We start from the raw sequence: 57,671 nt of genomic DNA on the forward strand, positions 1-57,671 counted from the left end.
TATCCTTCTGTTTCTGCCGGATGGTTGATTTCTGAAGAAGGATTCATGAAAAGCATAGACCCGTTAGTAAGCAACTTAAAATTACGTGCAAGCTGGGGACAGATTGGAAACTTAGGAAATCTTGGACCTTACCAGTTTAGTGTGCCTTTAACGCAGACACAAGCTTTAATTGGAAGCAGTCCGGTAATTTCCTACGGTTATTCTGAGAGCGAATTGTCGAATCCTAATTTAAGATGGGAAAGTTCAGAACAAAGTAACGTAGGATTGGATTTTACCATGTTTAATAATGCTTTATCAGGATCTGTAGATGCTTACATTAAAACCAATAAAGACATGTTGGTTCGCGATCAGCTTCCGGGAGTTTCAGGAACTCCGTTAGGAAGAATCGTAAATTCGGGTAATGTTGAAAATAAAGGAATTGAAGCCAGTCTGACGTACCAAAAAACACGTGGCGAATTCAAATTTGATGTAACAGCAAATGCAGCTTTCTTAAGCAATAAAATTGTTTCGATCAAAGACGATTTAACTTCCTTAGAGCCTTTAAATCTTAGCCGTGTTCGTAGTTTGCCTTTGGCTAATATTTATCAGGTAGGAAGTCCTGTTGGAGCATTTTACGGGTACTCTACAGACGGATTGTTTCAAAGTAATGCCGAAGCAAAAGCCTATGTAAATGATAAAGGAGTAGTATATCAGCCCAATGCAGTTGCCGGAGACATTAAATTTAAAGATGTAAATGGCGATGGTGTAATCAATAACAGTGACAGAGTAGTGCTTGGAAGTCCTTTTCCGAAAACGACCTTCAGTTTAAACACGAATTTCAGATACAAAGGATTTGATATGAACATCTTCCTTAGCGGAACAGCCGGAAACAAAGTTTTTAATGCCGTAAAATATACAGGTGTGAATGCTTCTTTCCCGGGTTATAATTTACTAGCCGATTCTAAAAATGCATGGTCACCTACGAATACTAACACCAATATTCCAATTCTTTCGTCAACAGACAACAATAATAATTTCGGAAGAATCTCTGATTTTTATATTGAAGATGCTTCTTTCCTGAGATTAAGAAACGTTTCGATTGGATATACAGTAAAAGAACAATGGTTGCACGGGAAAGCGAAACTTAGATTTTTTATCTCTGGGCAAAACCTTTTTACCATCACCAAGTATTCAGGAATGGATCCGGAAGTGGGACTTAAGAATTTTGGTTTGGACTTAGGAAAATATCCTCTGTCCCGTATTTATATGACAGGTGTCAACGCAACTTTTTAAAAAAATATAACACAAGTAAAATGAAAAATTTAAGTCTTTTATTATGGAGTCTGGTGCTTTTAATGAGCATGTCGGCTTGCGAAAATGAACTTGATTTAGTACCTCAGGGAGCACCTTCAAGTGGTAATTTCTGGAAAACACCTGCTGACGCAAAAGCGGGGGTGAACGCGATTTATGCGCTCTATTCGGATGATAATATGTACGGTCGTGGGTTTTTCTGGCTGAACAATGCAAGTGATGATATCGGAACGAAACCAAGACAAAATGCGGAACGAATCAAAAATTTTATTGTAGACGGAGCTGAATCAGATACCAAAGACATTTGGAGACTTCACTATGAAGTGATGAAACGCTGTAACGATGTGATTCGCAATATCCCGAAAATCTCGTTAGACGATAAAACAAAAAACATGATGTTGGGAGAAGCGTACTTCAATCATGCTGTAATGCATCTGGAATTGGCCTATCACTATGGAGATGATCGTGCCGGGATTCCAATTCAGGACAGAGAAAATCCAACCAATGTATATGTGCCGCGTGCTAAAAACGTAGCGGAGAACTACGCCTATATCGCTGCCGATCTCATTAAAGCTGCCGATTTATTACCTTATTTCAGTGAACTTAGTTCAGACAATTACGGACGTGCGCATAAAACTGCAGCATGGGGATATTTGGTTCGTACCTATTTGTATGCAAAAGACTGGGACAATGCGATTAAGTATGCTAATATGATTGTCAACAGTGGAAAACACAAATTACTGGATAATTTCGAAGATGTTTTTAAAATTAAAAACAACTGGTCGTCAGAGTACATTTGGTCCGTTACCTCGAGTGCCGAAAATACAAGCTTAGGATCTATTTTCCCTGGAGTATGTCTGGAAGATAAAGGCTGGGGAGTTTACAACGGCTGGGGAAATTTTTATCCTACTAAAGAATTGTTCGATACTTATGATCCTGCTGATAAAAGACGAAGTGCTACAATTCTTCAAAAAGGAGACAAGTTTATGTACTTCGGTGAATTAGTCACTTTTAATGAAGGGAAATATATTGTCAGTTCAAGTAACAGAACCGGTTATCAGTTTAAAAAATACATGGAGCCCTTCGGTTATCCAAAAACTACTTCGGGCGGAATTGATATTCGTTATGTAAATGCAAACGGAGACAAGCCTTCTACCGCTTTAAATGTACCTCTTTTACGTTATGCGGATGTAATCCTGATGCTGGCTGAAGCAAAATTAATGAAAGGACTAAGTGCCGATACCGAAATAAACATGATTCGAAATCGTGCCGGTTTACCAAGTATTGGAGGAGCCACACTAACGGATCTGAAAAGAGAAAGACGTTGTGAGCTGGCAGGAGAATGGACAGACCGCCATTTCGATTTAGTACGCTGGGGCGATGCTCAGGCGACTTATGCAAAACCTTTACACCATTACAACGGAACAGTGATTTATCCTGCCCGTAATTTTAATCCTGCCATTCACCATGTGTGGCCAATACCGCCGGATGAAATTGCCGTGAGTAAAGGAGCCCTTTTCCAGAACAAAGGCTGGTAAATAATAGTTTCATTTTGTTTGTTTTGTTTTTTTTTACGCTGCAGGCTTAGTTGTGGAGCTTGCAGTTGTAAAGAAAAAGCAAACAATCTACATACTTTGGCTAGGTTTAAAGTTATGTGTAAGAAACATGCTTTTTCTTATATTTTTTTATAGACCTATCCCAATGCATCGGGACGATGTGTTAAATGATTTTTGTATTAAGTACACGCAATGGGTTAAAGAAATCTGTGGAGATCTTTTTAATCTGTGGCTTATCTTCTAATTATTGAAGACCATTTTAGAATTGAATTAATTTTACTTGTAATGAAAAAAATAATTATACTTTTTTGCCTTCATTTTTTTCTGTTTGCGCAGGCACAGGAATACAGTTCTGCAAATATTCATTCACACAATGATTATGCAGGTAAGTTGCCTTTTTATGAAGCCTATTCTAATGAAGCAGGCGTTATCGAAGCAGATGTTTTTTTGAGGAATAATGAGCTTTTGGTAGCACATACTTCAGAGGGAATCAAAACGTACAATACACTGCGAAGTCTTTATTTAGATCCTTTGTCGAAGAAGATAAAAAACTTAGAAGGTAAAGTTTACTCTGAGAATAAGCCTTTAATTTTAATGATTGATATAAAATCAGAAGCCGATGCCACACTTAAAGGTATCGTGCAACAGCTAAAAACGTATCCGGATTTGATTTCAAACAAAAATTTAAAAGTAGTTATTTCAGGAAACAGACCTGAACCATCAAACTGGAATCAATATCCTGAGTTTATCTGTTTTGACGGAAGAAGAAATGAAAATTATTCTTCGGAGCAATTGTCACGTGTCGAAATGATTAGCGAAGATTTAAAAGAACTTACCGTTTGGAACGGAAAAGGGGTAATGACACAGGCTGATTTAGAAAAAGTACAGTCGGTCATTAAAAAAGTTCATGCTCAGAATAAAAAAATCAGGTTCTGGTCGACACCCGATAATGTGAATACTTGGATGACTTTGATGAATTTAAAAGTCGATTATATTGGTACTGATAATGTGCCGGCATTGACACAGTTCATTCAGAAGATAAAAAGTACTTTTTACCAGAATACGTCATTTTATCAGGCCTATAAACCTAAGAATACAGCTTTGTTTTCTAAAAACAGCCGTCCGAAAAATGTAATTCTGCTTATTGGCGACGGAATGGGGCTTACTCAGATTTACGCCGGTTATACAGCCAATAAAGGACAATTGAATCTTTTTAATATTCCGACTCAGGGATTGTCGATCACTAAATCGTCAGACAGCTATATTACCGATTCGGCTGCAGGAGCTACGGCAATGGCAACAGGCCATAAAACCAATAACCGATTTATCAGTGTCGATGAAAACGGAAAAGGGTTGGAATTAATCACCCAGCAACTGGCAAAGAAAAAGTACAAAACGGCTATTATTTCGGCTGGAAATATTACAGATGCCACTCCGGCAGCTTTTTACGCGCATCAATCTGAAAGAACTTTAAGCGAACTAATTGCTGCAGATTTTCTTGCCAATCCGTCTGATATTTTAATTGGAGGAGGTACAAAAGAATTTAATAACAGAAAAGACGGTAGAGATCTGTCTAAAATAATAACAGAGAAAGGTTATACTTTTTCAGATCAGTTTAAAAGTCTGGACACCATTAAAAATTCACGTTTTGTAGTGGTAGATGATGCTTCGGTGGTTTCGATGAAAGAGGGAAGAGGAGATTTTTTAGCGAAATCTTTGGCAAAGACAACGGCCGTTTTTTCAAAAACAAAAAATCCTTTTTTTGTAATGGCTGAAGGTGCGCAAATTGATTATGGCGGACATAAAAATGACCTGGAATACGTGGTTCGTGAAATGCTTGATTTTGATAAACTGGTAGGACAAGCCATGGAATTTGTCGATCAGAATCAGGAAACACTTTTAATCGTAACGGCAGATCACGAAACCGGAGGACTTTCCTTAATAGATGGCAGCATCGAAAAAGGATATGTGCAGGGAAGTTTTAGTACCAACGATCACACAGCGGTGCCAGTTCCGGTTTTTGCATATGGACCCGGAGCTGCTAATTTTATGGGAGTTTATCAAAACACAGAAATCTACTCTAAAATACTCGAAGCACTTTTAATCAAATAACTGATACCACTTTTGTTTGATAGTGGAGATGCACTAAAAGCAGCGACAAAACATTTTGTCGCTGCTTTTTTATTTTAACAAGTGTAAGCGTCACGTTTGTTAAAAGTGAAATTTTGAGAAAGAACAGTATTCGTATCAGGATAATAAAGTCTTGATTTTGCAAGGTTTGGCTTCTGTTTGAATTTAATTATAAGAAAAATAAGATTAAAATAAAAGATCGTAAATTAGCATTTCTTTAGGATTAATTTCTTTTTCTGTTAAAAACTTTTACAAGAAAATTGCTGTTCTTTGTATCTTAAAATTGCTTAAGAAAAAGATTAAATAAGTCTTAAGTGATTCGCTTGACACCACAATATTATTTTAGACATTGAGTTTAGACTAATTATCATATTTGCGTTATGGATAACAGGAAGTTTATTTTAAGTTTAAAAAAAGGGAATGAGGCCGCTTTCAGGGAAGCATACCTTAATTACTACGATAAACTGATAAACATTGCCAAACGCTTTAATTTTACAGTACTTACCCCACAGGATTTTGTTCAGGAGACTTTTTTACGAGTATACAATAAAAGAGAATTACTTCATGAAGATGTTTTGTTCGACAAACAATTATTTGTGATCTGCAAAAACATTATCTTTAATCATCTCAACAGAGAAAATAAAATAGTACAACTCGAGCCTTCGCATGTTGTGATGGAAAATGTGGATAATGATCATGAAATTTTTGAAGAAAGACAGGAAATATTAAATAATTTAATAAATGAGCTTCCTGAACAACAGCAAAAAATCTATACTTTACATAAACTGGAAAACCTTAGCTATAAGGAGATTGCAGCTTTAACGGATCTTTCTGAAAAGACCATAGCCAATCATATTTATCTCGCCAGTAAATTTATCCGAAAAAAAGTCGAAAACCATTAGGAACTTTTTTGTTCTCGTTTGTTATCTATAAAAATGAGAACATAAAATGAATATTGAAACTTATAAAACGGACGTTACCACAAAGGAAGAAGCAAAATTTGTTGTAGCGCTGCTTCAATTTGTTATTTCTGATTGTATCATGAATTTTGATGTAGAAGACAAAAATCATGTTCTGACAATCGAAACCAACAGAGAGATTAAGGATATGGTGTATGGTGTTTTTAATAAGCAAGGATTTTATTGTCAGAAACTTTAACGCCCCAAAGATATGAATGATAAAAAAGTAGAAGAAGAATTAAAGAAGATTTGGGATGATGTCCCCATTTCGCATTCTGATGAAGAAAAAGAGGCTTCGTGGGAAGCATTTCAATCCAAAGCCTTTCCTTTAAAAAAACAAAGATTTAAAGCATGGCATTATGCCTCAGCTGCAGCCGTTTTACTTTTTGCGTTTATCGGAGTGGGCCTTTTCTTTAATAAAGAGCAGCACCAACAGGAAATTAAATTGACTTCAAACGTAATTGAAAATACGACTTCAATTGTAAAAACGATTTTTTTACCGGATAGTTCCAAAGTGGAGTTAAGTCCTGATTCCAGAATCGAGTATGCCGATAATTTTAAGACTAATCGTAAAATTGAAATTAAAGGTGAAGCTCACTTTCAGGTAACAAAAGACAAAAAACATCCTTTTCAGGTTTTTTGCAATGAAACGACAACCACTGTTTTAGGAACTTCTTTCTTAGTAAAAGGATACACTCAAAAGGAAGTTTCAGTCGAGCTTTTTGAAGGAAGCGTTGAGATGAGCATAAAAGACCAGACTCAAAAATGGATACTCGTACCCGGTGAAAAATTTACCTATGCCAATAATACGGTTGAGGTATCTGAATTTGAAAGATTTACCGATTTTGAAAATGAAAAGTTAACCGTTCTTGCTGCCTACATTAAAACAAACTATGGTTACACGGTGAAATTTCCAAAGGAATATTACGATCAGCACATTACCTTGAGAATCAATAAAAAAGAAGATTTACAAATAATTATCCAGTTAATATCCGAAATGTATAACCTAAATTTTGAAATAAATGAAAAATTGAAAGAAGTTACTTTTCAATAGAAAAGAAAAAGGATGCACTAGCCGCGAAACTAAACATCCTTCTCATGGTCAGGATAATAAGAATTATCCAGTTTAATAATGTTCAAAAATACAAAATTTTATGAAACATATCATTTCAGCATGTTTTTGTTATACATTGAAATTCCCAAAGGAATATTATGACCATCGTATTACCATACGAATTAATAAAAAAGAGGATTTTAAAAGAACAATTCAATTAATATCTAAAATGTATAACCTAAACTTTGAAATAAATGAAGAATTAAAAGTAATTACTTTTCAATAGAAAAGAAAAAAGGATGCACTAGCCGCGAAACTAAACATCCTCCTCATGATCAGGATAGCAGGAAACTATCACATTTAATAATATCAAAAATACAAAATTTCATGAAGCATATAATTTCAGCGTGCTTTTTTTTATTCAGCTGGGGAGTGTTTTCTCAAAACGTAACCATAACTGTTGATAAATCAGTAACACTAAAAGAATTCTTTAAGCAAATTGAAAGCCAGAGTGATTTCAAATTTGCACATACAGACCAAATCAATACCAATCAAAAGTATTTTACCGAAACAAAGACTTATAAAAATATCAGCGTAAAAGAATTGGTCAATGAACTTAATAAAAGTGCAGCGGTTCAGTTTTCTATCGTTGGCAATAATATTTTTGTAAAGCAAAAAATAACCAAGGCACCTAAAAAAAAAAATAAGCTGAGTGGTCAGGTTTTCGACGAGAACAAGCAGCCGGTTATTGGAGCTAATATTTTCATAAAAGAACTTTCTACCGGTGCTACAACAGATGCAGACGGGAAATTCTCGATAACACTGGACAAAGGAAATTACACCGTATTGATCAGTTATTTGGGTTTGAAAAACAACGAAAAACAAATTGTAGTTTCGGACGATTCAAGAATCAATTTTTATATGGATTCCGACAGTCATGAGCTGGAGCAGGTAGTCGTAACCACTAATAAGGCTGTGGATGTTAAAAATACTCAAATGAGTGTAAACAAACTTTCGATGGCCGAGATCAAACGAATTCCTGTAGCCATGGGAGAAGCCGATCCTTTAAAATCGATATTGACATTACCCGGAGTTACCAACGCGGGAGAACTTTCGTCGGGTTTTAATGTTCGTGGTGGTGCAGCCGATCAAAACCTGATTCTGGTAGATGGCGGTCCGGTTTATGCTGATTCTCATATGTTTGGTTTTTTCTCGATTTTTAATCCTGATATTGTGAGTGGATTAGATTTATATAAAGGAGGGATTCCTTCTAAATATGGGGGACGAGTTTCTTCTGTTCTGGATATCACACAGCAAAGCGGGGATTTTGAAAAGTACAAAGTTAACGGAGGTATCGGTTTAATCTCGAGCCGCTTGTTGGTGCAGGGACCTATTCAAAAAGAAAAAGGATCTTTTATCATTGCAGGACGTGCTTCGTATGCCCATTTGTTCATGAAACTGGCCGATAGCAAGAATTCTGTTATGTTTTATGATTTAAATGCTAAGTTCAATTATCGTTTAGGAGCCAATAATACATTGTCTTTTTCAGGGTATTTTGGGAACGACCTTTTTGATCTTAATAATTTTTTTAACAGTACTTACGGAAATACAATGGGGATTTTAAGCTGGAAGCATAAGTTTTCTGAAAATTTAAATACCAACTTGTCCGTTTACTTTAGTGATTATAAATTTAATCTGGATCTGGATAGAGAAGGTTTTAAATGGAACAATAACATTCAGACTTATGGTCTTAAATATGGCTGGAGTCAGACCGTATCAGAAAAATTAAAATTGAATTACGGAATAGACGGTCAGTATTACGATTTTAATCCCGGAACCGTAAAGCCTACCAATACAACTTCACAGTTTAATTACAAACAGTTGGATAAAAAGTATGCTTTTGAATCTTCTGTTTATCTGGACTTTGAGCATCAGCTTACAGAGAAACTGAACCTTCGATACGGACTTCGTTACAGTATGTTTTACCGTTTAGGAGGGGAAGAAATCAATACCTACGAAGATGGGAAAGCAGTAGTTTTCAATCCGTTGTATAAAATTTACGAAGAAGGAACTCCAACGGGGAGTATCACTTATAAAAAAGGAGCGACCATCAGTAAGTTTGATAATTTCGAACCGCGTGCTGCTGTATCGTATGCTTTTAATGAGACTACTTCGGTAAAAGCAAGTTACAACCGAATGGCACAGTACATTCACATGTTGTCGAATACGCAGTTTCCTTTGCCAACAACAATTTGGACACCAAGCGGTCCTTTTACAAAACCGCAGCTTTTGGATCAGTTTGCCGTAGGTTATTTTCAGAACTTTAAAGATAATGAATACTCTTTCGAAGGAGAGTTGTTCTATAAAAAAATCAAAAACCGTATTGATTATATTGACGGAGCCGATATTTTGGCCAATAACAATATAGAACAGGTGATTTTGAATGGTAAAGCCAGATCTTATGGTATGGAATTAATGTTGCGAAAAAATACAGGAGTATTAACCGGTTGGGTTTCTTATACCTTATCCAGAGCTGAACAAAAAACACCTGGTAGAACACCGGAAGAACCTGGAGTTGCAAATGGTAAATGGTATTTATCAGGCTACGATAAACTGCACAATTTGAGTGTTGTGGGGAATTATGAATACAATAAAAAATGGTCTTTTAATGCCAATTTCAGTTTGCAGTCAGGTCAGCCGGTAACATATGCCAATGGGTATTATGAATTTGGAGGGATTAATGTTCCAAACTTCTCCTTAAGAAATGAAAACAGATTGCCTCTTTTCCACCATCTGGATCTGGCAGCAACTTATACGCCAAAACCGGATAAAAAGAAAGGATGGCAGAGCTACTGGGTATTTAGTCTTTATAATGTTTACAACCGAAAAAATGCAGCTGCGATGACTTTTGCAACAAATGAAGACACAGGGATGAATGAGACTAAAAGGCTTTCTATTTTTGGAGTAGTACCGGGAGTTTCTTATAATTTTAAATTTTAATGAATATGCAAAGGATTGATATAAAAACGATAAAGAAGAATACAATAGCTATTTTAGGTTTTGTTTTGGTACTGTTTTTCTCCTCTTGTGATGATGTGGTAAAACTTGATTTAGAAACCGGAGAAACGAGAATCGTAGTAGACGCCGAGATTATCTGGAAAAAAGGAACGTCCGGCAGTGAGCAGGTCATCAAGGTGAGTAAAACGGCTCCTTATTACAACGATAAAACTCCAAAAGTCTCAGGAGCTAAAGTAAAAGTGACCAATAGCAAAGGAGATGTTTTTACTTTTAATGAAACAGGACCGGGACTTTATGTATGTACTAATTTTGTACCTGTTATCAACATGGATTATGTGCTTTCTGTAGAGGCAGAAGGGCAAACTTTTACGGCTGCCGAAAAGTTAATTTCAGTAGCGCCTATTGATAGAATAGAACAGAAACGCGTTCCGGATGTAGCCGGAGACGATCTGTATGAGATATCATTTTATTTTAAAGACCCGGCAGATCAGACGAATTTTTATCTTACAGATTATAAGAGTGATGTTTTTCGTCTTCCTTCATACACGCTGTTAGATGATGAATTGTTTAATGGAAATGAAATATACCCAAGATTTTCAGATCCCGATTTGAAACCGGGAAAAAGTCTTTCGGTTATAAATAGAGGTATTTCTAAGAATTTTTACAACTATATGAGTTTGATTTTAGAGATATACGGAGGAAGTCCTTTTTCTATTCCTCCCGGAAATATAAGAGGTAATATTGTAAACACGACAAATGCCAATAATTTTGCTTTTGGTTATTTCAGGCTTTGTGAAGCAGATACCTTTTCCTATACCGTACAAGAGAACGATAATATTGTCTATCCGGGAAAGTAAAAATTTTAATTGAAGGTTGATTTGTGACTACATCTGGCATATAAATAGTTATGTCAGATGTTTTTTTATGCAGTAATTTTAGGTTATAAGAAAAGGATTTTAATAAAATCCTTTTCTTAAATCCGATAAAAGTGTAGCTGTTTTAACTAAGATTTGGATGAATCAAGAAGTTACGGAATTGTATTTACCTTGCCTGTTAAACTCTTCTTGGATCTCCTTTTAAATAAGTTTTGCTAAATTTAAAATATTCGGTTGAAGTTCTTTCTCCTGCTTTCCCGTCAATTCTAAGAACACTTCCCGCACTATTAAGAAGCTTTTGTAGCTCGGCAGCTTCGTTTGTAACTTTTCCGGAATAATACATAGTTTGGTTTCCCTGCGCTATGATTTGTTCTACAATATGCGTGTTGGGCAGTGTAATTAGGTGTTGTTCCATCATACGGCGAAACAGAACAGCGGCACCACATTGTTTGGAGACTGCATTGGGATCATATTTGCCGTCCTGAACATATTTACCTTTAGTGTACTGATTGGAGTAACTCCATAAATAAGGCGAGTTAATTCCCTGCTTGTAATATCCTAATCCGTTAAATAATTCAAGTCGGTATAGAATTCCGGCAATGCTCCAGTCTGTCCATGAATTTAGCTTATCGTAAATCAAGGCATCATTTGCGCTTACTTCCCAGGTAAATGGAGGATTTCCTGCTTTCGGGCGGCCTGCAGGAACGTTAACCGTACGCTTAGTAAGCGGGTCGCCATTGTGCAAATGAGTAGTAAAGTTTAGACTTCCTTCCATACAATGTATAATAGAAATCATATACCAGGGAATATTTAAAGGATCACCAACAGATTGATACCTGCTTTTGTTTGAAACTATTTTAGCGACCAATGCATCAATTTCAGGATATTTAGCTTCTTTTATGATGCAGGATGCAAACAACTTTTCGTAATTGCTTTTTTTGTCAGGGGGTACTGTTGTTGCCATAATTATAGTTAGTTAGTGTTGAGTTCGATTCAACGGATTAGTTGGATTTAGATAGTATAAAGTTAGCTAAAAAACACTATTTTTGTTTTAACGTGTTTAAAAACAGGTGTTTATACTTGTTTACGAAAAGATGACCAGGATTATTTTTGATAAAAAAGAAAGAGAAGTATTTGTATTTGAAAAAAGAAACGGATATCGAACGTTGATAGAAGGTATTGCGTCGTTTTTTATAAGGATACAAAAGGGGGGAAAGTTATAAATTTAGAGTTAAAGCCATCAGAAACAAAAAACAAGTCTGTTTCATTTTTCAGAAAACAGAAAAGTTTTAAGTTAATGCAATCGTAACCCTTTCAAAAGGATTTACTTAGAGTATTCGCAACATTTTTTGATAAAAACTAAGAAGTAAAAAACAATTTTACGTTGATTTTTATAGATTTGTAGAATCAATATATGCCCAAAAATGGATTGGGATTAATTATAAAATACTAAGACAATGAAAGCGGTTACTTCACTATTTTTATTTTTAATATTTGTCTACTCAAATTCTTATTCACAGTTAAGCTCAGATAAAATATTCGAAAGTTTTAAACAGGGAGAACGGACCAATTGTTCGTCGATTGCCTTTATTAAAGCCTCTTTAAATGTCTACGGATTAGACAATCTTTTTGTAAACGAAAAGACAGGTGAAAACACTCATAGAATCACCTTAAAAAATAATGCGTCATTCAATCTGCAAGAAGACGAAATCAGTAAAGCTAAAGTATCAGCCGGTTTTATCTATATTAAGGACAATCCCGAAAGTGAAAAAATTACCGATTATGCAATACTGACCTATGCCGTAATGGCAAAATACAAACAAATTATTGATAAGGTCGATACTTTTGATAAAGCATTAGAAGATTTAGAAGATGGTTCCGTATATACGCCTACCATTTACAAATATTTAGGATTCAAAGAAGGCAAACAAGTATTAAAGTTAAAACGACAATCCGGAAGCGAATATTGCGGAGTTGTGGCGTGGTCTACTGCACATGCCGTTTTTGTTTGTGAAGATTTCATGGACTATTATGGCAATAAAAAAAGTATCTGGATCAAGTATCCGGGACGTTTTAGAGTCATTAAATCCTAAGCAGAAGCAAAGATCTACTGCGAAATATGGGCATTTCCATCAAAAAACGAACAAGCATTAAATTCCGGAAATGTGCTCTCCAGTACCTCAGAATTGTCTTATAGATTGACATAAAATAAAATGTTAATTTTTTTTAAAAAAAAGGAATCATTAAAGTTGCGGCTTAAGTTAATTTGTATACTTTTGTGTTCCTCAAACAACCAATTACATTAGTAAAATGAAAAGTAAAATAATTCTAGTAAGTTTCTTTTTCTTTTTTGCAACTGGAGCTATTTCAGCACAGGCAAAAAATGCTCCAAGAAGTATAATCAGTACAACAGCAATTATCCGCAAATACCATGATCAAAAAGAATTGAGCGGTATGCAAAAAGGGGAGCTTTTGGAATTATACATCGAGCGTATTAAAGTTTTAGTAAAAACACTTCCTTATATCGCTTTGGTTACTAAACCAGGTGTTACTATGGCAGATTTAGGTATTCCGGACGATAGTGAGCACAAAAAAGTGTTAGACGGTCAGGCAGAAGGAACAACAGTATTTTTAGATACTACTGTAGAGTTTCAAAGAAAAATGATGCCTTACTCAGATAAAGGAAATTTAATTGCTGCAATTTTATTCTACGAAAGCACATTGAAATCATTACACGAGTTCAACGATATCATGAACTAAGAATAGCAGGATCTTATTCCTATAAAAAATAGAAACCTCCAAAGTCATTTGATTTTGGAGGTTTTTTTGTTTTTGCAGTATAAAACGGGTATTAATACTGGTAAGCAATCACCATAAATTAGGTTACTTTGATTGTACAAGTTATTAACGCTAAAAAAAGTTTATCATGTTAAAACGTAAAAACCCTGATGAAGAAGGGAATTTAAACCAGCTGACCACTGGTTTTGCTCAACAGGCAAATGAGGCCATAGTCGAAGCACTTCAGGAAGAGAATGGTGTATTGGATAAATTGATGTCCGGATATCAAAAAGTTCTGATTGAAGATCCGATCAGACCTTTTTATGAAGAAGACCTTCAAAAAATTGTAAAAAATGTAGATTATGGTATTTTACAGGTATTAGAAGGTACCTGGGTAAGCTACAATAATAACAGTGACAATCAGAGCCAGAAAAAACTCATTGGCAGCGGTATACATACCACCATCATGCCTTCGCCGGGAACCAACGCAGGAACCATTCCCGGAAAATACAGTTTTGAGTGCGAAGAATACATCGAAAAACTTACTTTTAATCTGGTACCGGGTGGCGTTCGAAACCGTGGCGGTGCAAACGAGCAATTTTGCGGAGCAGTGAAGTACGAACAAAGTATTAAAAGTGTAAACCGTGTAAACGGTCAGGACGCTTTGCAATACACCCCAATTCACGAGGAGAACGGGATGTACTTGTGGCTGAGTGATGTCTTTAACTATGCGGCAACAGAAAAAACGATTAGTGAAGACCGTGGTATTCATGCCATATCGCCCAACAATCCAAATAAAGATTTATACAAAAGCGGTTATCAGGATGAAACCCTGTTTTTAATCAAGGACGATCAGGGAAACAAAGAATATGTAACGCTGGAAAACTTAAACGGAAGAAAATATTACGAGATTATTGCTTCAAAAGAACTTAAAGCAGGAGCGGGGCAGACCGGACCTTATTTTATACCCGATTATTCGATTTCGAGAAGTGGTGTAATTCCGCATGGAAGTACAATTACATTACTGGGAGATTTAAAGCCAAATAAATCAGGTTATTTGATTAGTGGTGCTCCACAGTACCCGGAAGGGTTTGCGGCCTGGGACTATAAACATCTTGCTATTTCGCAAACAATGGGAGGAGCAGATGCCAGCAATGAGCCTATAAATCTGGATGCACCTCCACCACCTTGGGTATTTGAGACATTGGATGATAAAAACGATGAACGTGAAAATAAAATCTATACTCAGCGAATATTAGCCCATCATTTATATCCTTATTCAGTACGACCTGATTTACGTCTTCGAGATACGCTTAAAAGTGATGTGGTAAAAAACCATGTAGTGATCGAGATGTCCTCTAAAAATAAAACCGGAGCACAGGGAGGGATACTAAATGTTCCGTTTGTCAATCGTTTTGTTCCTACGGTCGAAATGAACATGAGAATGTGGATTGAAACTGTTGTCGAAAACAAAAAAGAAATTCTTCAGTTGCAATACGAACAGGTCATATTTTTCGAGTTTGATTTCGGAGATGATGGCGGTACTACGAGTTGGCCACACATACAAGTCAATACACTGCGTAAAATGGAAGATGTATCACCTGATCAGAAACGATTAATAGAAGAACAATTCCCGGGAACTTATAAAATGGGATCTTCCGGGGAGGCTTCCGGATGTCCGCATCATAAAGAGTAAATTTATATTAATTTCAATAAGCAGTAAATAATTTAAAAGATAGTGTAGTGCTGTAGAGCGTTACGGTTTAAAAAGTGCAATGATTTTTGATCATTGCACTTTTTTTTGTGGGATAAAAAGACCTTAAAAAGGTATAAAACTTTCCTGTTGTTTAGAATTTAGAAATTAACTCGTAAAATTTTTCTTGTTAGATCACCGAGTGTTACCTAAATGTAGCTATTTGGTACATTATGCTGCCAGTTGTTGATTTTGCTGGTAATAGTTTATTTTATTGTGATAATTTTTGAATAAATATTAATGGAATGTGGAAAGCCGTAAAGATTGTAATAGATAGTGTATTAGTTTTGGCCCCGCAATACAATTTTCGAAAAGACTAAACCAGCATATTTTATGAAAAAACGTTACCTGTTACTTTTTTTGATCTTCCCCTTCTTTATGCATTCTCAGGACATCCTTTGGGAAAAATCATATGGAGGGCAGCATGCCGATTATTTGTTTGACGCACAGCCCACAGCCGATTATGGTTTTATTCTGGCAGGCAGCTCTTTGTCTAATAAAACCGGAAATAAAGACGATGACAATCATGGGGATCTGGATTATTGGATCTGGAAAATGAGTGAAAAAGGAGAGCTGGTCTGGCAAAAAAGTATAGGCGGAAGCGGATTTGATTTGCTTCAGAGTATTAAAAATACAAAAGACGGAGGCTTCATTTTGGCAGGAACTTCAGATTCGGGGAGAGGTTTTCAAAAGAATGAAAAATGCAAAGGCCTTACTGATTTTTGGGTCATCAAATTAGATGCTTCGGGTAGCGAACAATGGCAAAGAACTATTGGCGGTAAAGGAAAAGACGAACTCTTATGTGCTTTTCAGACCAGAGACGGAGGATATATGTTAGGAGGCTCCTCAAGTTCCGATTATTCAGGGAATGCACCCGCTGCTACAAACGGAATGCCTAAACCCACCTCAAAAGCAGATCAGTTTAATAAATTAGAGAAATGCCGTGGTAACATGGACTACTGGATTGTTAAACTGGACAAACAAGGAGATGTCGAATGGCAAAAGACCTATGGAGGAGCATATACCGATGTGCTGAGAAGTATGGAACAAACCACAGACAACGGCTATATTCTGGCAGGCTATTCTAATTCTCCTGTTTCAGGTGACAAAACAGAAAACAACAAAGGAGTCGGAGATTACTGGGTACTTAAAATAACAGATACCGGTGAAATTCAATGGCAAAATACTTATGGAGCCGAAGGAGACGATCAGCCTTATGTCATTCATCAGACTGCCGATGGCGGTTATATTGCCGGAGGAAATTCTAACAGTAAAAATGCTCTGACCACTATGGGTGGTATTGTAGGGAATGGAACCGATTATTGGATCCTGAAACTCGATAAAGACGGAGGTGTTGTATGGAGTAAAACCTATGATTTCGGAAAAACAGACATCCTCACTTCTCTGGTAGAAAACAACGACCAAAGTTATCTCATAGGCGGTTATGCGCAAAGCGAAAGCAGGCGTCCTCGCGAAGGGATTGTGGCCAAAGCACTTAATGCTGTCAGTAAAGAAAAAGAAGGCATCAACGATTACATCGCGATGAAAATTGACAATAATGGAGAAGAAATCTGGAACAAAACTGTAGGCAGTGCCGGCGAAGATATCCTCAGGAAGTTAATCGAGACCAGAGACGGAGGGTATCTGATGGCAGGAACTTCAAATTCGGCTGCCTCAAGAGATAAAAACGGCAGTATGGGAGGCAATGATTTTTGGGTAGTAAAGCTCAAAGACAAAACCAAAGTGGAAAAAGTAAAATCCAGTATTGAGGCTATTCCTAATCCTGCTTCAAGCTATACCAACATCATCATTGGCTATGATTTTAAAGAAGGTACTGCCACTCTGATCGACATCACCGGACGTACTTTGCAGGAATTTGACATCAACAGCAGGACTGTACCGGTTAATCTCAGTGGTTATTCTGAAGGAATCTATATTATCAAAGTCAGAACAGATGTGAAAACAGAATCTGTAAAAGTGATTAAATCAATAAAATAAGTTAAAATAAAAGATGTACAATTTAAAAATAAAAAGCTGTCTGTTTTTTTTGCTCTTTTCATTCGAAATATTTGCACAAAATAACGCTCAGTCTGCGCCACAAATTATACCACCTTCACCAACCGCTTATGAATTGGGCAGGTACGGTCAGGCGGATGTAGGAACCTTTACCGGTACTCCGAATATAAGTGTACCCCTATACACTTACAAAACTAAAAATATTGCAATTCCTATTAGTTTGAATTATAATTCAAACGGTATACAGGTAGACCAGATGGAGACTAATGTGGGACTGGGATGGAATCTGAATACCGGAGGAATTATCAATCGAATAGTGAGAGGGAAGGATGACGATGAACGAACAGCTTCCATTTCTGAAGATATGTATTGTTCTGATAACTTTTTTGCCTACATAGAGAATAACCAGTTTAATGATACACAGCCTGATATGTACTCCTATAATTTTCAGGGACAATCCGGACAGTTTGTTTTTGACAATAACGGTAAAGCAGTGTTAGTTTCACAGAATAATTTAAAGATTGAAAAACTGGGAACCAGTATTAAATCCGGTTTTAAGATAACAACAGAGGACGGGGTTGAGTATCAATTTACCAGTACAGAATATAGTACATGGGAAAACGTAGAAGCTCCGCAGACTGTTGCTACAGGATGGTATCTGACTAAAATCATTCATCCCGAAGGTGATGTCGTTAACTTTACCTATAAAGATTCTAATTATAGTTTTATCTCCAACATTAGTGAGTCATTTGGAATAAAAATCAGTGAAGGGTTAAATTGTTTAAGTCACCCTTTTCAGGGTTCATCAAATCGGAGTGAAAACCATTTGAATGTGATGGGAAAAACAATAGAAAGCATCAGTAGTACTGAATCTCAGTATGGCAGCGTGTCTTTTCAACTAAAAGGAAATCCGAACCTGATAGGGAATTTTTTAATAGAAGGGATTCAGGTCTTTGATGCAGGAAAACTAAATGTAATTGAAAAAGCTGATTTTAAATATCTTTTTACAGCCGATAAAAGGATTTTTCTAACAGAATGTATTTTTAAAGATCCTTCAAAGAAGTATGGTTTTGAATATGATGATCCTAATGGTTTGGTTGCCCGCTTATCCGATCAGAGAGATTTGTGGGGATACTACAACGGTAAATCGGGCACTTATCCTGATGCTGTTATTCATAAAAATCTTTATCCACAAACTGATCTTGTAAAAAATGCGCTTATGGGGAGATCATATGGAGATAAACGCCCTTATGTGGACTTTGCTAAAAAGGGAATATTAAAAAGAGTGGTATACCCTACTAAAGGCTACAATGATTTTGAATACGAAGCTAATTCTGTATGGGGAACTGTCATAAGTGATTGTGAAATTGAACTAAAGAATATCCCGTTTTATAACCCGCTTTATGATCGGGAGCAAAAAACAGGAGAATTTGTTTTTGAAAGTAAAGCAGATCATGAGACCGAAATACTGGCAAGAGTTTTCTATAATGATTATGAATTCACAGAAGGTACATTTCCGGTGGGAGAATTATGGCTTACTGTTAAAGTTGAAAATTTAACTAACCCACAGCTTAGTTCTTTTCCGATTACTGCTGATGAGCATAATAAACCTAAAAAATTGCCCTATACGTTTCTTAAAAACAATAGCTATAAGATATCTGTTACATTTTCTCCTGATGCTAAAACCACAGGACAGGTAAACTTTACTTATTGTAAAGGTGGCGGAGTGGAGTCTAAAGCTAACATTCCTGTAGCAGGATTAAGAATTGCAAAAATTACCAGTTTCGATACGGCATCTAACAAAGCCGATGTTAAACATTATTATTATGGTAAAAAAGAAAGCCGTTTTACTTCAACCGGAGTAGAAGGGATTCCGATAAACTTGATAAGCTTCAGTGAACAGAGGGCATTTTGTGATAAAAATACAGGCCTTCCAAATTATTGGAATATTGAGACATGGGCTAAATTTATAAATATTAATGCCAACAGTATTTATCCTTTGTATCGATCAATGGGAAACAGTTCTACCACTTATGAATATGTAACAGTGAGCCACGGAGGGCCAAATTTTGAAAATGGAGGTGAAGAATTTCAGTACTACATCTCTGCAGATATTCCTCCTTATCTGTGTCTTGACAGTTATTTAACCTCTGCTCCCTGGGTTAATCTGAGCTGGAAAAATGGTTTGCTGCATATAAAAAAGGTTTTCAATAAAAACTTAGATGATTTAAGCATAGTTGAAAACCAATATAAACTCGAGGATCAATACACGCGTAAAATACCCGGAGTGGCTATTGAGATCAAATACAATGCGTTATATCATTTCACTAGTCCAAATTATAAAAATATTGAACATTTGAACATCAGTAAGTATACGACCAATTCGTACTGGTTTTATCTGGAATCTGAATCAAATACCCAATATGATGTGAAGGGTTCAAATCCCGTAACTACCATAACGACATATAAATACAATAATCCATCTCATTTAAAATTAAGTTCACAAAGCACTACAGTTTCTAAACAAGAGGTAGCGGATACTAAAGCGACTACTGAGATCAAATATTTTTATCCTTCAGATTCTGAAATGGTATCAGAACCCTTCAGAAATGAGTTAATGGCTAAGAATATGATTGGAAAAGTTCTGGATACACAAGTTTTTAAACAAGAGGTTAAACTATCCGAACAAAAGACAGTTTATGAGAAAAGCGCAGCAACAAGTAATTTATTGTTGCCAAGATCTGTTTACGCAAATAAGGGAGCATCTTCTATTGATTTGAGTTTAGATAAAAAAATAACCTATGATCAGTATGATGACAAAGGAAATATTCTACAATATACTTTAGAGAGCGGTATACCGGTATCGATTATTTGGGGATATAATAAAACACAGCCTATTGCCAAAATCGAAAATGTGGTGTACAACCTGATTCCGTCAGCAACAATAGCAAGTTTGCAAACACTCTCTAATGCCGATATTGATAATTGTTTGTCAGATAATTGTACAGAACAAAAATTGAGAGAGGGATTAAAGACACTTATAAGTTCATTGCCAAATGCTTTTATTTCGTCCTACACTTATAATCCACTGGTTGGAGTAACCAGTGTAACAGATCCAAAAGGAATACCTTCTTACTATGAATATGATTCCTTTGGCAGATTAAAGTTTGTAAAAGACCAGGATTTAAATATACTACAAAAATATTGTTACAATTATAAAGGACAGCAGACGGATTGCAGCGATAATACTTCAACGAGTGATTACCTCTATAAAAGTGTGGCCAGAAGCGGGTCGTTTACCAAAAAGAACTGCCCTGTCGGAGGTGTGGGACAAAGTGTGACTTATAATCAGGCGGTTGGGGCATCTACGTCGACCATTTCACAGGCTGATGCAGATGAAAATGGTCTCATAAAGTTCAATACAGAAGGGCAGGCTTACGCAGACAATAATCCTTCGGTTAAATGTATTTTTAAGAATACTGCTAAAAGTGCATGGTTTACCAGAAACAATTGCGCTGCGGGAGGTACGCCCGAAAGTATTTTATATACCGTTCAAGCCGGAAAACACTCCTCTGAAAGTTCTCAGGCCGATGCAGACAATGAGGCTCAGAAAGATCTTAATGATAACGGATATGCTTATGCTAATGCTAATGCGAAATGTACGTTTAAAAATACAGTTCAAAGCCGATTAATAGCGAGAAATAATTGTGCTCCAGGAGGTACACCTGCCAGTGTTTGGTATACTGTGGCCGCAGGAATTTATAGTTCGACTACTTCTCAGGCCGATGCTGATGGACAGGCTCAAAGAGAAATTGATAACAACGGTCAGGCATTTGCTAACAATGATGCCAATGCAAAATGTACGTTTAAAAATACAGTTCAAAGCCGATTAATAGCGAGAAATAATTGTGCGCCAGGAGGTATTCCCGCCAGTGTTTGGTATACTGTTGCAGCAGGCATTTATAGTTCGACTATTTCTCAGGCCGATGCTGATGCTCAGGCTCAAAGAGAAATTGATAACAACGGACAGGCATTTGCTAATAATGATGCTAATGCAAAATGTACTTTTAAAAACACCAATCAAAACCGATTCATCACACGAAATAACTGTACCGCTGGCGGTACTCCCACTACGGTTCGGTATACAGTTCCTGCAGGAAAGTACCATTCTGAAAGTTCTCAGGCCGATGCTGATGGACAGGCGCAAAGAGAAATTGATCTTAATGGTGAAGCTTTTGCTAATACTAATGGCAATTGTATATTTCAAAGTGCGGCAATACCGGCTCAGCCTTTTGAGAAAAGCGATTGCACACTTGCCGGAATAGGTTCTTTTGTAAATTATAGCTTACCTCTAGGTGCCGTGACCTTAAATAATACATCGCAAGCAGATGTTGATGGTAAGGCGTGGACCAAGTTTCAAGAAGAAGGTCGGGCCAATGCCAATGCCAATGGCTATTGTACTTTTAGAAGTAGAGCTATAAGCGGTTCTTTCCAGAAAGCTCCTTGTGTTAGTGGAGCTATTGGTACCTATGTAGGGTATGCTTTATCTGAAGGAGCAGTACTATCAAACACCTCTCAGGCTCATGCTGATAGTGAGGCTTTGACAAAACTCAACGCAGAAGGAAAAGCCAATGCCAATGCCAATGGTCAATGTTTGTTTTATAATGTTTATACCCAACGATCTATAAGAAGATCGTATTGCCCTGCGGGGATGAATGGAACAGTAGTGATCTATAGTGTTCCTGCACAGAAATACAGTTCACAATACTCTCAGGCCGATGCAGATCGACAAGCCGAAGAAGAGATTGACAGACACGGACAAGGTTATGCCGATCGAAATGGAGAATGTAATGAAGGTGCTATAGAAGAACAATAAAACAAACTGCTATTAATGACAGGTGTATAAGGTTAATTAAAAAGACAATCAGATTAATCGCTACACGTATAAATATTGAACTCAAATTACCAATCCGAATTGTAATTTTTTGTTTTACTATTTAGTCTAAAAAAAAATAAAAAGAATGATAAATTTTCAAACCATAAAATGTATTAATATGAAAAAATATTTCTTCATATTGGCATTGTTGTCATGGACAAGTTGGAGCGTAAAAGCCCAGACCCTCAGCGATGATAACTTTGTATACACACTTGCTCCCAAAAAACCGGTTAAGGCGGCAAAACTAAATACGCTAACCAAAGACGAATTAAGTCAGAATGTGACTTATTTTGACGGACTGGGCCGTCCGATACAAACCATTGCCATTAGTCAGGGAACAGCCGGAAAAGATATCATAACCGCTATGGAATATGATGGTTTTGGGCGACAAGCTAAAGAATATCTGCCTTATGAAGCTGCCAATGGGAGCAGCAGTTATCCCAGAATTGACGCAACCACAGCCATAACTACTTTAAATGGAATTTATGGTACCAGCAAATACGACAATACTGCAAACCCTTTTTCTGAAAAGTCGTTTGAACGTTCCCCTTTGAACCGCGTGGTCAAACAAGCCGCACCGGGAACTTCCTGGGCTTTAGGGAGCGGCCATGAAATTAAATTGGATTATGGAACCAATATTTCTGCCGATGCTGTAAAATCATACAAAGCCACCGCAACCTGGGAAGCCAGTCAGGGCTTATATCAAATCAGTTTTTCAGACTTAGGAACCTATCCTGATAAGGAGTTGTACAAAACGATAACTTACGACGAGAATACGACTGCAAATCCAGGTGAATCTTCCGGATCAACCGTTGAATTTAAAAACAAAGAAGGACAAGTCATTTTAAAAAGAACCTATGAGTCAGGAAACCGACACGATACCTATTATGTTTACGATGTTTATGGCAATCTGACTTATGTACTGCCACCAAAGGCAACAGGAACAATTAGTAATGAGGTTTTAAACGGTTTGTGTTACCAGTACAAATACGACAACCGCAATCGTTTGGTAGAGAAAAAAATGCCCGGAAAACAATGGGAGTATATAGTCTATGACAAACTGGATCGTCCCGTCGCGACGGGACCTGCTTTTTCGCCTTTTAAAGACGAAACCACCGAAGGCTGGCTCATTACCAAATACGATGCTTTTAGCAGACCCGTCTATACGGGCTGGAGCGGTCAGCCTTTGGGATCGAGCATAAGAAAAACATTGCAGGACGAACAAAATATGGCTACTGTTTTGTTTGAAACCAAACAGACCTCAGGAATCATAGACAATATTTCGGTATATTACAGTAACACTATTGCGCCAACAAATTTTAAACTTTTAACGGTTACTTATTACGACGATTATAATTATCCCGGTGTACCTGCTAAACCTACAGTTGCCGGTGGGCAGCTTGTTTTAGACAATGCCAAAGGCCTGATGACTGGAAGCTGGACAAGAGCGCTGACTACGGCATCTGAAACATTTGGAGAAATTACTACCACCTTTTACGATAGCAAATCCAGAGTCGTGAGTACACAATTACAAAATCATTTAGGCGGTTATACCAATATCGAAAATGGTTTAGATTTTACCGGAAAATCGCTTTATACCGTCACTAGGCACAAACGTACGTTCGGAGATTCAGAGCTGATCGTAAGTGAGGGGTATACCTATTCGCCTGAGGATCGCTTGTTGACCCATACTCATCAGGTTAATAGCGGAACTATTGAGGTTTTGGCACATAATACCTATGATGATCTGGGACAATTGATTACTAAACAAGTCGGTAACAATACATCGAACTCTTTGCAGAAAGTACACTACAGTTACAACATAAGAGGCTGGCTTACCGGAATTAACAATGTGGAAAACCTGCAGCAAGATACAGATCCGAAAGATCTGTTTGCCTTTAAGATTAATTATGACAAACAGCCGGGCAACTCACAGATTCAGGCCTTATACAATGGAAATATTTCAGAAACCTATTGGAAAACCGGAACAGATCTTGCCAAGCGTTCTTATGGTTATCAGTACGATAATCTGAATCGTCTGACCAGTGCCATTTACAGTAAACCCAATGATGCCATTCCGGTTTCAGGAGCCTATAACGAAAGTTTGAGTTATGATAAAAATGGAAATATTAAGTCTTTGCAGCGCTATGGAGCCAGCGACGCGCCGTCTATTGTTTTTCAAATCGATGATTTGACTTATGGTTATTTGGATCAAAACTCGAATCAACTTACTAAAGTAACTGACGGTCCTGCGGGAAATGATAACGAAGGCTTTAAAGACGCAAATAAAACGGGGGATGATTTTACGTACGATCTTAACGGCAATATGATTGCCGACAAAAACAAAAACATCACCGCAATACAATACAACCAACTCAATTTACCAAATAAAATTACATTTGGAACAAATGGCACGATTGAGTATATTTACAACGCCACGGGGCAGAAACTGGAGAAAATTGTAAAAGAAGCCAGCAGTATTACTCATACGGAGTATCTGACAGGTTTTCAGTACAGTTATGTTATTAGTGATGGTTATGTGCCTGATGATCCTGGAAATACGGATCCCCCTATTGATGGTACAGATCCTGTAATAGATCCCCCGGTAGAGGCGAATCGTTTTAGTGCCTTTGCAGCGCAGTCGGCAAGTCTGAATGTGCCATCACAACCAATGTTGCAGTTTTTCCCTACGGCAGAGGGGTATTATGATGACATATATAAAAAGTATGTCTATCAATACAAAGATCATTTAGGCAACGTACGCTTGAGTTACGCTAAAAATCCTGTGACACAAGTTCTTGAAATTATTGAAGAGAATAATTATTATCCTTTTGGTTTAAAACATACAGGTTATAATGATTATGTAGCTAGTAATAACAAGTATAAATACAACGGCAAGGAGCTGCAAGATGAGCTGGGGCTTAACATGTACGACTATGGAGCACGTAATTATGACCCAGCAATTGGACGTTGGATGAGCATTGACCCTTTGGCAGAAAAAGGGCGTAGATGGTCTCCTTATAATTACGCGATGGATAACCCAGTTTATTTTATCGATCCAGATGGAATGTGGCCTTGGCCATCTTGGAATAGTGTAAAGCAATTCACTAAAGGATTTGTTAATAGTGCTGTATCCATGGGGGTTCATAATTTAGTTCCTGCTGTTGGAGTATATAACGGAGCTAAGACAGTTTGGAGTATTGGTAAAGACGTTATTAATGGTAATTACAGTTCTGCAAAAAACAAAACTTATAATGCCACAGGTATACCTGGGGCTATTAGTACCGTAAAAAGAGCTAGCAAAGGTGATGCTGAAGCTATAGGGAATTTGGCAGTAGTTGCTGTAGCCGCTATAGCAACGAAGGGCTCAATTGCTGCTACAGAATCATCTATTGCTAAAGGAATCGCAACAACTGCTAGTAGTACAGAAGGTTCGACAACATTATACAGAGGAGTGAATAGTACAAGTCCTGCTTATGAAAATGCAACACAGGGGATTGCAAAACCTAGAGGGGGCAATGCAACGGCATTAGAGCATAATACAGTCACTACTGAGAGTAATTATACATCATGGACAGCTAATCCTGATGTTGCTGAGAATTTTGCTTTAAGGACGAGCGGAGAGGGAGTTGTTTTAACGGCGGATATTCCTAATAGTCAATTAGTAAAAAGCCCAAATACAAAGTCAGTTAACCTAGTGCAAGCCCCCGGAACAGTTGTAAGTGAATCCGAAACTTTAGCGAAAGGTATTGTTAAAGGTGCTAGCGTGAAAACAGTGAAACTAGAAAGATAAAATTATGAAATTTCCAACTTTAAAAGAGAATGAATTTGCCGTTCTAATGGCCCATTGTGAGACAGGTATTGTTTTAGATGTAAATTTTAATACATACCAAAATAATGTTGTAAATCAAAATACCTATTCTGTTTTTGCAGATATTCAGCAAACAAAGGAATTTATTAATAGGATTTCTGAAGAACATGATAAAATAGAATTTATAATATATAATTCAAAACAAGAGCTTTACGAATTTGTTAAAGCTAGATTTATGCAATAGGGTAATGTTCCAGATTAGGTGTTTGGTAGTGTATCAGATGTGTTGATGATCAATTATTACGGTAGTGTATCAGATTAGGTGTTTTTACATGTTAGCAATTTAACTGCCTGAAAGAGAATATAAAATTGTAATTTTTGAATAGTAAAAGAGACGACCTGCAGGTCGTCTCTTTTGTTTTTGATATTTTAAAAAGGCTTAAAATGCTTTTATTGTACCTTAGTGTATCAAATTAGGTCATGAAAATAAAATGTAGCTTTTGCAATGGTAAATGCATAAAGAATGGATTTCAATCTAACGGTAATCAAAGATATAAATGCTGTGTCTGTCAAAAGCGACAACAGTCGGAGTATGGCTATAATGCATATAAAAGTAATATCAATCAAAATATAATTTTGTTTACCAAAGAAGGTTTAGGAATAAGAAGCATCGCAAGAATACTGAAAATATCAACGACAACATTATTAAAAAGGATTGTTTCAATTGCCAGAAGTATTAGCAAACCAATTATAAGTAAAGGTAAAACTTATGAAGTAGACGAACTTTGTACTTATATCAGGCACAAGAAAAATTATATTTGGCTGGTGTATGCTTTGGAAAAGAATTCTAGAACAGTGGTAAGTTTTAATCTTGGAAAGAGAACGAATAAAACACTTAATCGAGTTTTGGATACTTTAAAATTATCAGAAGCAAAGAAAATATTTACGGACAGACTCAAAAATTACAGGTATCTGATTGATGAGAAATTGCATTCGGTAAAACGTTTTGGGACAAATCATATTGAGAGGAAAAATTTGACACTCAGAACTCATCTGAAAAGACTCAACCGCAGGACAATTTGCTTTAGTAAAAGTATAGTAGTTTTTGCAGCTGTTTTGAAGATTTATTTTTGGGTTTGAGTAATAAAATAGTAAGTTTATCCTTTAAAATTTTGTTCTTAAAAAAAATGTTTAAGGAATGAAAGCTTGTAATTGTAATGTATGCTTGGGTAGCGGAAGGTTTGGTTTAATATGATGGAAAACCGAGAAAGGCTGATGGTCGTATAGAATCGATGGAATTTAGTTCTCCTATCTTTATTTTAGTTTCTATTATTCCTTCAGTAAATATAAATGAACTTACTGGTCTTCGAGCTGCGGTTGTTAAAGTAAATGTAGAGTTGATTTTGAGAGATGTTCTTCTTGCCGAAAAAAAGTTTTTAGAGAAAGGTTTAGCTGAAGATTTTGCACAATTAGAGAATGGGAAAAACTAATTCACAAGAGAGTTAATCCAAGGTTATAAACCTAATCCACACGGGTTGCTGGATGAAGAGAATAAACTATTCCTAATAATATTAAATATAAACAAGAAGCTATTAAAAAAAATAAAGAAGCTAAAAAAAACGTAATTAAAAAAAATATGGATTATAATACCAAAGAACTTTTTCATTATTTAAATAAAGTAATATCAGATAATGTAGCTTATGAGGAATTATCAAATCTATGTCTATCATTATTTTGTACCTGTAATATTTTACCAGAAAGGTTTGAAAAAACAATTATTAACAAAGAAAAATTAGCAATAATATTCTCTAAAATTGCAAAAGAGAAAAATATTATTTCTTATCCGCCAAATGCTTCATACTATGGAGCTTCATTTCATGATACGCACAGTGAAGGGCATTGGTTAGAGGTAATGGCTAGCGTATTGAAATTAGCTAGAGAACCTAATATAGAAGAAGCTATAAACTTAGTAGGTTAATTTATCTGTTATTGAATTCATTTTTCAGTCTGCCGCGGATTACAATAGTAATCAATATGAGACACAAAGTGGTTCATTCATAGAAAATTTTAAAGAAACAACAAAAAAAGTAAGAGAATGAGAAAAAAAGAAATTTTGAAAGTATTATTTTTTTCCATAACAATAGCTGCTACGGTCAAACATATTGCAATATTTGCCATAGGAGGGTATATGGAAACTACCAAAAACAGTTTTCATAACGATTTGATAAATCTAGATATTTATCAAGAAAAGGCAACGGATATTTTTTATCTTGAATTAATGAACTTAATTATTTTGCCGTATGTCGCTGCAGTTTTATTTTATTTTTTTACTAGGATTAATTTAATACAAAAAAATAATTTCTTACTATTTATATTTTTATTCACTATATTGTTTTTCTTGTTTTATTTTTTTTATAAGTTGTTTATATAAAGCGTTTTAGTGGAGAGTAGTGTTACAGATTGGTTTTTTTTATAAAGTATAATGATAGGCAATGTTACAGATTAGGTGTTTTTGTAAAATAACGATGTAACAAATTGAAAAAGAATATAACTTATTAATTATTTAATAGAAAGAGAGGCGACCGATAGGTCGTCTCTTTCGTTTTTTGTCTTTTAATAAGCCTCAAAATGCTTTTACCTTACCTTAAACAAAAATCAACCGTCTGATTCTCTCTGCATAACTTTTTGATGCATGCTTAATTGAAATTTAGTGGTAAATTTGTAAGTACATATAAAATCAAAAATCAGATCAGATAAGGATATGAGTACATTATTCGTTAAAAATATGGTTTGCAACCGCTGTATTATGGTGGTTCAGAACGAACTTGAAAAACTTAGCCTGAAGTTTACCAATATAAAGCTTGGGGAAGTTACGCTGACAAAAGAATTGACTGCCACAGAAAGAACTTTATTGGAACAAGAACTGGTTGCTCTTGGATTTGAAGTGATCGACGATAAAAAAAGCAGAATCATCGAAAAGATTAAAAATATCATTATTGATTTGGTACACCATCAGGATAATGATACCAAAAATAATTTGTCGGATATCCTGAGCGAAAAGATCAACCATGACTATAATTATCTTTCCAATTTATTTTCTGAAGTAGAAGGAACTACCATAGAAAAGTATTTTATTGCCCAAAAAATTGAAAAAATAAAAGAACTTCTGGTGTACGATGAGTTATCGCTTAGCGAGATCGCTTTACGTCTGAATTATTCAAGTGTGGCTTATTTGAGTAATCAGTTTAAAAAAGTAACCGGTTTGACTCCAAGTTATTTCAAGCAAATTCGGGCGGAGAAAAGAAAGCCTCTGGATGAGGTGTAGTAAATATTACAAATCAAATCCATAATTCCACAATACAATTCAGCGCTATTCTTGCCAACTTTGCAGGTATAAAAGAACAACTGAATTATGGCAACAACTGATAATAATAAGGAGACAATTTACATTCCGTTAGAAGATGTAAACAGTGAGCACTGTGCATTAATCGTAGAGAAAGGATTGGCAGAGGTTAAAGGAATTGAAACTCACAAAGTGGAAGTTAACAACCGCAGGGCCGCTATAACGGTTAAAGGTAATGAAACAGTTGGTAACGCTGTGAAGGCTATTAAAGACCTCGGCTATGGTGTACCAACCGTAAAAAATACATTCCCGGTTCTGGGAATGACCTGCGCCTCTTGTGCCAGCAGTGCAGAAAGTATTGTAACCTATGAATTGGGCGTAGTGAATGCTTCGGTAAACTTTGCAACAGGAAACCTTACTGTTGAATATCTTCCCAACCTTACAGATGCTTCTAAATTGCAAAAAGCAGTTCAGGGCGTTGGCTACGACTTGCTTATTTTAGAGGAAGCGAAACAACAGGAGTCTTTGGAGACTATTCATGCGGAAAATTTCAAAAAATTAAAAAACAAAACTATTTGGGCAGTGCTATTGTCATTGCCTGTAGTGGTGATAGGGATGTTCTTTATGAATATTCCTTATGCCAATGAGATCATGTGGCTTTTTTCAACACCAGTAATTCTTTGGTTGGGGAAAGACTTCTTTGTAAATGCATGGAAGCAGGCCAAACATCGCTCGGCCAATATGGATACGCTGGTAGCTCTGAGCACTGGAATTGCTTACTTGTTTAGCGTTTTTAATATGTTATTCATAGATTTCTGGCACCAGCGCGGATTGCACGCACACGTTTACTTTGAAGCGGCAGCAGTAGTGATTGCGTTTATTCTCCTGGGTAAATTATTAGAAGAGAAAGCAAAAGGAAATACGTCATCGGCTATTAAAAAACTAATGGGACTTCAGCCTAAAACCGTGATCGTTATTCAACCCGACGGGACAGAAAAACAAGTAGCTATTGAGGAAGTAAATGCAGGAGCTGTTATTTTGGTAAAGCCGGGTGAAAAAATTGCGGTAGACGGTATGGTGATCTCAGGTCATTCTTATGTGGACGAAAGCATGTTAAGCGGTGAACCGGTTCCTGTACTGAAAAAAGAAAATGAAAAAGTGTTTGCAGGAACCATTAATCAAAAAGGAAGCTTTCAATTTAAAGCCGTTAAAGTAGGTAAAGAAACTATGCTTGCCCAGATTATTAAGATGGTGCAGGATGCTCAGGGAAGTAAAGCTCCGGTGCAGAAATTGGTCGATAAAATTGCAGGTATATTTGTTCCGATTGTAATGGGTATTGCACTTCTTACTTTTATGGCCTGGATGTTTTTGGGTGGAGACAATGCTGTAGTGCAAGGGCTGATGGCAGCAGTTACCGTATTGGTTATTGCTTGTCCTTGTGCTTTAGGTCTGGCCACACCAACTGCGATTATGGTAGGTGTAGGTAAAGGTGCCGAAAACGGAATATTAATTAAAGATGCCGAGAGTTTAGAATTGGCCAGAAAAGTAACGGCTATTGTACTCGATAAAACGGGAACGATTACCGAAGGAAGACCACAAGTGACCGGTATAAAGTGGTTAAAAGATGTAGATACTACCAAAGATATTCTGCTAAGTATTGAAAAACAATCAGAACACCCGTTAGCAGAAGCGGTAGTGAAAAGTCTGGAAGGAGTGTCAGGTGTGGTTTTATCCAATTTCGACAGTATTACCGGTAAAGGTGCGAAAGCGGTTTATGCCGACGAAACTTATTATGTGGGGAACAAAAAACTGCTGGCAGAAAATAGCATTGTCATCGCAGAATCACTATTGATTCAGGCAGAAGAGTGGGGTAAGGAATCTAAGACTGTGATTTGGTTTACCAATAGCAAGCAGGCACTTTCGGTTATTGCGATATCCGACAAAATCAAAGAAACCTCTGTTCAGGCGATCAAAGAATTGCAGGAGATGAATATTGAGCTGTATATGCTAACGGGAGATAACGAAGCGACTGCAAAAGCGATTGCCGCACAAACGGGAATCAAACATTATAAAGCAGAAGTTCTGCCACAACACAAAGCTGATTTTATAAAAGAATTACAGCAGCAAGGTAAAACAGTGGCAATGGTAGGTGATGGTATCAACGACAGTACAGCTCTGGCAACTGCCGATGTCAGTATCGCGATGGGCAAGGGAAGCGATATCGCAATGGATGTAGCAAAAATGACGATTATCTCCTCTGATCTGACCAAAATACCTCAGGCGATTCGCCTGTCTAAACAAACGGTTGCGACAATCAAACAGAACTTGTTTTGGGCGTTTATTTACAACCTAATTGGTATTCCACTTGCTGCGGGGGTGCTTTATCCGATAAATGGATTTTTACTAAACCCTATGATTGCAGGAGCTGCCATGGCTTTGAGCAGCGTGAGTGTAGTGAGCAACAGCTTGCGCCTGAAATGGAAAAAATAAACTCTTGATGCGTTTGTCAAACGGCGGTTCCAAAGATTATGGCCCGTCGTTTTTTTATTTTCACCATTTGGTCGAAATCATTTTAATCTCTGGAAACATAGCCTTTGTATATATATAAAAGGCGTTAGACTAATGAATTCAAGTTTCAGGTTAATTATTATGGCGTTCCCCTCCGGGTCGGGCTGTCCGCTAAATCTTTTGTGATAGCCATTTTTTGTCTGGCATAAAAATAACAGGAATCACAAAAGGATACCGCTTTCATCCCTAACGCAGTCTGCGATAAAGAGAATATTTAAAGAAAGAAACCCTCTTATCTATAATTTATTAGAAGTATTATGAGGAGTATTGCTCTGAAAGAGCAAAAACATCAGCATGGCGCTTTTCTCCCTAACGCAGTCTATGATAAAGAGAATATTTAAAGAAAAGAGCCTTCTTATCTATAATTTATAGAGTATTATGAGGAGTATTGCTCTGAAAGAGCAAAAGCATCAGCATGGTGCGAAGCACTATGTCTTAAATTAAAGTAAATATCGCCCTGAAAGGGCAATAGCAATTTCTACGCCTGCAAATAAAAAAATCTGTTCTGATCCGTGTTTTCACCTGGCGAATCGGTTTAATCCGCGTGCTGTTTTTTAATACCTAACAACTGGCAATTTGAATGAATTAATTAAGTAAAACAAGATACAGCAATCAGTAAATTTCATAAATCTAATACAGAATAGTGTATAACGATTACGGTTTAATTGACGGAAATTTGTAATATAAAATAACAATTAAAAACATCAATATAATGGAAAAGAAAGATTTTCAATTTAAAACAAACCTGAACTGCGGCGGATGTGTTTCTAAAGTACAATCAGACCTGGACAATGCAGCAGGAATATGTGAATGGAATGTAGACACTACTAATGCAGATAAAATGCTTACCGTTCAATCTAATGGTGCCACGGCCGAAGAGATCATTGCTATTGTTAAAGCGAAAGGTTTTAAAGCAGAACCTTTAGAAAATTAATCCTTTAAGACTTCTGTTGGATTACAGATTTTAAACAAAAGTTAATGCTTATCGTTACCGAACTGAAAGTAAGCCCGATGTTTTATCGGGCTTATTTTTTTAAAAGTAATACTTTAAGTAAAATGCAGTAATGATTATCGTATAGACGGTTGATTATTAGTGAAAATAGGATGATTTTCAATTAAATTAATTATTAAAATAAAGTACTTTAAAAACTTGCTTTTTATTAAATTATGTTCTTTGTTAATTGAATAGATATTAATTTTTAATATTAGATTTTAGAAAGAGTAATTTTTTAGTCTTAAGAAAAATAGTAAAGTAATTTTTAGCTTGAAAAAGTAAGGGCTGTCCGGTGATAATTCGGACAGCCCTTTTGTTATTCTTACTCGAAAAGTGAATCTGTTTTTCAGGTATTATTTTTTCAATTCTTTGTTGGCCTGAATGAAATTCTGATAACTCTTTTCGGATTCAAAGTAAGCTACATTGCCCTGTTTGTTCAACGAAACGATATATGCCGAAGCTTTGTCAACTTTTGCTCCGGTATGTGGGTCTGTTGCTTTTCGAACGTTTTCATCGTTTGGAATGCGCTCCACGCACATGTTGCAGCAGCCATAATACATTTTTCCGTCGAACGGAACTTCAATTTGTTTTTTACCCATGTGCAGATCATTTACCATGCACACTTCATCATTGGGTACAGGAGTTCCTTCTAAAGCAGCAGTACTGTCTTTTATGATTAACTCCTTTTGGTCTGATACCTGATTCTGTGGTTTGTTTTCCTGATCTTTACACGAGATCATTACTACAGCCATTGCGGCAATAAGGAAATAGCGGCCAATTGTTTTCATTGTTTTATTTTTTAATTTTTGTTCCTTCTGTTATTTCTTCAGTGGCTTTCATTAAAATGTTGTCGCCTTCCTTTAGCGCACCAAACACTTCAATCTGATCCATCAGCGCACGTCCTTTCGCAACGGGAATGTTTTTGGTTTTCCCTGCAATCACCTGAATAATATACATTCCCATATTACTTTCTACCAAGGCTGTTTTAGGTACAAAGAATGTTGCTTCATTAGATTGTAACGAAAGCATCGCTTCCACCACCATCAGAGGCTTCAGTTCGGGATGTATTTTCATAATATCGGCTTCTATGCGTTCTGAGCGTAATTTGAAATCTAAGACTCCCGATTTACGCGAAATTTTAGCCTTATACTTTTTCTGCGGAAGCGAGCTTACCTTAAAATGTATCGAATCGCCTAAGTTTAAATAGGGAGTATTTGCCTCTGGAATAGAAAGTGAAACACGCAGTTTTTTATTGTCCTGAAGTACCAGCAAAGGTTTGTCGGAACCTTTGCCCATTGGACCGACATAAGAACCGGGATCTACATTTCTTTCAGCAACAATTCCGTTAAAAGGTGCTCGGATGATCAGATAATCATTCATGGCCTGTATTTCCTGATAAGCAGATTTTGCAGCTTCTAGTTGTGACTGGTCGGATAGTTTTCTGGCGGTAATCTGGTCTAACGCATCTTTTGCAATAGCGCCTTTGGTTTCATTGGCTTTAAACATTCGGTCATAATTCGATTTGGTAGCAATGTATATGGCTTCCTGTGCTTTCCATTTGGATTTTGCTGCCGCCAGCTGCGCCTGAATTTCAGGTGCTTCCAGAACCATAATGATTTGTCCGGTAGTTACCGGAGAACCTATGTCGACATGCAGTTTTTTTACGTAGCTGTTTACTTTGGCATAGATAGCCGTTTCTTTGTCCGAAACCAATTCTCCGGCAAGTTTCAGAGGAACCAGCGGATTGCTCTTTTTCAGAGAAACCATTTCAAAATTCTGCATCATCATCATGGGCATGGCTGCCGGTTTCATTTCTTTTTTGTTTTCTGAATTACAAGATGCAACTGCAATTCCGATAAGGATATAATAGATTAATTTCATGGTTTATTTTTCTAACGTTATAAAATGAATACTGTTTTCGTCTTCAGGATCTAAGGATGGTGATTGGGTAGTGGTTTTGTTTTGTATCCACACAAATACCAGAGGCAATAGGATCAATACACTAAATGAAGATGCAATTAACCCGCCAATTACAGCTCTTCCTAATGGAGCGACCTGATCACCGCCTTCTCCGTGTCCGATAGCCATTGGGAGCATACCCGCAATCATAGCCAGTGTGGTCATAATGATAGGACGAATACGTAAAGCGGCTGCCTGAATAGCCGAACTAAGGGCATCACCATTTTCTAAACGGAGCGACTCCGCATTACTAATCAGCAAAACAGCATTCGCAATAGAAACTCCGACAGACATAATAATTCCCATATACGACTGTAAATTCAGGGTAGAACCCGTTAGTTTCATTAAAATCAAAGAACCCAGAATTACAAAAGGAACAGTGGTCAGAATCACTAAGGACACTTTAAACGATTGGAAATTTGCCGTCAGCATTAAGAAAATAACAATAACTGCAATCAGTAAACCCGTTGCCAGACTATTCATGGTTTCCTCTAGCACCGGAACCATTCCGGATACCTGAATATTGACCCCTTTAGGCAATTCACCAAGCGAATCTATAGCGGCCTGTACGTCTTTCTGTGCTCTTCCTAAATCGGTATTATGAATATTTGCCGTTACCGGTGTGTAACCCATGGTTCCCAGATTGTAACTTTCACCCAATACTTTTGTGGGAGTAATTGTTGCCACATCACCCAGAACAGGTCGGTCTGAGTTTTTTCCTAACGGAACATTCATCAACTCATCTTTGCTGTTTAAAATGTTTTGTGGTGTTTGGACTTGTACATCGTAAGCAATTCCCATCATTCCGCCAACCCACATGTTTTTACTGGTGTAGCGTGAAGAGGCTGTTATAGGAATCAAAGAGCGAGCGATATCCTGTGCGTCGATACCCAATTGAGCCGCTCTTATTCGGTCGATATTGATTTCGTAAGCCGGATAGTTTAAGGATTGTGGAATTTGCTGATCTCTTAAATAATCAATTTCTTTTAGTTTTGCCAAAAGTTTATTGGCGTACATCACGTTCATTTTTTTCATCATTCCCGAAAAGCGAACCTCAATCGGAGTATTGGTTCCCTGACTCAGAATCTTTTCCGTAAGTTCGATAGGCTCAAAAGAGAAATGCAGTTCAGGCATCTTTTCCTTCATGTGCTTGCGGATGATTTCTTTCAGCTCATTGGTATTTCCGTCAAAATCTTTCAGTGCTATTTGCATTAAGGCTTCATGCGGACCTGCATTGTACAAATAAATTGGACTCACTGCAAAAGAGGAGGGATGCTGACCAATAAATACCGACGATATGGCAATATGATCTTTACCAATAATCGTTTCCAGTTCGCCTAAAACCTGCTTTATTTTGAGTTCTGTTTTTTCGATACGGGTGCCTTCGGGCGCTTTAATACGCACCTGAAACTGACTTGAATTTACAGTCGGCAATACATCTTTACCGGTATTGCTGTACATTAAAAACGCACCTGCTGTGACCAGAATAAAACTGACGATTAAAATGGGTTTGCGTTTACTCATTATCGATTCTAAAAACTGTACAAAACGATTTTTGAATCCGTCGAATTTATCTTCGGTATGCGCATGGTTTTCTTTGTCTTTCATTAACCAGTTGGCCATTACGGGCACAAACGTTTGTGACAGAATAAAAGACAGTAACATAGAAAAGCCAATTGCTAAAGCCAAGGGCATAAACAATGACCCAGGTATACCAGTCATCATGAAGGCAGGTGCAAAAACCGCAAGAATACAAAGGAGAATTAGTAGTTTAGGAAATGCAATTTCACGACAGGCATCTAAAATGGCTTTGGCTTTCGTTTTGCCCATGGCTAAATGCTGGTGGATATTTTCGATCGTAACGGTACTCTCGTCGACCAAAATTCCAATCGCCAATGCCAATCCGGATAAAGACATGATGTTGATGCTTTGTCCAAACAATTTAAGGAACAATACTCCCGAAATTATAGAGATCGGGATGGTAAGCACTACGATTAGGGCGGCTCTTCGGTCACGTAAAAATAAAAGTACCATTAACCCCGTTAACATCGCTCCCAAAACACCTTCTGTAATTAAACTTTTGACAGCATTGATTACATAAACAGACTGATCGAATTCGTATGAAATTGCAACATCATCCGGTAGATTATTCTGAATGGCAGGAATCGCTTTTTTAAGATTCTTTACCACATCCCAGGTAGAAGCATTACCCGATTTTGCAATGTTAATGTATACGGATCTCGTACCATTAATAAGGGCGTAACCGGTAGTAATATCGGCACCGTCTTTTATGGTAGCCACATCACGGATGTAGACATTATCGACCCCGTTTTTAAAAATTGGAATGTTGCCAAAATCGGCCACCTCTTTAATAGTATTGTTTGTAGGCGTCAGATAGTTGATATCATTCACATATATGTTACCTGAAGGCGATGTAATATTATTTCGGCTAATCGATTCCACAATCTGCTCCGGCGTTAACTGATGGGTACGCAGTTTATTCGGATCGATGTTGATTTCGATGGTTCTCGGACTTCCTCCAAATGGCGGAGCTGTCGTTAAACCCGGTATTTTAATAAGAAACGGACGTGCCGTAAAATTGGCGATATCCTGTAGCTCATTGTTGGTTTTGGTTTTACTTTTAAAGACCAGCTGACCAACAGGCTGAGAGGACGCATCAAAACGAATGATAAACGGAGGCGGAGCTCCCGGTGGTAAAAATACCTGCGAACGATTCGAGAGCGCATTGATTTCGGCAATAGCCTGCCCCATATCGGTACCTTCATAAAAATTAATTTTCATTAAGGTAAGCCCTTGAGTATTTTTGGTTTCGATGCTTTCAATACCGCTCGTAAACAGCATCATATTGACATACATTTTGGTAAAATAACCTTCCATTTGCTGAGGGGTATAACCATTAAAGGAATGGGCAATGTATACCACAGGAAGATTCATATCGGGTAAGATGTCGACCTTTATTTCTTTTGAAGCTTTAATCCCGAAGAATAAAAGCCCCAGCACCATCACCATGATAGAGATGGGCTTGCGCAAGGCAAAACGTATTAAATTCATAATTTCGGGTTTAGTGTATCGCGTTGAGTAAAATGTTCAGATTGCCTGTGGCAGCAGCTTTAATCCATAAGGCTTGCCAAATGTTGTTTTGGGCAATTTCATAATCAATCTCTGCACGGTTAAGGGTGTAGAAAGATTGTGTTAAATCAACAATGGTGGTAAGACCGTTATCGTACAAAGCAGTGTGCTGACGATATGCGTCCGTGGCAGCGATTACCTGTGTTTTAGTTTCTTCAAAATTTTCAAAGGCATTTTTCAGTTTGTCATTCGCCAGTTTTTGCTGGGCTATCAATTCCTGATTCATGTATTCATATTCGTTTTGAAGCGATTGGGTAATCAATTTTTGTTCCCGCTTTTTAGAAGACTGACGGTAGATATTGGTTAGATTCCAACTTAAATTGATTCCGACAATATAATTGCTGCGATCGATTCCGACACCATCGGCATATGATTTCGAGAAAGCAGTATTGTCCTGTACATAATTCCAGTCAAAACCCGAACCGCGTCCCTGCAGGACTCCAAAAGCAGATAGGTTTGGTAAAGCCAGTGAAGACTGTAATTTTTCCTGCTGTTCACTTCTCAGAATATCACTTTTTCGCCATTCCAGTATAGGATGTTGACTTGTTTCTGTTGCAGCTTCCGAAAGAATAATAGGTGTTTTAGTAGTAAACACGCTATCGAGTTGATAGATCTTATATTCTTCACCCAACATTACCGCAAGGGATTTAGAATGATCCAGTTCCATATCGTAGGCCTTTATCACAGCCGATTTAGCATTGGCCACTTCGGCTTTTGCCAAAGAATAATCGACCTCCGGAATCAGACCGCTCTCTGCACGGCTTTTGGTTGTAGTTTCTACCACTTGGGCACGTTCCAGATTTTTGTCCTGCACAAATTTAAGGCGCTGTGCAGCAAGTAAGTTCAGATACGCAGCACCTACTTTTACCTGATGTTGAAATTTTGCCTGTTCCAGATCTTTTTGAGCTGCATTTTCGTCGGCTTTGGCAATGGCAACCTGTGTTTTAATTTTACCAAAAGTGAAAAGGTTCCAGTTGATATTAGCTAGGTACAAGGATCCAAAAGCGGCATTCCAGTTTTGGTCCTGTAGGGGCATTGAGGTTGCAGCACTACCCAGCCCGCCATAACTGTACAAAGGACCGTTTTGTGCATTGATGGTACCATAACTTTGTTGTGCCATTAAAGTAAAGTCAGGTAAGTACTGGCTTTTTTGATAGGTAGTGTTCTCTTTTGAAGCGTTAACGATGGCTTCTTTGGCTTTTATTTTTTCAAAATTTTGAATAGAGCGTTCAAGAGCATTGGATAATGTTACCGTTTGTGCCCAGAGATTTCCGGAAACCATACAGAACATAGCCAACGCAAAATATTGCATTTTCATAGTATGTATTTAAAATTAAACAATAGAAATCGCATAGCATCTTTAAATGCTACAGTTCGATCAATTGTCTAAAATCAAATACGGTAAACGCAGTAGAAAATATAAAGGGGATTATTCCGAATAGGAATAAAGGGGAAGAAAGAATATTCCGTTTTCTTTTCCTTAGAGGAATAAGAGCTGAAAACAGTTTCGTAAAAATGAAAAGATACTGCAATTCCAAAGAATTTAGGGACTAAGTCACCGGGAGTAGTTTGTTGTAGCTTTTCGGTCGCTTTATGAAACTGTGCTTTATGTTTACAGCAATCTTTACTTTTTTGTTGTTTTTTCGCCACACATTTTGGGCAAACTTTACCAACCGGAATATCACCAAACAGATTGGTTTCCTGCGGCACACCTTTGCAAAAATGAGTTATCGTGGTAAAGCCTGACGACAGTACCAGATAAAAAACAGAAAGAAGTAGTAGAAGTGCTTTTCTCATAATCAATTGCAAAGGTGGCGTTATTTTGCTAAATACCTGTTGCAAAATTTTGGATGAAATTTGTAAAATTTATGAGCTTCAACCTAAGCTAATTGTACTATTGTTAACGTTGCGCAAATGTCACATTTGCGCAACGTATATTCAAGGAGGTTTTTTGGAGAGCAGGGTTAATAAAACACTACCTCATAAAATGGTTCTTATGACTTGCTGCCTAATTAAATCAATTGTGCTTTTTGATTGCTTTCAGCTTTTTGATTTCTTGGTTCTGCTTTTTGATTTGTTTGTTTTGTTCAATTACATATAGCGTCAATTCTTCAATTTTCTGCAGTAATTTCATTTGAAACTCTTTCATATTAAGTCCATTATCAATCATTTCTTTTTCAGAAGCTATTTCAGGAAGATGCTGATTAGTTGTTACGTACTCTTCTAGGTCACTTAAATTCATTAATTTATAATCTTTTTTGAATACGAAATCACAACCTGAAAATAGTTCGACTTTAACTTCTTTAGCTCGAATTGTTCCACAAACATCAAGTTTATAAGCTGGTGTTATAGTTCCAATTCCAGTATTTCCGTTATTGCCATCAATCACAAAATAAGTTCCATGTTGATTTTTTATTGAGAATTGGTGATGATCATAATTTTCTACTCCTGAGGTTAGTTGCCAAGTTTTGGCTCTTGAATTTGGATGTGTTAAAGTAATACCGTCTCCGGCATCATTTGCATTGATATGTAATTTCGAATTTGGACTAATTGCACCAATTCCAGTATTTCCGTTATTGCCATCAATCACAAAATAAGTTCCATTTTGATTTTTTATTGAGAATTGGTGGTGATCGTAATTTTCTACTCCTGAGGTTAGTTTCCAAGTTTTGGCTCTTGGATTTAGATGTGTCAAAGTAATACCGTCTCCGGCATCATTTGCAGTAACTTGTAATCTTGAAGTTGGGTTATTTGTGCCAATTCCTACGTTTGAAGTAGTCCATACTGGATTTGTACTATTCCATTGTGCATTCATTGTCAAGCATGAACTAATTATCATTAAGCTTAGTAAAGTCTTTTTTTTCATTTATTATATTATTGTTTATATTCGGGAGAATTGTGTTGGTGTAGTAATCTATCAAATAATTTAAACCAACAATGTTTCGGCTCTAATAAAATTTAAGTTGACTAGTTTTGTGTTATTAGTTAATTTTACTTTGGACGCGAATATGGAAAATATATTTATTAATTATATAATGTAATCTTTCCATAATTTTCTAGTTGTTTTTTTATTCTTTAAACTCCAGTATATCCCCTGGTTGACAATCTAATACTTTACAAATGGCTTCTAAGGTACTGAATCTTATGGCTTTTGCTTTTCCGGTTTTCAATATCGAAAGATTGGATAAGGTTAGGTCTACTTTTTCGGAAAGTTCATTCAATGACATTTTTCGTTTTGCCATCATCACATCGAGGTTTACAATGATTGCCATAATTTATATTGTTAATTCGTTTTCGTCCTGTAATTCAATTCCCTTTTTGAAGATATAAGCTACAACAAGCAATATTACTCCCATAAATAGCCAGACATCGGCACCGGCAATTTGCAATTGTTGAATGTCTTGCAGCTTAAGACCGCTATTGGACAAAGCCTTTACTAATTCTATTCCCCAGGAAGAAAAGAAACCAATGCCAAAGGATAAATAAGCCAGTGTTAGAATAAAATTTCTGAACAGGTTATTGAAGGGGGCTGAAATGTTGAGGTCCTTGTTCAGGAAAATTTTTATAATGCAGTAAAACAATATTGCTTTTAACAAAGCAACAATAATGATAACACTGCTAAGGGTGATGTACTGACTTTGATTAAACTGATACACTTGGGTTAAATCAACTGATCTCCAAAATTTAGCGGCATCAGTAGGATCGAGCGTTAATGTGGCAATTGTTTTGGTAAGTATTCCTCCGGCTTCGATACATAATCCAACAAAAATAATCCACGAAAGCACGTGTAATACTTTCAGAATGGTTTGGGTACTAATTTTAATTTCCATAAGGTTTGGTTTAAAAATTCCATGTAAAAATAATAAATATTTATCGATAAACAATAAAATTATATTGAAAATTAATTAAACCATCGGAAGTATTTCTTTAGGACTAGTAAAAGCAATGCTTTTAGAATAAAAAAAATCCCCAACTATTTTACCGTTGAGGATACTGTATATAATAATTGATTAATGAAATTACTTTTCTTTTACTCCAATAGCTAATAACCACAAACAAATTCCAATTTCTCCAAATGTGGCAGGCATGCTGATGTATTTAGAAACCCCAAGGGTTGAATAATCTGCAATTAAAGTGTTACCTAAAAAATTGATCAGATACCCGAAACATCCCATCATTAGTAAAATCCCGAAAAATTTGGGCAAAAAACGGGACTTGTAAACCAGATAACCAAAAGGAAATAACCAAAGTCCTGAAAAGATATGTACTATTCGCATGCCGTTATCGTATTGATTGAGATTTAGCATTACCTGCGATTTGATTTGCTCCAATGATATACCAATACTGTTATCTGTTAGTAGAGAAAGTACATTGAATTGATTTTGAGCATTCAAAAAATAAATAGGCACGCTTAGAATAGCTAATAGTGCCATCACTTTTGCGCAACCATTATCGACAGGTTCGAATAGTTTGTAAAGTTGCAGTACTAAGAAAAGGAAGAAAAGATAACAGGATAATCCGGCTATAATTCCAAGTCTGAAAAGCAATTCTGATGCTTTGATGTTATGGTATGTTGTGGCTAAGTTATCCCATACAATCAATTTTGAAGGAACATAGGCTAAGCTAAATATTCCGGTCAGGACTACTGCTAAATAGAGTAAACCTGCAATTCGGGCTGTTTTTTGGTTTGTCGTCATTTTGGTTTTGGATTTAAAATAAGACGACAATTATTTGATTCTGTTACAATTGGTATTAATTAATAATCGACATAGAGACTTTATTTCATCGCAATAAAAAATTGATTCATGTACTTTCAGTTTGTATTTTTGCCCTTATGAATGATAATTTTACAAACGAATATTTTGGCATAGGAATACAAAATGGTAAAACGCCTGAGAATTTGGGTGTACTATGGCGATCGGCTCAAAATCTGGGAGCAACTTTTATATTTACTATCGGCAACCGATATGCCAAGCAAGCCTGTGATACCCACGATGCGGTAAAAGCAATTCCGTATTTTCATTACGATACCTTTGAAGCATTTCTTGAAAACTTACCTAAAGGAGCACGATTAGTGGGTGTTGAATTAAACGAAAATGCTTCCGACTTAGAGACCTACGAACATCCAAGACGCTGTGTTTATTTATTAGGCGCAGAAGATCATGGCCTGTCCAAAAAAGTAATGGAGAAATGCCATCATTTAGTAAAATTTAAATCGGTAAAGAGTTTAAATGTAGCAGTGGCAGGAACGATCATAATGTACGACAGAAATTTACCGAAACCACGATCTTAAATCGCAGATAGCTTGTTTTACGACATGATTCTTCAGTTTGATTTACTAAGAGACAAAGGTTATCTTTATCAGTTTAAAACGTTATCCTCTTTAAAATAAATAAAGAATGAGAATACTAAAATCAGTTGTTATTGTGTTTTTTTTGACTCTTTTAAGCAATGCTTACAGCCAAAAAGCAAATAGAGAAAAAGGGATTCAAATCATTCCGAAACCAAAACAATTGGTTCTTAAACAAGGTAATTTTCAGTTTTCTGCAACGACTAAATTTGTGGTAAGTGACGACGATGCTCAAAAAGAAATCGTTACGGTTTTAATAAACAAATTCGGAAGTGCAGCAGGATTTCGTCCTGAAATTTCAAATAAAATTCCCAAAAGTAATTACGTTCAGTTTAAAGTCGATACTGCTTTAAAGAACGAAGCTTACTTGTTGGAGGTAAATAAAGAAAACATCACAATTACGGCAAAAGGAAGTGCGGGTTTTATTTATGGATTAGAAAGCATCCGACAATTACTACCCGAAAGTATTGAAAGTAAAAGCAGAATTAAAGCGGTTAAATGGGAGATTCCAACTCTTACCATTACCGATGAACCTCGTTTTCAATGGAGAGGATTGATGCTGGACTTATCACGTCATTTTTTTGATAAAAGCTATATAATTGAGACTATCGACCGATTGGCAATGCTCAAAATGAATGTCCTGCATTTGCATTTGGTTGACGATCAGGGTTGGAGAATTGAGATTAAAAAATACCCAAAACTGACCGAAGTAGGTGCCTGGAGAGTCGATCAGGAAAATGCACCCTGGAATGCAAGACAGCTAACCAATCCGGACGAAAAAGGAACGTATGGCGGCTTTCTGACTCAGGAAGAGCTAAAGGAAATTGTAAAATATGCCGCCGCAAAAAATATAGAAATCATTCCAGAAATCGAAATGCCGGCACACGTGAGCTCTGCGATTGCTGCTTATCCAGAACTGGCTTGTTTCAATCAGAGAATCGGAGTTCCTTCGGGTGGATTATGGCCTATTACGGATATTTATTGTGCCGGGAAAGAAACTACTTTCGAATTTTTACAGAACGTAATAGAGGAGGTTATTGAAATTTTCCCTTCAAAATACATTCATATTGGAGGTGATGAGGCTACTAAAACCAATTGGGACAAATGCCCGAATTGTCAAAAAAGAATGAAAGACAATGGATTGAAAGATGCCCACGAACTGCAAAGTTATTTTGTAAAAAGAATGGAGCAGTACATCAATTCAAAAGGCAAAAAAATAATTGGCTGGGACGAAATACTCGAAGGCGGTTTAGCTCCCGAAGCTACAGTAATGAGCTGGAGAGGAACAGTAGGAGGGACTGAAGCCGCAAGACAAGGTCACGACGTAATTATGTCGCCCGAATCACCTTGTTATTTCAATTTTTATCAAGGTCCGCAAAACGTAGAACCTTTGGCTTTTGATGCTTTTAATCCCTTAAATAAAGTGTATGCGTTTGACCCTGTTGTCGATACCATGACTCCACAGGAAGCCAATCATGTTTTAGGTGGGCAAGCCAATTTATGGGCAGAATACATCACCAACACAAAAGCTTCCGAATATATGATCTTCCCGAGATTAGCGGCCCTGTCTGAAGTGTTGTGGAGTACAAGAGAAAATCGCGATTGGAATAATTTTACGTCCAGATTGCCTTCTTTGTTGCAACGCTACGATTATTTAGGGATTAATTATGCCAAAAGCGCTTATTTGGTTACTTCTACAGCTTCGGCTGATTTAAATAATAAAGTAATTAATGTTGCCCTTAAAAATGAATTTCCAAATTCCGATATTCGTTATGTTTTAGGAGATAAAAACATAGACGATAAGGCCATAAAATATACAAACCCTATTGCAGTTAAGGAAACTACGATTCTAAAAGCGTCTTTGTTTCAGGATAATAAACCGGTTGGAAGAATATTTACCGATACAATCGTATTTCATAAAGCAGTAGGACATAAGGTCAATTATGTAACCCCTTATAATGATAGTTACAAAGGAGACGGAGCTCTCGGAATGGTCAATACCATCAGAGGGTCTAAAAACTTTCATGATGGTCAATGGCAGGCATGGTTGGTCAAGGACATGGAAATTGTAATCGATCTTGAAATAGAACAAAGTATCGAAAAGGTAACCGTTGGAACTTTAGAAAGTCAGGGCGCCGGAATTTATTTTCCAATACAAGTAACCGTTTTAGTATCTAAGGACGGAACTAATTACAAAGAAGCTAGAAAGATACTTCGCCCGTTTGCTGTAAATGTGAATTCAGAGCTGAAAGACTTTAAAATCAATTTTGAAAAACAAGAGGTTAGGTTTGTAAAAGTAATCGCTACGAATTTAAAAAAGAGCCCAACAGGTTCAAGTTCGTGGCTGTTTGTAGATGAGATTGTGGTGGATTAAACTAGTGGTGTGAGATTATTACAGTTGCCGCTATTTATATTATTTGATTATTGATCAAATAATTCTGTATATTTCACTGAATCCAAATACTCATTTATTTCAGCTGATTGTAGACGACCAGATTTTGTAGATAGTGAAATATTAAAATCGCTCCATACAATATGTTGTTTAACTTCTGAGTCCATTGAAATATATATAAGGCCCGGGGTGCTCGCCGAACCAATGGCAGCAGATGTCATACTTGATGCACTACCGGATGGTCCAACTAAGGAAGACGAGCTTAAAAAGAAGGTAAAGTTAGAGTATAAAAAAATCTTACTCGAAAATCGAAAAGTAAGTTACGGAGTAGTGGCCTTGCTGCAAAAAGAACTGGACTTGCAACGCGTAAACAATGAATTGGAGGAAGTAGAAGAGTTTTTAAGTACTATTACCGCTCATAAAGCTACCTTGTAACAGTTTGTAAGTATTAAAAAGAGGGTTGTCTGATAAAGACAACCCTTTTTTTTATGTTATTTTCAGAGAAGAGAGAGTGTTTTCATACTAGAATTTATAGGATTTACATTGGCTTTTGCCCTTTCAGGGCGGTATTTGTCATGAATTTAGATTATAGTGCGTTGCACTATGTTAATGCTAAAGCTCTTTCAGAGCAATTAGCCGAGTAAATCGCAATTTAATACTAATGTGTATTTATTTCAAAGTAATAACGGATTACAACTAAAACTCTAAGACCAGGCAGGCTGAAAGCCTAAAAGCAATAGTATAGTGCAACGCACTATCAATAGTTATTCGTATTGTTTACGCCCTGAAAGGGCAAAAGTCCAACCGCATAGAACTGAATTACGATGAATTACCTGAAAAGTAAAATGAGAACACGAATTAATTCAAGAGCAAATACGTTCCTTAAATTACGTATAAATACTGGTATATAAGATGTTGGTTGTTAGTATATTTGATAGTGTTTTGAAATTTTGAAGTTAATGCTTTAGGATATGTTTTTAGGTGAAATTTATTGTCTAAGTGAATCATGAAACTATTACTCAAAACACCAAATTAAGGATACAATTGATTAAAGATTTTTGAATTCTAATCTTCTTGGTTATTTAAATGTACCTACCTTTTGAAAGTTGATTACAGTTGAGTATGATTTAATCTTTTTTTGAACGATTAAATAAAAGCACCATGGAAAATAAAAATATCTGGGAAAAATTAGGTACAATAGGTACATTTCTGTCCACTACGGTACTTACAATATTCACCGCGATTGTAGGTTATCAGACTTCAGTAATGTCTGATAAGGTAGCCACTTTTGAAAAAAGGATTAATGAAAATAGAATGATTAGTGAGCTTATTGAAAAATTTGAGACTTCAATGAAAGGTACTATTAAATCGGATCTAGCTTTACTGACACTGGAAAGATATTTGAGAAATAATACAGAAGGAGGAGTTTTAGCAGTTCAAGATAGGGAAATGTTAGTTGGTTTTGCAGAATCACTTATCCTAAACACAAAAAAAAACGATATTAACATAAAAGAATTGTCCTATAAAGTTCCGAGAGATTTTTTAATGAAGTATGATCTTAAACGTTGGAACGATATTGTAGCTAAGTACGGACCTATTAAAACTGATTATATTGGTTCGAAACAAAATGTATCTGACTCAACTATTACATATCAACAACCTGTCTACCAGGTAGCCGATACTCAGAAAGCAACACTTGTCACTTCGATACTTGATAAGATAGTATATATTCAATATGAATCTGACGTAGAGATCAAAAAGGTAGAAAAGATGCAGCAAATTTTTAAAGACAATCAATGGGCTGCGCCGGGAATTGACAAGGTTAACGGCAAGTTCAGTAATATTATCAAATACTTCCATCCGGAAGATGAAAGGCTCGCTAAAGAGGCAAACAAAATATTGGAAGGCAAATACAAGATTGTTAATTCAATTACTCCGAAATATCAAAAATTAGTTCCTAAGGGACAAATTGAAGTGTGGACTTCTAACTAATAAAAGAAACATTGTATTTTCCCTACTAATAACATTAAGAAACGATTAGCGACGCTCTTTGCGGTTAGGCTTTTGCCCTTTCAGGGCGTAAACAATACGAATCACTATTGATAGTGCGTTGCACTCTGCTATTGCTAAAGCTCTTTCATAGCAATTAGCCGAGTAAATCGCAATTTAATACTAGTATATATTACTTCAAAGTAATACCGGATTACAACTAAAACTCTAAAATCAAGCAGGCTGAAAGCCTAAAAGCTATAGCAGAGTGCAACGCACTATAATCTAAATTCATGACAAATATCGCTCTGAAAGGGCAAAAGCCCGACCGCAAAGAATTGAATTACGAATGAATTACCTGAAAAGTAAAATGAGAACGCGAATTAGTTCAGCGGCAAATACTTTCCTTAAATCACGTATAAACACTTGCTTGTAAAATATTGATTGTCAGTATATTTGATAGACTATAATGTTTTGAATGATGTTGCTTATAAAACGATAAGCAACGAACGCTACTACTCATTTTTAATCCTAAACAATGACTTCGGCCTATTGATTTTACGTATAAAGAGGTTCGTATTTGTGGTTTTATCATCCGTAAATGCAAATTGAAGGTATTGTTTAAAAACTATCTTATTTCAAACCCTAAAAAAACAAATCCTTATGAAAATTGACAAAAACTGGCTTGTTCAGGAAAGCCAAGCAGAAAAAATAGTAAAAGACCCCACCTCGAATTTTCAATATCAAATTTCGCCAAAATATTTAATCATACATTACACGGCAGGCGATAAAGCATCGGGGGCAATAACCTGGTTCAAACAAACTCCCGCACAAGGAAATACAGACCGGATTTGTGCTCACATTGTAGTTGACCTTGATGGAACCATCACGCAGCTTGCTCCATTTAACACCAGATGCAACCACGCCGGCTACAGCAGTTGGGACGGACGAACCGGAATGAATGAATATGCTATTGGTATTGAAATAGTAAATCCCGGATTCTGTGAAAAATTGACAGATGGCAGTTTCAGAAGAAGAGTAGGAGAGAACAAAGACGGAACACCCAGTTATAAAACATATCCTGCGTCTGAAAAAGACAGAATTGTAAAATTGAAACATAAACATAAATTTTGGGACAGTAAAGAAAACCAATATTGGTTTAAATATACTGACGCCCAAATAGCGGCAGTCTCTAAATTGAGCAAACTCCTGATTGATACCTACCAATTATCCTTTGTAGTGGGACACGACGATATCTCACCGGCAAGAAAACCGGATCCGGGACCTGCTTTCCCCTGGGATGATTTTAAAACAAATGTTTTTGGAAAAACAGACAATATCGGAAAGATTTTTTTGGTGAACTCAGTCTCTGATGGGGTTGCCGAGTTTAGAACAAAACCCGACAAAACGTCAAGCTCAATCCGAACGTTAAAAAATGGTTATGAAGTAGGATTAATTGAAACTTTCGGACAATGGTCTAAAGTTTACTTAGTGAATGATATTAAAGATATCAAGGATTGGAAACATAGTATTAAAATAGAGGGATGGATACATTCAAGTCTTTTGAAGCCTAAAAGTTAAGTTGACTATTTTTATGAAATATGAAAGATGTTTAAATCGTGTAAAATAATGGTTGTCAATGTGTTAATTATTCAAAGGTAAACTATGAGAACACTTCGAACGAAATATTTGAGTAATATCCCTATAAATGAAGATAATTATAAAGTAGATTTTATAATTTTAGAAAAATATCAAAGCTTCTCCTCAGAAATACTGAGGCTTTCATTGCTTGGTCTAACCATTTACGGTTTTCTGATAACGAATGTAATATTTAAAATTACAGATGTTGACAAGAAAAATTTTATATTTATTAAACCATTCTCAGGGAATAAATTACTATTATTGCTTGGAGCGGTAATCTTGATATTGACCGCCTTATTAGCTTTAAGTCATCGTTATTTTTCAACTGATTGTATGACACATTTTATTAGAGGCTTTCGTTTACGGCAAAAAATATTTGAAATTAAGAGCGCCCAAACAGATAATAAGAAAGTACTTAACAAGCTCAAAAAAACTTTAAAAAATGAGAAATTGAGCTTTGAGAAAGATTTAAATTTATGCAAATGGTTATTGATTACTTCTTGTCTATTTTTAATTGCAGGGATCTTAATAATCACAATTGCTTTGGCAAGTTCTTTTAAGGATTTACTGATTTAGAGATAAATTTTCAAGTTTATCTTTTTATAAAAGTCATCGTTTCATTAATTTAAGGTTTGTTTTTGCTTGGGAGTGAAAAGGAAAACAAGTAACCACTTATTTGGTATTATGACTAGCTTTATATGATAGATTTATTACCCTTCGAAGTATGGAAACGAAACAATATAATGACAAGAAAATCGGAACCTACTATTTATAACTTCGACAATTGTAAATTAGCTGGATATTGGATAAAAAAACGACTATGACGACAAATAAATACTGGGGAAAAGTAGAACAGGATTGGGCAGGATTTTCTTCGGACGTAACTTTTACGGATCCCTTTTTTGACCAGCATGATGTCGAAATTTTTCTGGGGGAAGAATTTGACGAAGAAGGAGAAGAAATAGAAGAACCGCCAACAGAAGATCAATTGACACAATTTGAAGAAACGTATCAAAATTTTATAACGAATATTGAAACTAACTTGAAGAGTATTCAAAAGAAAGCGTATGAGAGATATTTAAAACTATACGCTCATTTTTATGAAGATTCTGAAAAATCAGGAGAACCGGCTTTAAATATTGACAACCTCGATAAACATAACGAATACATAAAAGAGATTATGTACCTAAGAGTTTTAGACGAGAAGACCATTAAAGTATCAATCCGCTATAAACTGGATACAGAACATGGGCTTGAATTCAAGTTTGTAGGTGGACAAATAAAGAATGTGGGTGGAATTGCAGAGACATAATAGAAAACTATTAAGATGCTCTGCAAAAGTTCTAATATAAAGACAGCCCGAATCAGGTTTACTTTCCGATGTAATTTCGTTTTACTTGCTGTTTATTTTTTTAGTTTATATCGATTTATTTATGTCATCATACAATTTATGAACTACTTTTTCCAAAATTTCTCCTGTTTCATTAAAGCTAGTATTTGTCAATATAGATATTCCTATATTTTGTTTAGGATAAATCACAAACCAATTCTGCATTCCGTATATACCTCCGTGATGTCTGTAAATTAATTCTCTATCATCTTCTAATATATACCAATGATAGCCTTCCCAAAAATCAGAACCTTCTTTATATAGTTTTTTATGTGATTCATTTACAATATGATTTGACTCGTCAAGTTGTAATTTCATATATTTTATCAAATCTGTAGTGGTAGAATGCAATCCTGAAATTCCGCCCCATAAAGTTCTATTGAAGTTAGGCATTAATTCGTTTTTATCGTTGTAGCCTTTTACCAATCTTAGTCTTTCATTATCATTTAGTGTAAATTTGGTTTGGTTCATTTTATTTGGTTTTAAAACAAATTCGGTTACCAATTCCTCATAAGGTTTTTGATACACTTTTTCAAGTATATAGGCTGTTAACTCTGGAGCCGTGTTGGAATAATAATAGGTTTCTCCAGGTATTGTTTCAATTTTGATTAGTTTCAATCCCTCCAAAAAAGCCGTTTTATTTTCACCTTTTATGGGGAAATTGGGAAACCCGCTTGTATGGGTGAGAAGATGTTTAATTTTTATAGGCTCACCTTTAAACTCTAAATTGGGATAAGGTTCGTTAAGATAGATTCTGACGTCGTCGTCTAAATTTATTTTTTTATCAAGTACGGCTTTGGCGGCTACATAACCTGTAAAAGTTTTAGTTACAGAAGCTAATTCATAAAGTGTAGAATCGTTTGGTTTATTTCCTTTTCCAATAGATAACTCTCCAAAATGTTTTATTGTAGATTCCCCATCTTTAAACACTGCTATTGAAACAGAATGAAATCTTTTGTCTTCTAACAACTGATGAGCATTTTTTGTAATCGCATTTTCAATATTTTGCTTATCGTTTTGCTGTTTACTTTTGCACCCAATTAAGGCAAAAATCAAAAATGGCATTAAGTGTTTTAGGGTCATAATTTTTAGTTTAATTACTGGAAACTTACCTCATGTTTAGCTATAAAAAAGATTAAATAAATGCTGTTTTATTTAATCTTTTTTAATTCATTAAGTTTTATCGAGAGTAATAATTTTTGCTAAGATATTGAAAAAGGGATTTTTAACATTACGGGAAAGCGTAAATAGCAAAGAAATAATTTAGCTCTGATTTTATCTATTGCAAAAGCATAAATTCGATTTAGCTTAAGTTTTTAGCCTTCATACGTAAACAATGCTCAGTTCCTAAATAGAGCGGGTTTCCGTGTTTTTCAGACCAAAAATCTTCCAGTACATCTGCAGTGATGCATATATAAACCGCAACCCCTTTATAGATTTTATTTTCGTCTCCTTTATAGCTAAAGTTAATGACCAGAATATTGTCTTTAAAGAAGCCGTGACCTTTTTGTTGTTGGGTGTTGTTAATAAGCCATTGGGCAATAATGCGATTATTTTCATCTAAAGATAAACTCAAAATACCTTTGTAAGTTATCTGATTACTTTCATCCTGATTGCTTCCGGAAATGGAATAATTACCCACTAGATCCTGTATAGTCATTTACTTCCCGATGCAGAAATTAACAACCTCATATTTACTGAGGTTTCAGGCTCCGAGGTACAAATTTGAAGTTAATTTTTAATAAACTATCTCAAAACAAACAAAATTTCATTCAATTTTAATTGAAAAAAAGCACTTTGCTAATTTGCAGTAATATATTTTCTAAGAACACATTAGACCAGTGGTTAGGACAAATCTATAAAATTTTACGATATGATCTTAGTTTATGTTTGTACAGTACAGAGATACAAAAGAATAAGGTTTAAATGTATTTATTATTAATTCTTAATGTAAAATTTTATGTAGGTAGAACAGAATTGGAACTTAAGCCCGTATTACTTTTGACTGTTGATTGTTATAGATTTTTGTTTTTTAACGAAATTTATTTGATTAATAAAATTTTGTTATTAGGTTAATTACTGCTAAACTTGTAGAATCTTTATTATGAACCACAAAAAGTGAATAACAAAGTATAAAGTTAGTTGATTTATATTTCTTACGAAAATGATTTACATATATTATTCCTATATTTCTGAGAATAATCATAAAAAATTAATGCAAGAGTCTTTGCTAAAATTACCAATTGATTTTCAAAAAAAAGTAAAGAGCTATCGCAGATGGCAGGATGCTCAATTGTCATTATTAGGAAGGATATTACTTTATAAAGGGACTGATAATTTTGATAAAAAATATAGAGAAATCAATATAAAATATACCGAATATAATAAACCTTATTTTGGGGAAGAAAGAGGTGAAGTTTTTTTTAATATTTCTCATTCTGGAAAAATTGTTGTTTGTGCTGTGACTAATCTGTGTGAAATTGGAATAGATATTGAGTTAAAACGCGATATTCAGCTGGATGATTTTCAACCTCAGATGACAGATGGGGAATGGATAAAAATTACCGGATCTTTTAATAAGATGGATTCATTTTATAATTATTGGACACAAAAAGAAGCTGTAATCAAAGGTTGTGGAAAAGGTTTAGCCGTACCACTAAGATCTTTTGAAGTATTGAAAAATACAGCAATTGTTGATAATGAAAATTTTTTTTTAAAACAAATTTGGTTAGACGATCAATACAAATGCCATATAGCAACTAATAAATTAGTTAATGAATCAAGCATAAAGATTTCAGAATTTGATTCTTCAAAATTATCCCACAAATTAATTCAGATTTAAAAAGTTAATGACAACGAATAATAAAATAATAGCTCTTCCATTTGCAGGAGGTAATAAATATAGCTTTAATAATATTGAAAAGTATATACCAAAAAAGATAGATTGGATTACCCTGGAGCTTCCAGGAAGAGGTAGTCGTTTTAAAGAGAAATTGTTTGACAACGTTGACCAGATGGTAAATGATCTATTTAATCAAATAATGCCACATATACAAGAAGGAAATTATATCATATATGGTCATAGTATGGGGACATTATTAGGATATGAATTGGCAAAGAAAATTACTGAAAAAAGAATGCATAAACCCATGGCTCTTTTTTTTACAGGACGCGGGGCGCCTGGATTTAGTCGCTTTAATAACAAAAAATCTATATTACCCAGTTCTCTTTTTTGGGAAGAAGTAGGTAAAATTGGAGGACTTCCAAAAGAAATTTTAGAATGTAATGAACTTTTGGATCTTTACTATCCAATTATGAAATCGGATTTTAAAGCTATAGAGGATTATAGCTATTTACCGATGGAGATACCCTTTACTTTTCCTATTCATATTTTAATGGGTAAGGATGAAATAGGTTTTGGTGATGAAAAAACCCCTCTTACAGGTATGAAGGACTGGCAAAATGAGACTAGCAATAATTGCACATTTGAACTTTTAGAAGGAGATCATTTTTTTATTTTTAAACACGCTGAATCAATCGCAAAAAGGATATCTCAAATTGCTATTAACTCCGTTGTTATTTTTTAGATTTTATTTTAAGGTTTTGTTCGTGATAATCTGAAATGCTATTTTCTAATTTGCACTTACTAAATATATTATTGCACAATAAATTAGCTGTAAAACATTCTTAGATACTTCATTGTGATGAAATTCTCTATCTCAACGTTTTGCCTTTTTGAAATAAAATAAGTTTAAAATTATTTTCAGTGAGATATGTAAGTCACTATTTGTTAAAGCTTGTTTTTTTGTTATCATTTGTAATACAGTAATATAAAAGTTAAAATAGTAGCATAAATTAAGTTGTAGTTTAACAGAATTTAAAAAAAACGTAAAGTTTTTTGAGAATCTTTTGTAATTACGGTTTCCCGTAAGGTTTAGTATCAGGAATACTATAAATTCGTGGCCTCTTGATTTTATTGGATGAATAATGTTATGTAGTTATCACTAATATTTGGAAGTTTAGGTACGTTAATCAACCTAAATCCATAAGATGAAAGAGGAATTTAATTTTTAGTTACAAACAGCTCTAAATTATCACTCAAAAAATATATGATGCCTTTGAAGGTAAATTAAGTACAAAACAATATTTATGAATACAGATCAAGTTTATTTAAAACCGAATTTAGTAATCGAGCCACTTTTTGATAACTGGTATGCATGGAGTCATTTAATATCTCCGGCAACAGCAGCAATGAATATTGTGGGTAGACATTTGAAAATAATGGGGTCCTATATTCAGGCTCCTACTGCCCATGCCGCTGCTGTGAAAAATCCAAAAATGTTAGGTGGACCTTTTATAGATTATGAAGGAAAACGAGTAGACGAAATAGAGCAGTTACGCAACAATACTTTAAAAAGTCAAAAAGATCTCATTGCTTTTAGTGAAGGGATTAAAGAGCTAGATTTAATGCTTAAAACAAAAGCAAAAGGATACTCCCTTGAACCTTTATATGCAGAGGTTCCTGAGATATTAAAGGGCTATGTAGAATTGATTTATGATCTTAACAACCAGCCTTCATTTCGATTTTTTGAGACATTATTATATAATAGTGAATTTTACAAAGAAACTTCACAGAGTATTTTATTATGGTTAACTGATAATGACGAAAGACCCTTTGTACTCAGTACGCCACGTTTAGAAGATAAGGATAAAATACATTTGAATATACCTTTTAATCATAGTGGGCTAGATGAGCTCAGTAAAATGAGAAGAATTCCAGGATCACTAAGTGAAATTAAAAAGAAATTGGATATACCTTCTGATATGGAGGCTGTTTTTGAATCTTTTTTTACAACTGAAGTTCCTAAGCCTTATGAAAAATATACGGGAGATAAAGTAAGAATGCGTTATTTTGGTCATGCTTGTATATTAGTAGAAACTAAGGATGTAAGTATTCTTATAGATCCGATTATTAGTTATTATGGTTATCCTCAGGAAGTGGAGCGATTTTCAGATATGGATTTACCAGATACTATTGATTATGTCTTAATTACACATAATCATCAAGATCATATTTTATTCGAAACACTTATTCCTTTAAGACATAAAATAAAAAATATAGTTGTACCAAGATCTTCTAATGGTAGCTTGCAGGATCCTAGTTTGAAGTTGATGTTTAATTCGATTGGATTTAATAATGTAGTAGAAATTGATGAAATGGATACTATTAAATTTAACGATTGTTCTATTACCGGAATTCCATTTATAGGAGAGCATTCAGATTTAAATATTCAGGCTAAAATATGTCACCATGTGCGTGTTGGAGATTTTAAAATGCTTTTCGTTGCTGATTCCTGCAATGTAGAATCAAAAATCTATCAGAGAGTGCAATCTTTACTTGGAGATGTTGATGTTATCTTTTTAGGGATGGAATGTGACGGAGCGCCACTTTCATGGCTTTATGGTCCATTGCTAACAGAACCATTGGCAAGAGATAAGGATTCTTCCCGTAGATTGGCGGGCTCTAATTTTGAAAGAGGCAGGGGCTTAGTAGAAGCATTTAATCCAAAGGAAGTCTATGTGTATGCAATGGGGCAGGAGCCCTGGCTAGAATTTATTAGTAGTATAAAATATACAGCCGAATCTCATCCTATTGTTCAGTCTGACCTATTGATAAAGGATTGTCAGGCTAACAATATAATTGCTGAACGTTTGTTTGGAGAAAAAGAGATTATGTACTCAAAGTAGGTTGAATTTTTATTCCTTTTGATAATTGAAAATGCGTCAAAAGATCTAAAAAGATATGGACAAACAGATATTGTCGAGAGATTTTTCAAGGTATTTCAGATTTTTTTCAGGAAATAAAAATTACAATTACAACTAAATTAGCTAGAAAATTGGGAAAAGCAACATTGCTTAATTTATTAAGATTAAAACTAAAAGTAGCATTACCACTACTTGGATTTTTGGCTGTAATTAATGGTTTATGGAGTAGCAGTTTGTTAATGCTGGTAAGTCATAAAATATCCGGAACTCCATTACCCTTTTATAATGAGTTTGATTGGTTAATTTATTTAATTTTTGTTTTAGTCTCTTTTGTGCTTACCTACTATTTTAATGGCTACATGATAAAAGCGAGCCTAATCTTTGGTAAAGAAATGACTTTGCAAATAATTGATAAACTTCGACTATCAAATTATGAATCTTATTTGCAGATTGGTGAGGAAAGAGTAAGAACGATAATGGAAGATGTACGTACTTTAGAATCACTTCCCGGAGTTTTTATCACTTTTTTTAATTCTCTAGTAATGATAATTGCCGGAATGGGATACATGTTTTGGCTTTATCCTAAAGGAGCCTTAACGATAGTTTCCCTTATTATTATACTGGTTTTTATCTATGTATATCGAAATGGAATTATTGAAAAGGATATGGATGCCAAGAGAGATCTTGATGATGTATTTATGAGATTTTATAACGACTTTTTACATGGGTTCAATAAAGTTAAAATGAGTACTAAGAGAAGTGATTCTATATTTATTGGGCACATTACAGAGAATCGTGATAAAGCAATAAAGCTGAGTACCAAAGCAGGATTATCGTCTTTTGGCAATGAATTATTAGGAGGTTATTTTTTTTACTTTTTGATTGGTGCCATACTTTTTGTCTTACCTGTTGTTTTTAGTATTGATAAAACAGTCATTTCTGGTTTTATGATT

The 57,671-nt window shown here is 35.6% G+C and carries 45 protein-coding genes (2 of these 45 only partly in view); 33 read left to right on the forward strand and 12 right to left on the reverse strand.

The genetic code is table 11. The features are described from left to right. The 8 genes from BHE19_RS18755 to BHE19_RS18790 form a co-directional block, all read left to right on the forward strand. Window positions 1-1,272: the final stretch of a SusC/RagA family TonB-linked outer membrane protein gene (locus tag BHE19_RS18755; RefSeq protein WP_070908354.1), read on the forward strand. It extends 2,118 nt beyond the left edge of the window; 1,272 of the gene's 3,390 nt are visible here — the last part of the coding sequence; the start codon falls outside the window, past its left edge; the stop codon is at window positions 1,270-1,272. A 20-nt stretch (window positions 1,273-1,292) separates the two neighbouring features. Then, on the forward strand, window positions 1,293-2,828 hold the full coding sequence (locus BHE19_RS18760) for a RagB/SusD family nutrient uptake outer membrane protein (protein ID WP_070908355.1): 1,536 nt from the start codon (window positions 1,293-1,295) through the stop codon (window positions 2,826-2,828). 303 nt (window positions 2,829-3,131) lie between these two features. Beyond that, window positions 3,132-4,958 (forward strand): alkaline phosphatase, encoded by a 1,827-nt coding sequence (locus BHE19_RS18765; protein ID WP_070908408.1) that lies wholly within the window; start codon window positions 3,132-3,134, stop codon window positions 4,956-4,958. 398 nt (window positions 4,959-5,356) lie between these two features. Beyond that, window positions 5,357-5,878, forward strand: a complete 522-nt coding sequence (locus BHE19_RS18770) for an RNA polymerase sigma factor (protein WP_070908356.1) — start codon at window positions 5,357-5,359, stop codon at window positions 5,876-5,878. Window positions 5,879-5,924: 46 nt separating this feature from the next. Further along, entirely contained in the window at window positions 5,925-6,134 is a 210-nt protein-coding gene (locus BHE19_RS18775; RefSeq protein WP_017495723.1) for a hypothetical protein, read from the forward strand. Between the two features lie 12 nt (window positions 6,135-6,146). Then, entirely contained in the window at window positions 6,147-6,989 is an 843-nt protein-coding gene (locus BHE19_RS18780) for a FecR family protein (protein WP_070908357.1), read from the forward strand. Window positions 6,990-7,376: 387 nt separating this feature from the next. Further along, window positions 7,377-9,989, forward strand: coding sequence for a TonB-dependent receptor (locus tag BHE19_RS18785; RefSeq protein ID WP_070908358.1), 2,613 nt, complete (start codon window positions 7,377-7,379; stop codon window positions 9,987-9,989). Window positions 9,990-9,994: 5 nt separating this feature from the next. Further along, entirely contained in the window at window positions 9,995-10,864 is an 870-nt protein-coding gene (locus BHE19_RS18790; RefSeq protein ID WP_070908409.1) for a DUF4249 domain-containing protein, read from the forward strand. 196 nt (window positions 10,865-11,060) lie between these two features. Here BHE19_RS18790 and BHE19_RS18795 read toward each other — a convergent pair whose 3' ends face one another. Next, complete coding sequence (locus tag BHE19_RS18795; protein ID WP_070908359.1) at window positions 11,061-11,846, reverse strand: hypothetical protein; 786 nt, start codon at window positions 11,844-11,846, stop codon at window positions 11,061-11,063. A 493-nt stretch (window positions 11,847-12,339) separates the two neighbouring features. Here BHE19_RS18795 and BHE19_RS18800 point away from each other — a divergent pair, with 493 nt between their 5' ends. The 14 genes from BHE19_RS18800 (at window position 12,340) to BHE19_RS18865 (ending at window position 33,021) form a co-directional block, all read left to right on the forward strand. Continuing rightward, window positions 12,340-12,975: a hypothetical protein gene (locus BHE19_RS18800; protein WP_017495729.1), complete on the forward strand. Its 636-nt coding sequence runs from the start codon at window positions 12,340-12,342 to the stop codon at window positions 12,973-12,975. A gap of 217 nt (window positions 12,976-13,192) precedes the next feature. After that, window positions 13,193-13,642, forward strand: a complete 450-nt coding sequence (locus tag BHE19_RS18805) for a hypothetical protein (RefSeq protein WP_017495730.1) — start codon at window positions 13,193-13,195, stop codon at window positions 13,640-13,642. Window positions 13,643-13,808: 166 nt separating this feature from the next. Then, a complete protein-coding gene (locus BHE19_RS18810; RefSeq protein WP_070908360.1) occupies window positions 13,809-15,356 on the forward strand; it encodes a peroxidase, FMP-type in 1,548 nt (515 codons plus the stop codon). Between the two features lie 390 nt (window positions 15,357-15,746). Continuing rightward, window positions 15,747-17,411, forward strand: a complete 1,665-nt coding sequence (locus tag BHE19_RS18815; protein WP_070908361.1) for a T9SS type A sorting domain-containing protein — start codon at window positions 15,747-15,749, stop codon at window positions 17,409-17,411. A 49-nt stretch (window positions 17,412-17,460) separates the two neighbouring features. Further along, entirely contained in the window at window positions 17,461-22,305 is a 4,845-nt protein-coding gene (locus BHE19_RS18820; protein ID WP_124020468.1) for a DUF5977 domain-containing protein, read from the forward strand. 178 nt (window positions 22,306-22,483) lie between these two features. Continuing rightward, a complete protein-coding gene (locus BHE19_RS22990; protein ID WP_070908363.1) occupies window positions 22,484-26,158 on the forward strand; it encodes a DUF6443 domain-containing protein in 3,675 nt (1,224 codons plus the stop codon). Window positions 26,159-26,162: 4 nt separating this feature from the next. After that, the gene (locus BHE19_RS18830; protein WP_070908364.1) at window positions 26,163-26,420 is read left to right on the forward strand and encodes a hypothetical protein; all 258 of its coding nucleotides are present in this window, start codon (window positions 26,163-26,165) and stop codon (window positions 26,418-26,420) included. A gap of 236 nt (window positions 26,421-26,656) precedes the next feature. After that, the gene (locus tag BHE19_RS18835) at window positions 26,657-27,316 is read left to right on the forward strand and encodes an IS1 family transposase (protein ID WP_070908365.1); all 660 of its coding nucleotides are present in this window, start codon (window positions 26,657-26,659) and stop codon (window positions 27,314-27,316) included. Between the two features lie 152 nt (window positions 27,317-27,468). Next, complete coding sequence (locus BHE19_RS18840) at window positions 27,469-27,666, forward strand: hypothetical protein (RefSeq protein ID WP_070908366.1); 198 nt, start codon at window positions 27,469-27,471, stop codon at window positions 27,664-27,666. A gap of 146 nt (window positions 27,667-27,812) precedes the next feature. Next, complete coding sequence (locus BHE19_RS18845) at window positions 27,813-28,154, forward strand: hypothetical protein (protein ID WP_070908367.1); 342 nt, start codon at window positions 27,813-27,815, stop codon at window positions 28,152-28,154. 117 nt (window positions 28,155-28,271) lie between these two features. Beyond that, window positions 28,272-28,607, forward strand: coding sequence for a hypothetical protein (locus tag BHE19_RS18850; protein WP_070908368.1), 336 nt, complete (start codon window positions 28,272-28,274; stop codon window positions 28,605-28,607). Window positions 28,608-28,937: 330 nt separating this feature from the next. Further along, a complete protein-coding gene (locus BHE19_RS18855; RefSeq protein WP_070908369.1) occupies window positions 28,938-29,501 on the forward strand; it encodes a helix-turn-helix domain-containing protein in 564 nt (187 codons plus the stop codon). An 87-nt stretch (window positions 29,502-29,588) separates the two neighbouring features. Next, entirely contained in the window at window positions 29,589-32,009 is a 2,421-nt protein-coding gene (locus tag BHE19_RS18860) for a heavy metal translocating P-type ATPase (RefSeq protein ID WP_070908370.1), read from the forward strand. A gap of 790 nt (window positions 32,010-32,799) precedes the next feature. Further along, a complete protein-coding gene (locus BHE19_RS18865) occupies window positions 32,800-33,021 on the forward strand; it encodes a heavy-metal-associated domain-containing protein (protein ID WP_070908371.1) in 222 nt (73 codons plus the stop codon). 413 nt (window positions 33,022-33,434) lie between these two features. Here BHE19_RS18865 and BHE19_RS18870 read toward each other — a convergent pair whose 3' ends face one another. From BHE19_RS18870 to BHE19_RS18910, 9 genes are all read right to left on the reverse strand, one after another. After that, window positions 33,435-33,869, reverse strand: coding sequence for a hypothetical protein (locus tag BHE19_RS18870; RefSeq protein ID WP_070908372.1), 435 nt, complete (start codon window positions 33,867-33,869; stop codon window positions 33,435-33,437). 4 nt (window positions 33,870-33,873) lie between these two features. Then, complete coding sequence (locus tag BHE19_RS18875; RefSeq protein WP_070908373.1) at window positions 33,874-34,962, reverse strand: efflux RND transporter periplasmic adaptor subunit; 1,089 nt, start codon at window positions 34,960-34,962, stop codon at window positions 33,874-33,876. 3 nt (window positions 34,963-34,965) lie between these two features. Further along, window positions 34,966-38,112 (reverse strand): efflux RND transporter permease subunit, encoded by a 3,147-nt coding sequence (locus tag BHE19_RS18880; protein ID WP_070908374.1) that lies wholly within the window; start codon window positions 38,110-38,112, stop codon window positions 34,966-34,968. Window positions 38,113-38,122: 10 nt separating this feature from the next. Beyond that, window positions 38,123-39,508, reverse strand: a complete 1,386-nt coding sequence (locus BHE19_RS18885; protein ID WP_070908375.1) for a TolC family protein — start codon at window positions 39,506-39,508, stop codon at window positions 38,123-38,125. Between the two features lie 74 nt (window positions 39,509-39,582). After that, on the reverse strand, window positions 39,583-39,987 hold the full coding sequence (locus BHE19_RS18890) for an HYC_CC_PP family protein (protein WP_070908376.1): 405 nt from the start codon (window positions 39,985-39,987) through the stop codon (window positions 39,583-39,585). A 220-nt stretch (window positions 39,988-40,207) separates the two neighbouring features. Continuing rightward, on the reverse strand, window positions 40,208-41,005 hold the full coding sequence (locus tag BHE19_RS18895) for a hypothetical protein (RefSeq protein WP_070908377.1): 798 nt from the start codon (window positions 41,003-41,005) through the stop codon (window positions 40,208-40,210). A 253-nt stretch (window positions 41,006-41,258) separates the two neighbouring features. After that, the gene (locus tag BHE19_RS18900) at window positions 41,259-41,462 is read right to left on the reverse strand and encodes a helix-turn-helix domain-containing protein (RefSeq protein WP_017496797.1); all 204 of its coding nucleotides are present in this window, start codon (window positions 41,460-41,462) and stop codon (window positions 41,259-41,261) included. Window positions 41,463-41,465: 3 nt separating this feature from the next. Beyond that, complete coding sequence (locus tag BHE19_RS18905; RefSeq protein WP_070908378.1) at window positions 41,466-42,020, reverse strand: DUF2975 domain-containing protein; 555 nt, start codon at window positions 42,018-42,020, stop codon at window positions 41,466-41,468. Window positions 42,021-42,209: 189 nt separating this feature from the next. Continuing rightward, window positions 42,210-42,887, reverse strand: a complete 678-nt coding sequence (locus BHE19_RS18910) for a DUF4386 domain-containing protein (protein WP_070908379.1) — start codon at window positions 42,885-42,887, stop codon at window positions 42,210-42,212. A gap of 137 nt (window positions 42,888-43,024) precedes the next feature. Between BHE19_RS18910 and BHE19_RS18915 the strand changes: the two genes are divergently transcribed. From BHE19_RS18915 to BHE19_RS18950, 7 genes are all read left to right on the forward strand, one after another. Continuing rightward, complete coding sequence (locus tag BHE19_RS18915) at window positions 43,025-43,483, forward strand: RNA methyltransferase (protein ID WP_017496800.1); 459 nt, start codon at window positions 43,025-43,027, stop codon at window positions 43,481-43,483. Between the two features lie 106 nt (window positions 43,484-43,589). Further along, on the forward strand, window positions 43,590-45,914 hold the full coding sequence (locus BHE19_RS18920; protein ID WP_070908380.1) for a glycoside hydrolase family 20 protein: 2,325 nt from the start codon (window positions 43,590-43,592) through the stop codon (window positions 45,912-45,914). A gap of 222 nt (window positions 45,915-46,136) precedes the next feature. Then, on the forward strand, window positions 46,137-46,367 hold the full coding sequence (locus BHE19_RS18930) for a hypothetical protein (protein WP_070908382.1): 231 nt from the start codon (window positions 46,137-46,139) through the stop codon (window positions 46,365-46,367). Window positions 46,368-47,093: 726 nt separating this feature from the next. Next, complete coding sequence (locus tag BHE19_RS18935; RefSeq protein ID WP_070908383.1) at window positions 47,094-47,924, forward strand: hypothetical protein; 831 nt, start codon at window positions 47,094-47,096, stop codon at window positions 47,922-47,924. Window positions 47,925-48,584: 660 nt separating this feature from the next. Next, window positions 48,585-49,502, forward strand: a complete 918-nt coding sequence (locus tag BHE19_RS18940; RefSeq protein WP_070908384.1) for an N-acetylmuramoyl-L-alanine amidase — start codon at window positions 48,585-48,587, stop codon at window positions 49,500-49,502. Between the two features lie 84 nt (window positions 49,503-49,586). After that, window positions 49,587-50,138, forward strand: coding sequence for a hypothetical protein (locus BHE19_RS18945; protein ID WP_070908385.1), 552 nt, complete (start codon window positions 49,587-49,589; stop codon window positions 50,136-50,138). A 244-nt stretch (window positions 50,139-50,382) separates the two neighbouring features. Then, window positions 50,383-50,874 (forward strand): DUF6985 domain-containing protein, encoded by a 492-nt coding sequence (locus BHE19_RS18950; RefSeq protein WP_070908386.1) that lies wholly within the window; start codon window positions 50,383-50,385, stop codon window positions 50,872-50,874. A 105-nt stretch (window positions 50,875-50,979) separates the two neighbouring features. On the opposite strand, the gene BHE19_RS18955 is transcribed toward BHE19_RS18950, so the two are convergent. Both BHE19_RS18955 and BHE19_RS18960 read right to left on the reverse strand, forming a co-directional pair. After that, window positions 50,980-52,035 (reverse strand): serine hydrolase domain-containing protein, encoded by a 1,056-nt coding sequence (locus BHE19_RS18955; RefSeq protein WP_233431399.1) that lies wholly within the window; start codon window positions 52,033-52,035, stop codon window positions 50,980-50,982. A 220-nt stretch (window positions 52,036-52,255) separates the two neighbouring features. Further along, window positions 52,256-52,612 carry a hypothetical protein gene (locus BHE19_RS18960; protein ID WP_070908388.1) on the reverse strand — a complete coding sequence of 119 codons (357 nt, stop codon included), beginning with the start codon at window positions 52,610-52,612 and terminating at the stop codon, window positions 52,256-52,258. A 504-nt stretch (window positions 52,613-53,116) separates the two neighbouring features. Here BHE19_RS18960 and BHE19_RS18965 point away from each other — a divergent pair. From BHE19_RS18965 to BHE19_RS18980, 4 genes are all read left to right on the forward strand, one after another. Then, window positions 53,117-53,794 (forward strand): 4'-phosphopantetheinyl transferase family protein, encoded by a 678-nt coding sequence (locus BHE19_RS18965; RefSeq protein WP_070908389.1) that lies wholly within the window; start codon window positions 53,117-53,119, stop codon window positions 53,792-53,794. A gap of 7 nt (window positions 53,795-53,801) precedes the next feature. Further along, window positions 53,802-54,539: a thioesterase II family protein gene (locus BHE19_RS18970; RefSeq protein WP_070908390.1), complete on the forward strand. Its 738-nt coding sequence runs from the start codon at window positions 53,802-53,804 to the stop codon at window positions 54,537-54,539. Window positions 54,540-55,101: 562 nt separating this feature from the next. Further along, window positions 55,102-56,700 carry an MBL fold metallo-hydrolase gene (locus BHE19_RS18975; RefSeq protein WP_070908391.1) on the forward strand — a complete coding sequence of 533 codons (1,599 nt, stop codon included), beginning with the start codon at window positions 55,102-55,104 and terminating at the stop codon, window positions 56,698-56,700. Window positions 56,701-56,849: 149 nt separating this feature from the next. Then, window positions 56,850-57,671, forward strand: the beginning of a protein-coding gene (locus tag BHE19_RS18980) for a cyclic peptide export ABC transporter (protein ID WP_083342591.1). The gene runs 846 nt beyond the window's last position; 822 of the gene's 1,668 nt are visible here — the first part of the coding sequence; the start codon lies at window positions 56,850-56,852; the stop codon falls past the right edge of the window.

Origin of the sequence: Flavobacterium tructae (genome assembly GCF_001853485.1) — a bacterium.
GTDB lineage: Bacteria > Bacteroidota > Bacteroidia > Flavobacteriales > Flavobacteriaceae > Flavobacterium > Flavobacterium tructae.

Excerpts from the sequence above, each read along its gene's own strand:
- BHE19_RS18760 (WP_070908355.1), top strand. The coding sequence starts at position 1,293 with ATGAAAAATTTAAGTCTTTTATTATGGAGTCTGGTGCTTTTAATGAGC.
- BHE19_RS18765 (WP_070908408.1), top strand. The coding sequence starts at position 3,132 with ATGAAAAAAATAATTATACTTTTTTGCCTTCATTTTTTTCTGTTTGCG.
- BHE19_RS18770 (WP_070908356.1), top strand. The coding sequence starts at position 5,357 with ATGGATAACAGGAAGTTTATTTTAAGTTTAAAAAAAGGGAATGAGGCC.
- BHE19_RS18775 (WP_017495723.1), top strand. The coding sequence starts at position 5,925 with ATGAATATTGAAACTTATAAAACGGACGTTACCACAAAGGAAGAAGCA.
- BHE19_RS18780 (WP_070908357.1), top strand. The coding sequence starts at position 6,147 with ATGAATGATAAAAAAGTAGAAGAAGAATTAAAGAAGATTTGGGATGAT.
- BHE19_RS18785 (WP_070908358.1), top strand. The coding sequence starts at position 7,377 with ATGAAGCATATAATTTCAGCGTGCTTTTTTTTATTCAGCTGGGGAGTG.
- BHE19_RS18790 (WP_070908409.1), top strand. The coding sequence starts at position 9,995 with ATGCAAAGGATTGATATAAAAACGATAAAGAAGAATACAATAGCTATT.
- BHE19_RS18795 (WP_070908359.1), bottom strand. The coding sequence starts at position 11,846 with ATGGCAACAACAGTACCCCCTGACAAAAAAAGCAATTACGAAAAGTTG.
- BHE19_RS18800 (WP_017495729.1), top strand. The coding sequence starts at position 12,340 with ATGAAAGCGGTTACTTCACTATTTTTATTTTTAATATTTGTCTACTCA.
- BHE19_RS18805 (WP_017495730.1), top strand. The coding sequence starts at position 13,193 with ATGAAAAGTAAAATAATTCTAGTAAGTTTCTTTTTCTTTTTTGCAACT.
- BHE19_RS18810 (WP_070908360.1), top strand. The coding sequence starts at position 13,809 with ATGTTAAAACGTAAAAACCCTGATGAAGAAGGGAATTTAAACCAGCTG.
- BHE19_RS18815 (WP_070908361.1), top strand. The coding sequence starts at position 15,747 with ATGAAAAAACGTTACCTGTTACTTTTTTTGATCTTCCCCTTCTTTATG.
- BHE19_RS22990 (WP_070908363.1), top strand. The coding sequence starts at position 22,484 with ATGAAAAAATATTTCTTCATATTGGCATTGTTGTCATGGACAAGTTGG.
- BHE19_RS18830 (WP_070908364.1), top strand. The coding sequence starts at position 26,163 with ATGAAATTTCCAACTTTAAAAGAGAATGAATTTGCCGTTCTAATGGCC.
- BHE19_RS18835 (WP_070908365.1), top strand. The coding sequence starts at position 26,657 with ATGAAAATAAAATGTAGCTTTTGCAATGGTAAATGCATAAAGAATGGA.
- BHE19_RS18840 (WP_070908366.1), top strand. The coding sequence starts at position 27,469 with ATGGAATTTAGTTCTCCTATCTTTATTTTAGTTTCTATTATTCCTTCA.
- BHE19_RS18845 (WP_070908367.1), top strand. The coding sequence starts at position 27,813 with ATGGATTATAATACCAAAGAACTTTTTCATTATTTAAATAAAGTAATA.
- BHE19_RS18850 (WP_070908368.1), top strand. The coding sequence starts at position 28,272 with ATGAGAAAAAAAGAAATTTTGAAAGTATTATTTTTTTCCATAACAATA.
- BHE19_RS18855 (WP_070908369.1), top strand. The coding sequence starts at position 28,938 with ATGAGTACATTATTCGTTAAAAATATGGTTTGCAACCGCTGTATTATG.
- BHE19_RS18860 (WP_070908370.1), top strand. The coding sequence starts at position 29,589 with ATGGCAACAACTGATAATAATAAGGAGACAATTTACATTCCGTTAGAA.
- BHE19_RS18865 (WP_070908371.1), top strand. The coding sequence starts at position 32,800 with ATGGAAAAGAAAGATTTTCAATTTAAAACAAACCTGAACTGCGGCGGA.
- BHE19_RS18870 (WP_070908372.1), bottom strand. The coding sequence starts at position 33,869 with ATGAAAACAATTGGCCGCTATTTCCTTATTGCCGCAATGGCTGTAGTA.
- BHE19_RS18875 (WP_070908373.1), bottom strand. The coding sequence starts at position 34,962 with ATGAAATTAATCTATTATATCCTTATCGGAATTGCAGTTGCATCTTGT.
- BHE19_RS18880 (WP_070908374.1), bottom strand. The coding sequence starts at position 38,112 with ATGAATTTAATACGTTTTGCCTTGCGCAAGCCCATCTCTATCATGGTG.
- BHE19_RS18885 (WP_070908375.1), bottom strand. The coding sequence starts at position 39,508 with ATGAAAATGCAATATTTTGCGTTGGCTATGTTCTGTATGGTTTCCGGA.
- BHE19_RS18890 (WP_070908376.1), bottom strand. The coding sequence starts at position 39,987 with ATGAGAAAAGCACTTCTACTACTTCTTTCTGTTTTTTATCTGGTACTG.
- BHE19_RS18895 (WP_070908377.1), bottom strand. The coding sequence starts at position 41,005 with ATGAATGCACAATGGAATAGTACAAATCCAGTATGGACTACTTCAAAC.
- BHE19_RS18900 (WP_017496797.1), bottom strand. The coding sequence starts at position 41,462 with ATGGCAATCATTGTAAACCTCGATGTGATGATGGCAAAACGAAAAATG.
- BHE19_RS18905 (WP_070908378.1), bottom strand. The coding sequence starts at position 42,020 with ATGGAAATTAAAATTAGTACCCAAACCATTCTGAAAGTATTACACGTG.
- BHE19_RS18910 (WP_070908379.1), bottom strand. The coding sequence starts at position 42,887 with ATGACGACAAACCAAAAAACAGCCCGAATTGCAGGTTTACTCTATTTA.
- BHE19_RS18915 (WP_017496800.1), top strand. The coding sequence starts at position 43,025 with ATGAATGATAATTTTACAAACGAATATTTTGGCATAGGAATACAAAAT.
- BHE19_RS18920 (WP_070908380.1), top strand. The coding sequence starts at position 43,590 with ATGAGAATACTAAAATCAGTTGTTATTGTGTTTTTTTTGACTCTTTTA.
- BHE19_RS18930 (WP_070908382.1), top strand. The coding sequence starts at position 46,137 with ATGGCAGCAGATGTCATACTTGATGCACTACCGGATGGTCCAACTAAG.
- BHE19_RS18935 (WP_070908383.1), top strand. The coding sequence starts at position 47,094 with ATGGAAAATAAAAATATCTGGGAAAAATTAGGTACAATAGGTACATTT.
- BHE19_RS18940 (WP_070908384.1), top strand. The coding sequence starts at position 48,585 with ATGAAAATTGACAAAAACTGGCTTGTTCAGGAAAGCCAAGCAGAAAAA.
- BHE19_RS18945 (WP_070908385.1), top strand. The coding sequence starts at position 49,587 with ATGAGAACACTTCGAACGAAATATTTGAGTAATATCCCTATAAATGAA.
- BHE19_RS18950 (WP_070908386.1), top strand. The coding sequence starts at position 50,383 with ATGACGACAAATAAATACTGGGGAAAAGTAGAACAGGATTGGGCAGGA.
- BHE19_RS18955 (WP_233431399.1), bottom strand. The coding sequence starts at position 52,035 with ATGACCCTAAAACACTTAATGCCATTTTTGATTTTTGCCTTAATTGGG.
- BHE19_RS18960 (WP_070908388.1), bottom strand. The coding sequence starts at position 52,612 with ATGACTATACAGGATCTAGTGGGTAATTATTCCATTTCCGGAAGCAAT.
- BHE19_RS18965 (WP_070908389.1), top strand. The coding sequence starts at position 53,117 with ATGATTTACATATATTATTCCTATATTTCTGAGAATAATCATAAAAAA.
- BHE19_RS18970 (WP_070908390.1), top strand. The coding sequence starts at position 53,802 with ATGACAACGAATAATAAAATAATAGCTCTTCCATTTGCAGGAGGTAAT.
- BHE19_RS18975 (WP_070908391.1), top strand. The coding sequence starts at position 55,102 with ATGAATACAGATCAAGTTTATTTAAAACCGAATTTAGTAATCGAGCCA.